Annotated in this window: 33 protein-coding genes and 1 riboswitch (1 of these 34 running past the window's edge); of the genes, 23 read left to right on the forward strand and 10 right to left on the reverse strand. The window is 38.7% G+C overall.

What is annotated here, in order from left to right:
- The 10 genes from ftsE to ACFSBH_RS06820 form a co-directional block, all read left to right on the forward strand.
- Positions 1–250: the final stretch of a cell division ATP-binding protein FtsE gene (ftsE, locus tag ACFSBH_RS06775; RefSeq protein ID WP_379596672.1), read on the forward strand. The gene continues 437 nt to the left of window position 1, outside the view; only the last 250 of its 687 coding nucleotides appear in the window; its start codon lies beyond the left edge, outside the window; it ends in the stop codon at positions 248–250.
- Positions 240–1,133 (forward strand): permease-like cell division protein FtsX, encoded by an 894-nt coding sequence (ftsX, locus tag ACFSBH_RS06780; RefSeq protein WP_251513053.1) that lies wholly within the window; start codon positions 240–242, stop codon positions 1,131–1,133. The genes ftsE and ftsX overlap by 11 nt, the downstream gene beginning before the upstream one ends.
- Before the next feature lie 153 nt (positions 1,134–1,286).
- On the forward strand, positions 1,287–2,693 hold the full coding sequence (locus ACFSBH_RS06785; protein ID WP_379596675.1) for a murein hydrolase activator EnvC family protein: 1,407 nt from the start codon (positions 1,287–1,289) through the stop codon (positions 2,691–2,693).
- A gap of 225 nt (positions 2,694–2,918) precedes the next feature.
- A complete protein-coding gene (locus ACFSBH_RS06790) occupies positions 2,919–4,373 on the forward strand; it encodes a S41 family peptidase (protein WP_379596677.1) in 1,455 nt (484 codons plus the stop codon).
- 328 nt (positions 4,374–4,701) lie between these two features.
- A complete protein-coding gene (locus ACFSBH_RS06795; protein ID WP_251513046.1) occupies positions 4,702–5,895 on the forward strand; it encodes a PDZ domain-containing protein in 1,194 nt (397 codons plus the stop codon).
- Positions 5,896–5,981: 86 nt separating this feature from the next.
- Positions 5,982–7,133, forward strand: a complete 1,152-nt coding sequence (locus ACFSBH_RS06800) for an exonuclease SbcCD subunit D (RefSeq protein WP_251513044.1) — start codon at positions 5,982–5,984, stop codon at positions 7,131–7,133.
- Between the two features lie 20 nt (positions 7,134–7,153).
- Positions 7,154–10,243, forward strand: a complete 3,090-nt coding sequence (locus tag ACFSBH_RS06805) for an AAA family ATPase (RefSeq protein ID WP_379596679.1) — start codon at positions 7,154–7,156, stop codon at positions 10,241–10,243.
- Between the two features lie 78 nt (positions 10,244–10,321).
- Positions 10,322–11,389, forward strand: a complete 1,068-nt coding sequence (locus tag ACFSBH_RS06810) for an FUSC family protein (protein WP_251513039.1) — start codon at positions 10,322–10,324, stop codon at positions 11,387–11,389.
- Positions 11,390–11,792: 403 nt separating this feature from the next.
- Positions 11,793–14,534: a UPF0182 family membrane protein gene (locus tag ACFSBH_RS06815; protein WP_349774328.1), complete on the forward strand. Its 2,742-nt coding sequence runs from the start codon at positions 11,793–11,795 to the stop codon at positions 14,532–14,534.
- Positions 14,535–14,800: 266 nt separating this feature from the next.
- The gene (locus tag ACFSBH_RS06820) at positions 14,801–15,475 is read left to right on the forward strand and encodes a 3D domain-containing protein (protein ID WP_251513037.1); all 675 of its coding nucleotides are present in this window, start codon (positions 14,801–14,803) and stop codon (positions 15,473–15,475) included.
- Between the two features lie 47 nt (positions 15,476–15,522).
- Here the strand turns inward: ACFSBH_RS06820 and ACFSBH_RS06825 are convergent, their stop codons facing one another.
- The 3 genes from ACFSBH_RS06825 to deoD form a co-directional block, all read right to left on the reverse strand.
- Positions 15,523–15,999 (reverse strand): divergent PAP2 family protein, encoded by a 477-nt coding sequence (locus tag ACFSBH_RS06825; RefSeq protein ID WP_251513035.1) that lies wholly within the window; start codon positions 15,997–15,999, stop codon positions 15,523–15,525.
- A 92-nt stretch (positions 16,000–16,091) separates the two neighbouring features.
- Positions 16,092–16,688 carry a biotin transporter BioY gene (locus ACFSBH_RS06830; RefSeq protein ID WP_251513033.1) on the reverse strand — a complete coding sequence of 199 codons (597 nt, stop codon included), beginning with the start codon at positions 16,686–16,688 and terminating at the stop codon, positions 16,092–16,094.
- A 120-nt stretch (positions 16,689–16,808) separates the two neighbouring features.
- Entirely contained in the window at positions 16,809–17,510 is a 702-nt protein-coding gene (gene deoD / locus ACFSBH_RS06835; RefSeq protein WP_251513031.1) for a purine-nucleoside phosphorylase, read from the reverse strand.
- A gap of 200 nt (positions 17,511–17,710) precedes the next feature.
- On the opposite strand from deoD, the gene ACFSBH_RS06840 reads away from it, so the two are divergent.
- Positions 17,711–17,974 (forward strand): phosphocarrier protein HPr, encoded by a 264-nt coding sequence (locus ACFSBH_RS06840; protein WP_251513030.1) that lies wholly within the window; start codon positions 17,711–17,713, stop codon positions 17,972–17,974.
- Between the two features lie 25 nt (positions 17,975–17,999).
- Here ACFSBH_RS06840 and kapB read toward each other — a convergent pair whose 3' ends face one another.
- The gene (gene kapB, locus ACFSBH_RS06845; protein ID WP_251513029.1) at positions 18,000–18,398 is read right to left on the reverse strand and encodes a kinase-associated lipoprotein KapB; all 399 of its coding nucleotides are present in this window, start codon (positions 18,396–18,398) and stop codon (positions 18,000–18,002) included.
- Between the two features lie 125 nt (positions 18,399–18,523).
- Between kapB and ACFSBH_RS06850 the strand changes: the two genes are divergently transcribed.
- Both ACFSBH_RS06850 and ACFSBH_RS06855 read left to right on the forward strand, forming a co-directional pair.
- Positions 18,524–18,730: a hypothetical protein gene (locus tag ACFSBH_RS06850; protein ID WP_251513028.1), complete on the forward strand. Its 207-nt coding sequence runs from the start codon at positions 18,524–18,526 to the stop codon at positions 18,728–18,730.
- Positions 18,731–18,798: 68 nt separating this feature from the next.
- Positions 18,799–19,320, forward strand: coding sequence for a superoxide dismutase family protein (locus ACFSBH_RS06855; protein WP_251513027.1), 522 nt, complete (start codon positions 18,799–18,801; stop codon positions 19,318–19,320).
- A gap of 109 nt (positions 19,321–19,429) precedes the next feature.
- Here ACFSBH_RS06855 and ACFSBH_RS06860 read toward each other — a convergent pair whose 3' ends face one another.
- Complete coding sequence (locus ACFSBH_RS06860; protein WP_379596685.1) at positions 19,430–20,608, reverse strand: MalY/PatB family protein; 1,179 nt, start codon at positions 20,606–20,608, stop codon at positions 19,430–19,432.
- Between the two features lie 289 nt (positions 20,609–20,897).
- On the opposite strand from ACFSBH_RS06860, the gene ACFSBH_RS06865 reads away from it, so the two are divergent.
- Together ACFSBH_RS06865 and ACFSBH_RS06870 are read left to right on the forward strand one after the other, a co-directional pair.
- Positions 20,898–21,464: an RNA polymerase sigma factor gene (locus ACFSBH_RS06865; RefSeq protein ID WP_251513024.1), complete on the forward strand. Its 567-nt coding sequence runs from the start codon at positions 20,898–20,900 to the stop codon at positions 21,462–21,464.
- Positions 21,442–23,001, forward strand: a complete 1,560-nt coding sequence (locus ACFSBH_RS06870) for a hypothetical protein (protein ID WP_251513023.1) — start codon at positions 21,442–21,444, stop codon at positions 22,999–23,001. Before ACFSBH_RS06865 ends, ACFSBH_RS06870 begins: the two co-directional genes overlap by 23 nt.
- A 32-nt stretch (positions 23,002–23,033) precedes the next feature.
- On the opposite strand, the gene ACFSBH_RS06875 is transcribed toward ACFSBH_RS06870, so the two are convergent.
- The 3 genes from ACFSBH_RS06875 to ACFSBH_RS06885 form a co-directional block, all read right to left on the reverse strand.
- Positions 23,034–24,380, reverse strand: a complete 1,347-nt coding sequence (locus tag ACFSBH_RS06875; protein WP_251513022.1) for a glucose-6-phosphate isomerase — start codon at positions 24,378–24,380, stop codon at positions 23,034–23,036.
- A gap of 106 nt (positions 24,381–24,486) precedes the next feature.
- Positions 24,487–24,855: a S1 domain-containing post-transcriptional regulator GSP13 gene (yugI, locus tag ACFSBH_RS06880; RefSeq protein WP_251513021.1), complete on the reverse strand. Its 369-nt coding sequence runs from the start codon at positions 24,853–24,855 to the stop codon at positions 24,487–24,489.
- Between the two features lie 300 nt (positions 24,856–25,155).
- A complete protein-coding gene (locus ACFSBH_RS06885) occupies positions 25,156–25,710 on the reverse strand; it encodes a thioredoxin family protein (protein ID WP_251513020.1) in 555 nt (184 codons plus the stop codon).
- Between the two features lie 120 nt (positions 25,711–25,830).
- On the opposite strand from ACFSBH_RS06885, the gene ACFSBH_RS06890 reads away from it, so the two are divergent.
- The 3 genes from ACFSBH_RS06890 (at position 25,831) to ACFSBH_RS06900 (ending at position 33,099) form a co-directional block, all read left to right on the forward strand.
- Positions 25,831–26,886 (forward strand): M20/M25/M40 family metallo-hydrolase, encoded by a 1,056-nt coding sequence (locus ACFSBH_RS06890; RefSeq protein ID WP_251513018.1) that lies wholly within the window; start codon positions 25,831–25,833, stop codon positions 26,884–26,886.
- Between the two features lie 511 nt (positions 26,887–27,397).
- Entirely contained in the window at positions 27,398–31,675 is a 4,278-nt protein-coding gene (locus tag ACFSBH_RS06895) for a S8 family serine peptidase (RefSeq protein WP_379596689.1), read from the forward strand.
- Positions 31,676–32,189: 514 nt separating this feature from the next.
- Positions 32,190–32,331, forward strand: a riboswitch (FMN riboswitch).
- A 177-nt stretch (positions 32,332–32,508) separates the two neighbouring features.
- The gene (locus ACFSBH_RS06900) at positions 32,509–33,099 is read left to right on the forward strand and encodes an ECF transporter S component (RefSeq protein WP_251513016.1); all 591 of its coding nucleotides are present in this window, start codon (positions 32,509–32,511) and stop codon (positions 33,097–33,099) included.
- A gap of 53 nt (positions 33,100–33,152) precedes the next feature.
- On the opposite strand, the gene ACFSBH_RS06905 is transcribed toward ACFSBH_RS06900, so the two are convergent.
- Together ACFSBH_RS06905 and ACFSBH_RS06910 are read right to left on the reverse strand one after the other, a co-directional pair.
- A complete protein-coding gene (locus ACFSBH_RS06905) occupies positions 33,153–33,509 on the reverse strand; it encodes a TraR/DksA C4-type zinc finger protein (RefSeq protein WP_251513014.1) in 357 nt (118 codons plus the stop codon).
- Positions 33,510–33,590: 81 nt separating this feature from the next.
- Positions 33,591–34,526, reverse strand: coding sequence for a 1,4-dihydroxy-2-naphthoate polyprenyltransferase (locus ACFSBH_RS06910; RefSeq protein ID WP_251513013.1), 936 nt, complete (start codon positions 34,524–34,526; stop codon positions 33,591–33,593).
- Positions 34,527–34,929: 403 nt separating this feature from the next.
- Between ACFSBH_RS06910 and ACFSBH_RS06915 the strand changes: the two genes are divergently transcribed.
- The 5 genes from ACFSBH_RS06915 (at position 34,930) to ACFSBH_RS06935 (ending at position 41,342) form a co-directional block, all read left to right on the forward strand.
- Entirely contained in the window at positions 34,930–36,318 is a 1,389-nt protein-coding gene (locus ACFSBH_RS06915; RefSeq protein WP_251513011.1) for an isochorismate synthase, read from the forward strand.
- Positions 36,319–36,323: 5 nt separating this feature from the next.
- A complete protein-coding gene (gene menD, locus ACFSBH_RS06920) occupies positions 36,324–38,069 on the forward strand; it encodes a 2-succinyl-5-enolpyruvyl-6-hydroxy-3-cyclohexene-1-carboxylic-acid synthase (protein WP_251513008.1) in 1,746 nt (581 codons plus the stop codon).
- A gap of 25 nt (positions 38,070–38,094) precedes the next feature.
- Entirely contained in the window at positions 38,095–38,880 is a 786-nt protein-coding gene (menH, locus tag ACFSBH_RS06925; RefSeq protein ID WP_379596693.1) for a 2-succinyl-6-hydroxy-2,4-cyclohexadiene-1-carboxylate synthase, read from the forward strand.
- A 47-nt stretch (positions 38,881–38,927) separates the two neighbouring features.
- Entirely contained in the window at positions 38,928–39,746 is an 819-nt protein-coding gene (menB, locus tag ACFSBH_RS06930) for a 1,4-dihydroxy-2-naphthoyl-CoA synthase (RefSeq protein WP_251513004.1), read from the forward strand.
- A 162-nt stretch (positions 39,747–39,908) separates the two neighbouring features.
- A complete protein-coding gene (locus tag ACFSBH_RS06935) occupies positions 39,909–41,342 on the forward strand; it encodes an o-succinylbenzoate--CoA ligase (RefSeq protein ID WP_379596695.1) in 1,434 nt (477 codons plus the stop codon).
- Positions 41,343–41,644: the final 302 nt, after the last annotated feature.

A 41,644-nucleotide genomic window follows, 5' to 3' on the forward strand; every position in this document is an offset into this window, starting at 1 on the left:
TTCCATTGCTCGAGCTATCGTAAACCGTCCACGAATTGTAATCGCGGATGAACCTACAGGAAACTTGGACCCAGATACATCATGGGAAATTATGAAGACTTTTGAAGAAATAAATGAAAGAGGAACGACAATCATCATGGCAACGCATAGTAAAGATATTGTTAATACGCTTAAAAATCGAGTAATTGCTATTGAAAATGGTGTAATTGTTAGAGATGAACAACGAGGTGAATACGGTTATGAAGTTTAGAACATTTACACGGCATTTTAGGGAAGGTACAAAAAATATCTTCCGTAATGGTTGGATGACAGTCGCTTCCATTGGTGCCGTAACCACAACGTTAATTCTAGTTGGAGTGTTCCTCGCTATCGTATTCAACTTGAATGAATTTGCGAAGAATATCGAATCCGATGTGGAAATTAAAGTATTGGTCGATTTGACCACAGAAAAAGATGATGTACTAGCCTTAGGCGACAAAGTTAAACAGATTGAAGGCGTAGAAAGGGTTTATTTCTCCTCGAATGACGAAGAACTGGAAAGTTTGATTAATAGTATGGGAGAAGAAGGAAGAGCTTGGGAACTGTTTGAACAAGATAATCCTTTAAACCACGCTTATGTTGTTCAAGCTGCAGATCCTCAGGATACAGAAAGAATCGCTGAGGAGATCATGGGATATGACCATGTTTATGATGTGAACTTTGGGCAAGACATCGTTGATAAGCTTTTCGAGTTTAATAATTATGCCCGAATTGTTGGTCTTGTTTTAATTGCAGCTCTAGTGTTGACAGCTGTATTCCTTATCTCAAACACGATAAAAATAACAATTATTGCAAGAAGTACAGAAATCTCCATTCAAAAGCTGGTCGGTGCCACCAATGGATTCATTCGTTGGCCATTTTTTGTGGAGGGGTTGATTCTTGGAGTGTTGGGATCAATCATCCCAATTACAGTAGTACTGGTTGGATACCAGTACGTATATGATAATGTTGCAAGTCAAATTAATATAAGTTTTGTCGAGTTATTACCATTCTCTCCATTTGCTTGGTATTTGGCATTAATCATTTTACTAATTGGTGCCACAATTGGTGTTTGGGGAAGTGTTATGAGTGTCCGTAAATTCTTGAAAGTGTAATAGATTTTTAGAATACAAGAAGTCATTTAATCAGAGCGTGCCGTCCATATATTTTCTGAAAATGTGAAAATTATATGGACGCCGTCTTGATTAACTCATTCATAAGTGGGACGCCACTGAAAAAAGTTTTATTTATTGAAGGGAGAATACGAGTTGAAGAAATCCATCTTAATCCTCACTATGACTACACTCTTACTCACAACTCTAGCAACTGCAGGAGGAACCTCAGTCTCCGCAGAATCAATTCAGGAATTGAAAGAAAAGATTAATCAACATGAAGCAGAGAAATCTAAGATATCAGAAGAAAAGAATAACCTTGATAACAACAAAAAAGACACTGAATCTAAAATTGATGAAAACCTAAAGGAACAAAAATCAGTAGAGCAAGAAATCGTTGATCTTGATGAAAGATTAGCAAAAACACAAAGTGATATTTCGACTAAAGAGAATGAAATATCTGAAACGAATAAAGAAATTGATGAGTTATCAGAGCGGATTGAAACATTAAAAGAAGAAATTAAAATTTTAGAGGAAAAGATAGAAAAACGTGATGTTTTACTGAAAGATCGTCTCCGTTCTATCCAACAAAGCGGCGGAGAAGTAAATCTGATTCAAGTAATCTTCAATTCTAAAAGCTTCATAGATTTTATTAGTCGGACAACAGCTGTAAATACTATCATGGATCAAGATAAAAAAATTATGGAAGAACAAGCAGCTGATAAACAACTACTAGCGGAAAACCAAAAAGAAGTGGAAGAAAAGAAAAAGACTGTAGTTGCGAAAAAAGAAGAATTGGAAGGGCAGAAGAAAGAACTTGTTGCTTTAAAGAATCAGCTCGATGAGCAGAAATCTGAAAGAAAAACATTAATGGCCCAACTTGAAGAAGAGCATCAGGAACTTGAAGAAATTAAATTGACAATCGAAGAAGAACAGGAAATTCTTGCAGCTGAAGAACAAGCAAAAGCTCAAGCAATTGCTTTAGCGCAAAATAAAATTGGTGAGCTGGAACAGCTTGCTAAAGAAGAAGCAGAAAGAAAGCGGAAAGAAGCAGAACGTAGAAAAGCTGAGCAAGCGAAATCCAATCAGAATCAAGATGGCAAGAAAGTTGCATCAGCACCAGACACGAGCACAGGATCTAGTGGAACAAGTGGTGGAGGCAATGGAATATTCATTTACCCAGCAGGAAACAGTATAAGCTCTCCGTTTGGTATGAGATTCCATCCTATTGATAATGTTCATAAGCTTCACGCTGGAATCGACTTCCCTGTAGGTACGGGAACACCATTGAAGGCACCTGCAGATGGAGTAGTTAGTACTGCACGCTGGATGGGTGGCTTTGGTAATGTTATAATGATTTCCCACTACATAGATGGCCAAAGTTATACAACCGTATCCGCTCACTTGAGCCGAATTGATGTCTCACCAGGACAAGCGGTAAGTCAAGGCGAAGTAATTGGTGCAACTGGAAATACTGGAAAATCAACGGGTCCTCATCTTCACTTTGAGGTTCATCTAGGCGGATATGGTAATCCAGTAAACCCAGCTCCTTATATGAATTAAATCTTTTAAAATATAGGTATCGTTCAAATGGACGATACCTTTTTCTTTAATGAAGTTTCATAGTTACACTGGGGGAAAGTAATATACGTCATTTATGATAAGGTTCACGCTAATACGTATATTCACAATTAAATAATTTCATTTATGAGAAGTCTTAGGCATAGTCATGATAAAGATATAATGGTATCCTTTTTTATAATGGATGGAAGATATTGAGGTGGAAAGATGAAGCTTAACAAATTACAGATTGTACTTTTATTGATAGCTGCTTTAGCGCTCGGTTTTCTAGGTGCTTATGCAGGTATTTCTTTAGCAGGTAATGATGATGGCGAAAGTAACCCTAATCGTCAAGAACAAAGGTTGAGTAAGGGTTCAGACAACTTACCGGGTGAATTACAGAAGGTAGCTCAGGCATTTAATTTAGTTAAAGAAAATTATATTGAGAATATTGATGATACTCAACTTGTTGAAGGAGCAATAGAGGGGATGCTTGCTACATTGGATGATCCTCATACTTCTTATTTGAATCTTGAATCGATGGAAGAATTTAATCAACAAATTGAATCTTCATTTGAGGGAATCGGTGCCGAAGTAAGTATGGTCAATGGTGTTGTGACGATTGTTTCACCTATTAAAGATTCACCTGCTGAAAAAGCTGGACTGCGACCAAATGATCAAGTGCTATCAGTAGATGGGGAAAGCCTTGAGGGGCTAAATCTGAACGAAGCCGTTGCTAAAATCCGCGGTGAGAAAGGAACAGAAGTAACGCTGGAAATAGTGCGTGCTTCGGCTAATGAATCTTTTGATGTTGTGATCGTACGTGATACCATCCCAGTAGAAACAGTTTATAGCAGTACAGAAACTGTTGACGGAAAAACAACGGGTATTATTGAAATCACAAATTTCTCGGAAAAAACGGCAAGTGAATTTGAGGAACATTTAACGGAATTAGAAAGTGATGGAATAGACGGATTAGTGATTGATGTAAGAGGCAATCCAGGAGGATTACTCAATATTGTGGAAGAAATCCTTGCTTTATTCGTTCCTAGTGATCTTCCTTACATTCAGATTGAAGATGCCAATGGTAATGTTGATAAGTTTCATTCTAGACTGGACGAAAAGAAAGAGTATCCAATCAGTGTCTTGATTAATGAGGGTAGTGCCTCCGCATCAGAAATTCTTGCCATTGCATTGAAGGAGATTGGATATGATGTCATCGGACACACAAGTTACGGTAAAGGAACAGTCCAAACCGCTTTACCTTTAGGTGATGGCAGCTCCATTAAAATGACGACGTATAAATGGCTTTCTCCAAAAGGAGAATGGATCAATGAGACTGGTGTCGAGCCGACGGTAGAAGTTGACCAGCCAGAATATTACTATGCTAATCCGATTGTAGTGGAAGAGGAACCATTTGGTTTAGATGATAGTGATCCGAACATCGAAAATATACAAATTATGCTGGATGGATTGGGATATGAACCTGGTCGTGTCGATGGTTACTTTAACGAGCAAACAGAAACAGCAGTTAAGGAATTTCAAGCGGATAATGACTTAAAAGTAACTGGTGAAGTGGATGAGCAGACCGCTGGAATGATTGATGCAAAAGTAATTGAAAAAATCCGATCTGGTGAGGATGACGTCCAATTGGACAGCGCACTGGAAGAGTTATATAAATAATTCATGTATAAAACATAGGATAAGGCAGCTTATCCTATGTTTTTTTATTGATTTTTTCGACAAGAAAAGGATGAAAACAATTCGTTTAAAATTGTGGGTTTACAACTCGGATGAGGTAGAAGACATATTGTTTTTTCTCTTGCCCAAAAACCTATATAAAAGGATGAAATTCTCGCTCCAAAACATGAATTGCATCACCCCTGTATATTGATTTTCATGGTATACTGTTAACATGAAGTCATTGTCCTGTAAGAAGGAAAAGAAACGAATCGTGGCGAATTATAGTAGTAATGGATGCTTTACAATAGATACATAGAGGGTGGTTTGTTTGGTTGAACTATGGTTACAGGAATTAGCGAGAGGAGCGCTGAAGGTATTTGTCAATCCGTTGTTTTACTGGATATTTATCCTAGTTGTCTTAGCGGGATATCAACGGATAAAAAATGAACGACAACAATTCGGGGTTAAAGTATTTGATTTATTTAGTGAATGGAAATATACATGGTTTCCGGCAATTTTGACAGGACTTATCTTATCTATTATTTTCGCAGGTGTCGGATTAGTATACTCCTATGGTACTATCATCGTATTAAGCGTTATGATGATCATATTATCCATTCATCTACGATTCACTTTATTGTCTCCAAGCTATACGATTGGCCTAACCTATATCGTTTTGTTGTTTGCACCAGTAATTATAAAAAATCAAAATTATATACCAGAATCTTATTTTACGGATATAAATTATCTTGGGCTGGCGTTACTGTTAGGTGTGATGCTTATTGTGGAAGCATTTTTCATCCGACGGGTCAAACGGGATGAGACGTTTCCCAGGTTATTAAAAAGTGAACGTGGTATCTGGATTGGAGAACATCAAATTAAAAAGCTGACTATGATTCCGCTTATATTTCTTGTGCCTGGTGGTGTGATTGAAAGTTTCGCACCTTACTGGCCATTGATCTCAATTAATGATACTACTTATGGCCTTGTGCTTTTTCCATTTCTTCTTGGATTTTCCCATAGGGTGAGGGCAAGCATTGCTCCTCTAGCGGCAAAACACTTGAGTAAAAAAATCCTATTATTAGGTATTCTTGTTCTTGCTATATCAGTAACAGGTTATTACTTAAAAGGCTTGTCTCTCCTTGCGTTGTTGATTGCTCTGTTTGGAAGGGAATTTATAACGTATCGATTCCGTACACAAGAAAAGCAAAAGAATGCCTTTTTTAAACCCGAAGAAGTTGGTCTTCGCGTAATTGGAATTATTCCTGGAACACCGGCAGAAAGGTTGGACATCCAAGTAGGTGAAGTGGTCTATAAAGTAAATGATAAGCGAATCTATAGTTCGGATGGATTTTATGAAGCCTTACAAACTTCCGGTGCTTATTTTAAGCTTGATATTCTTGACGACAATGGGGAAGTCCGATTTGTGCAGAGTGCTTTTTATGAAAGTGATCATTATCGTCTAGGACTTCTATTTGTTGAAAAACCACATCGAACAAAACAAGCGGTTAATGAAGGTTAATGATAAAGAAAGACAAAAGAGGCATTCGTGGATAATCAGCGAGTGCCTTTCTAATTAGAAAAAATATAAGAGAAGGGGTATATGCGATGAAGTTTTTTCATACAGCTGACTGGCATCTAGGTAAGCTCGTACAGGGTGTCTATATGACAGAAGATCAAGCATTTATTTTAGAACAATTTATTCACATGGTTGAAGAAGAGAAGCCGGATGCTGTCATTATTGCAGGCGATTTGTATGACCGTGCAGTACCACCAACGGATGCCATCCAATTATTGGACGATGTATTGCAACGGATTGTACTTGACTTAAAAGTGCCTGTAATTGCCATTGCCGGGAATCATGATAGCCCGAGCAGATTGGACTTTGGAAGCAATCTAATGAAGAAAAATGGTTTTCACATTATTGGAAGGCTGACGGAAAATATAGAACCGATTATATTAAAGGATGAATTTGGTGAAGTATATTTTCATGCAATTCCCTATGCAGATCCGAGCCAAGTCCGGAACCTTTATAAAGATGACTCCATACGTAATCATAATGATGCCCAGCGTAGGATCATCGAAAAAATCCAAGCTAATCTGATTCCTAACACAAGAAATATAGGGGTAGGACATGCTTTTGTAACCCCTTATGGGGAAGAAGCTGAGAATACAAGTGAATCGGAACGCCCTTTATCTATCGGTGGTTCAGAGTATGTTGATGCCCGCCTTTATGAAATTTTTAATTATACGGCGCTTGGTCATTTACACCAAGCTCACTACGTTTCCAATGAAACGATCCGTTATGCAGGCTCTCCGCTTAAATATTCCATTTCTGAAGAGCATCATAAAAAAGGCTTCTATATCGTCACTATGGATGAAAAAGGTAATACGGAAGTCGAAAAACGATTACTCACCCCGCGAAGGGAAATGAGAACGGTTGAAGGTTATATGGATGAAATTTTGGAGTCTCCTGCGAGTGATGACTACGTATTTGTCCGATTATTGGACCGTACACCAGTATTGTCCCCGATGGAAAAAATTCGTTCTGTATTTCCCAATGCCATGCATGTGGAAAGGAAGCATTATTCCGCTTTTCATCTAAGTGGAGACAACGAATCTATAAAAGAACGGAGAAAGATGACGGATTTGGAACTGTTTCGTGCATTTTACGAAGAAGTAAGAGGGGAAGGTCCTGGGGAACAGGCAGAAACCATATTTAAGGAAGCATTAAGCATGATTACAAGTGAAGATAAATAAACTTAAAGGGGGAGAAACAGTTGCGTCCTTTGAAATTAACGATGACAGCGTTTGGTCCATACAAAGATACGGAAGTTGTGAATTTCGCCGAGCTGGAGGAACATGATCTATTTGTTATTTCTGGAAAAACTGGTGCAGGAAAAACAACGATTTTTGATGGCATTTGCTTTGCACTGTATGGAAGTGCCAGTGGACAAGACCGGGGCGAGACCAAAATGCTCCGAAGTGATTTTGCATCAGACGATGTGCATACAGCAGTTGAACTGGAATTTGAATTAAAAGGAAAACAATACCGTATTAGAAGACAGTTAGGACATGTAAAGAAAGGTAATCGCTCCAAAACAGGAGACGATATTTTCATTTATGAACGTCAAGGTGAAGAAGAAATTTCGATTGTTGATCGGCAAATTGTATCGGAGGTCAATCAAAAAGTTGAAGATTTGATTGGACTTACCAATGATCAGTTCAAACAAATTGTTATGCTTCCCCAAGGAGAATTTCGTAAGTTATTGACATCAGATACAGAGAATAAAGAGGCTATATTACGCAGGCTATTTAAAACAGAAAACTATAAGTCAATTAATGAAGTTCTGCGTAATAAACGAAACGAGGAGCAGCTCGAATATGAAAAGCAGTTACAAATCAGAAATGAGTATATTCATAGCATCCCTTCCTTTATCAAACTCCGAGAAGAATCTCTTCTAATCGATTTACTAGAGACTGATTTTCCAAACGCTCATCAAGTTGCAGCTGCTCTAGAAGATGAAGCTGAGTATTATGAGGAAAGAATTAAAAATGATGAAGAAACATACAAGAAATCCTATGAATTAACGAACAAGATGCAGAAAGAATATCATGAAGCCCAGCATCTCAATGAACGATTCCAAGAACTCGAGAAAAAGCAACAGACCTTAAATAAGCTCTACCAGCGAAATAATGAATTCGAAGAGAAGGAAGTAAAGCTACTTGCTGCTGAGCGGGCTAATTCTTTGCTGTTTTATGAACGCCAGCTTGAACAGGCAAAACAAGAAGAGAAACAGGTTGAAAATGAGTTGCAGCTTGTTACTAATCAATTGTCTAAAGCGACTAATGTATTGGAACATGCGAAAAGTTCATATTTGAATGAGGAGAAACGTAAACCAGAGCGAGAGAAAGCTGGAAAAGAGCTTGATGAGCTGGAGAAGTATCTTCCTATTGTAAGAAGTATTGAAGAAACAAAACTAGATATTGAACGAATTAAAGAAAAAGGTATAAAAACGAAACAGAAGCTCGCAACAATAGAGAAACAACTGCTCGGTTCTGAAGAAAAGCAACAGTTTTTACGAACGGAAATTTCTAAGCTGGATGAAGAAATTGATAAATTAAGTGATGCACCAACCAGGTTGATGAAGCTTGAGGAACAGGCGAGAATATATAAACGGTATGAGAATCTCGCTAAGGAAAGTGAACAGGCTCAACAGGTTGTTGCCACAATCACTAAATCTTATAATGAGTTAAAAGAGGATTATCGGGAAAAAGAAGCTTCGTGGCTCAGTAACCAGGCGGTTGTACTCGCTGGACACCTTCACAATGGAGAGCCTTGTCCGGTTTGTGGAAGTGTCGAACATCCTAAAATTGCAACCAGTAAGGAACAAGCTGTATCCAGGGAGGAACTGCAACATACTAAATTATTGTTAGACAAAAAAGAAAAAGAATTCCAAGAAGCAAATATCATCCTTCAAGCTAAAAAATCTCAACTTGCCGAAGTGAAAGAAGAAATCAAAGCATTTACAGATGGCGAGAATTTGGAGCAGTTTTACACTAGACTCATTGACGAAGGCAAAAGCATGCGTAATAAAGTTCAGTGTTATGAAAGACTTCGGGAAGAACGGAAAGCGAAGAAGCAAGAAGAGGAAAAAATACTTGAAGAAAAGCGGAATCTAGATCCGATTTTTAATAAGTTGAAAGATGAACACGTAATGCTTCAACAAGATTACAAAACGAAGCGGGCCGTTTTGGAAGAACGTTTGCGTAACATACCGGAATCACTAACTGTATTGGAAGAACTGGAAAAACAGATTAGATTAGTTACCGAGAAAAAACAAAGTCTAGAAAAAGCATGGGAAGATGCACAACTTCAACTGGAAAAAGCGAGGGAATCTTTCACCAAAACCGACGCAAATAAAACGCATCTGGAAAAGCAGTTGTCCAGTATAAAAACAAAAGTAACGGAAGCAAAAGATAAATTTAAAACGAAATTATCAGAAGAAAATTTCGTGGATGAAGCCGCATATTATGCCGCTAAACTCCCTGAAGAGAAACAACAGTTATTGAAGAGTGAGATTGATGCCTTTAAACAACAGCTTGCTATATTAACTAAACAGACGGACGAGCTAAAAGAGAGCTTAAAAGGCAAGCAACCAAAGGATTTAAACGCATTAAAGCAGGAACTCGACCAATTACAAAAGCAATATGAGGAAGCTTTTAAGCAACTTAATGAGGCAAGGGACTATCAAGAGCGTGCACAATCAAGGAAAATCCAAATTCTGAAAGCAGATGAGGAATTGAAGAAAAAAGAACAACTCGTCTCTGCAGTCAGTGATGTATATGATATGCTTCGTGGTCAAAACAGCAAAAAGATTTCCTTCGAACGCTTTTTACAAATGGAATATTTGGAGCAAATCATCCATGCCGCAAATTCCAGACTACAAAAATTATCGAATAACCAATATTATCTAACGAGAAGTGATAGACAAGAATCCCACGGAAAACAAAGTGGTCTCGCACTTGATGTATATGACAACCATACTGGACAGACAAGGGATGTTAAAACATTGTCTGGTGGAGAAAAGTTCAACGCAGCATTGTCGCTTGCATTAGGTATGTCTGATGTCATTCAAAGCTTCCAGGGAAACATTTCGATTGAAACAATGTTCATTGATGAAGGTTTTGGCTCATTGGATGAGGAAGCGTTGACCAAAGCAGTTGATGCCCTCGTTGACCTCATGGAGTCTGGTCGGATGATCGGTGTCATTTCCCATGTGAAGGAATTGAAAGAAATTTTCCCTGCGATACTAGAGGTGAGAAAAACAAAAGAAGGATATAGTGAAACGGCATTCGTATTAAAATAATGTTAGTTGCAGAACCAATAAGAAAAACCTATAATAAGACTGGTATGCAAGTATTGCAATTCATGTTGAGGTGTAGAAATGGAATTTAATATAGGTCCCCGGATGCTCAAGACGGGTATCGCGGTCACATTGACGCTAGTCATTACAAGTTTGCTGCAAATGAATCTGGAACTTGTTGCGGCTATTGCTGCAGTACTAGCGATGCAGCCATCGATTATGCGTTCGTTCCAATACTTTAAAGAAGTCGTCATTGGAAACTCAATTGCCGTCATCTTTTCATTATTAGGTTTATTCTTGCTGGGCAGCCATCCGTTGTCAGTAGGAACGGTCGTTATTCTTTCAATTGCAGTAAACGTTCGATTGGGCTTGAATAAAACGGTTAGTTTGACTGTATTAACCATTATTACGATTATGCTGCAAAGTACTGGGGGCATTGATATAGCATTTATTGTTCATCGGTTGTCACTCGTAGTGATTGGTGTAACATCTGCATTTATTGTCAATGCATTCGTCTTCCCACCCGATCATCAAAAACTGCTCTTTAATCGTATAGATGATGCTGTTACGCAGACATTATTTTTACTTCGAGTCATACCGAATAAAACAATGAGTGTTCCGACATTAAAAGATGAAGATCGGGAAATAGAAAAGAAAATTACAAAAATCAAAGATTATTATGATATTTTAGTTGGAGAGCGGAGCCGCCTGTTCATCCGCCATAAAATCAACTTTCTCCGTAGTATTGTCATCTACAAGCATATGATTCGTGTGTTGGAAAAGCAGTATACCCTTATTACCCAATTGGAAAAGAATATGGAAGAAATCGAAACAATGGGTAGCGGAAAAAGTCATGTGATCAAAAAGTTGATTAATGAAATAACCAATTATAGCGAGAATGTTTTCCTACTTTATCAGGATAAGATTCTTCTCGATCGTGATTTACAAAGGGAAACGAAAAATGCAATGCGCTTGACGATCAATAATCTTATTGAAGAATTACAAGGATCGGATTACGAAAAATGGACATATGTCTTTCCAGTAGCGAACAGTCTTATCGAATTGTTCGCTGAGTTGGATAAACTTGAGAAGTTTGTACGTAAAAAAGAAAATCATCCGAAAAAATCACCTAACTTTGGGACATCTTAATGAACCCAATGTTAGGTTTTTTTTATGAAAATGGCTTATATTTCTACTGAATATGAAACCTTTCAGTTTGGACACCCGTACTACTAGGTGGAAGTATTACATCATAGATAGAAGGGGGCAAAATGTATGTTTCCATTTAACATTAAGCAGACATGTTATCAATGCAAAAAACAAATTCATAGCGATGAAGAGATTTATGCAAGAATGCGCTATCCAAGCAGTCGAGGATCTACCGAAATTAAAGCATATCTTTATCAAAATACACAGGTATTCTGTGTAAGCTGTATGAAAGAACAGTATCATGATAATTAAATTGAAATTGCTGTTTACATAATAATATGAGGCATTGCAGAATGATATCTGTTATGATAAATGTTAGAAAAACAATAAAGGGAGGTCTACTGTGAGTACAAAAGAACCTAATGTAACTCCAGAACAACTAGCAAAAATGAAAAAAACGGGGAAGATATTTGGAATAATCTTTGGTATTCTTTTAGCAATTGGATTAGTATTCTTACTTACTTTTAATTGGATCACCGATTATATATGGATGGATAACCTAGGATTTGGCAATGTTTTTACGACTATACTAGGTAGTAAATTGACGTTGATGGGAATTGGCTTTGTTTTATTTTTCATCGCTACTTTCATCACATTACAATGGATTCGTAGTTCATATGTAAATCATTTCCATGAAAGCCAATTGCCGCCTTTTCTTGCCGAAAAGAAATTCAGCCGTTTGATCATCGTCGGTACATCTTTTCTTGTAGGGGTCTTAGGAAGTTCAGTAGTCCAAGGACTTGGTTGGGAACCGCTACTAAAATTTTTGCAACATGAAAAGTTTGGAGTTACTGATCCGCATTTTAATATGGACATTTCCTTCTACATGTTTGTATTGCCATTCTTGGAGTTTGTCATTTATCTGATTCTTACATTGGCGATACTCGCACTTCTCGTCGTAGCCGGCGCTTATTCTGTTTTCCATATGTATCGGTTAAGCAGAAGAGCTCAACTCCATATCGGAGTAACAATCGGCCTTGTTGGTTTGATGGTCGCAGCGATTCATCTGCTCCAACCTTATCATACACTCTTGTCCAATCAGGTCAACTTATTCCAAACAAGCGTTGTCTATGGATTAAGCTATACAGATGAACTCATTAATATACCTAAAGCTTATGTTCTTGCTGCTGTAGCAATTATCGCAGCTGTTTGGACAATTATTGGTTTATACCGAGGAAGGATGAAATCGGTAATCATTCCAATTGCAGCTTATTTCGTCTTACTGATTGCTGGTCAGGGTGCATCGATAATAGTACAGAACTTTGTCGTATCACCAAATGAATTCCATAGAGAATCACCATACTTGGAGCGGAACTTGGAATTTACAAAGGCTGCATATAATCTTGATGAAATTAAAGAAGAGCAGCATCCCGGAAATTATTCCCTTGACCGTGACATGGTGGAGAGAAACGCATTGACGATCGATAATATCCGTATCAATGATTCTCGTCCGTTACTAGATATCTATAATCAGATACAAACATTCCGGACGTATTATCAATTTAATGATATTGATATTGATCGATATGAAATTGATGGTGACTATCAACAGGTCTTTATCGGAGCCCGCGAATTAAGTACAGAAGATTTACCAGAACAAGCACAAACATGGGTAAACCGAAATCTTCGATATACTCACGGTTATGGTGTGGCGATGAGTCATGTAAATGAAGTTACAGGCCAAGGACAGCCACAATATTTACTGAGAAATATTCCTGTTGAAGGGGCAATTGATGTAACGCGTCCTCAAATTTATTTTGGGGAAGAAGATTATAATGATGTCATTGTAGATACGAATGTAGATGAGTTTGACTACCCATCTGGGGATGAGAACGTGTCAAGCCGTTATGAAGAGGAAGCTGGTATTCAGCTGAATGGCTTCAACCGCTTGTTGTTTGCAATCGATCAAGCATCTTTCCGATTCCTTGTATCTGATCAACTCGACTCGGATAGTAGATTATTAAAGACACGTAATATTATGGATCGTGTAACTAAGATAGCGCCTTTCTTTGAATATGATTCAGATCCATACATCTTTATCCGTGATGATGGAAGCCTAGCTTGGATGATTGATGCTTATCTTGTAGCCGAAAACTATCCATATTCTGAACAATTCAGTGGAGATGATAATTATATTCGCAACTCGGTAAAAGTTGTAGTCGACGCTTATACCGGAGAAGTTGACTTCTATAATGTGGACCCTGAAGAACCGTTGGTAAGGACTTACCAGGCTATCTTCCCTGACTTATTCACGGAAGAGATCCCGGAAGATGTACAACGTCATTTCCGTTATCCTGAACAGCTCTTTAAGGTTCAAGCTAAAATGTATGGAACGTATCACATGTCCAACTTAGAAGTCTTCTATAACAGAGAAGACTACTGGCAATTTGCTACTGAAAACTATTTCGATTCTGATGTGGAAATCGAACCATATTATATCACGATGAAATTGCCGGAGTATGAAGAAGAGGAATTCATCTTAATGGTTCCATATACCCCGAAGAATAGGCAAAATATGATTGCTTGGATGGGGGTACGAAATGATGGGGACAATTACGGAGAATTATTTGTTTACACCTTCCCGAAACAGCGGAACATCTATGGACCACAGCAAATTGAGAACAGGATCAATCAGGATAGTACGATTTCGCAACAATTAAATCTATGGTCCCAAGGTGGTTCAGAGGTTATCCGAGGGAACTTGATAGCTATTCCAATAGAAGATACAATCATGTATGTTGAACCGATTTATATTGAATCTGCCAATGAAACGTCATTACCAGAAGTAAAACAAATTATAATTGCTTATGAAGATTACATTGTCATGGAATCAAACTTTGATCGTGCATTGGATGCTCTCTTTGATTTAATCGACCGAGGAGCTCCACCAACACCAATTGGTGATGGAGAGGTCGAGGAAGGTGAGGAAACGACACCATCCATTCCTTTAGAGGGAGCAGATGTTATACTTCAGCAATTCTCCACTTTATTTGATGATTACCAAGAAGCCTTATCAAATGGTGATTGGGAAGAGGCTGGAAGGATTATGGCCGAGATTGAGGAAATCCTGGCAAATATCGAATAGAATCAACATGTTAGCTTATGCTAAGACGGACAGGAAAAAATCCTGCCCGTCTTTTTTGTAATGGTCAAGTATCTAAAGCAGTTAGGAAAGTTGCAGTTTGGCATATCACATATCGTATACAAACTTATGATAATGCCGATAAATTTAAAATTTCTAAATTATGATGTATATTCATATTCTAATTGGACATCCTAATCTGGTGTAAAGAAAAATCAGGTGGTATAAATATAAAACCATCAAATTGGAAGTACCAGAGAGGTGTAAAAATGAAGACTTTTTACGAAAAACTAGGAATAATAACATTATTTATTGCTATATTCCTAGTGGCCGTAACCACATTAGAAGAGGATAGCGGCCGAGTCTATGCGCAAATGGTTCAAGTTGACAATGGTGGAATCACCGCCGAACAATTTGGACTACGAGAAACATCGTTGAACAACAAAGAATTACACCATGAGAAATCCCCGGTTACGTATATATCGAGTGACAGTATTGATGCGCCGCAAACGTTAGAAGAAGCTATTGATTTCGAACAATATGATAAAGTGAATGTAATTGCAACAGGATATACGGCCGGCTTTGAGTCGACAGGAAAGACGGAAGCCCATCCAGAGTATGGAATTACGTATTCCGGTGTCCAAGTTAAACGTGATTTGTATTCGACCATTGCCGCAGATATCAATGTTTTTCCGATTGGTACCGTGCTTTATATTCCATCTTATGGATATGGTGTAGTAGCAGATATTGGAAGTGCGATTCAAGGAAATAGAATCGATTTATATTATGAGACAGTAGAAGATGTATATAATGAATGGGGAAAACAAGAGCTTGATGTGTATGTGATTGAAATGGGTGAAGGGAGTCTGTCAGAGGAAGTTTTGGCAGAATTGAACGATAATGAAGCGCTTCAAGTTTTTCGTTCTGAATTTATCAGTGAATAGTACAGATGAAAGACCCCAGAATGGATGTCATTCTGGGGTCTTTAGTGTTATAAAAATAAGGGATGAACGAGAAAGGCGACGATTATACCGGTCAAAGCACCAAAGAATACTTCAATCGGTTCATGCCCTAATAATTCCTTCAAATCCTCACGTTTTTTTTCATCATCTTTTTTATTCCATTCTTTCGCTTCTTCGAAAATTGTTTGCAAGTCTTTCATCAACTGATTCAATACGGCAGCATGGACACCTGCATGACGTCGGATACCGGATGCATCATACATCGTAATGACACCGAATACACAAGCGATTGCAAACAGACTGGAAGTTACTCCTTCAACAATACCGATTGCAGTAATTAGTGCAGTAACCGCGGCAGAATGACTGCTCGGCATTCCTCCAGTACTGAAAGCAATTCGAACGGAAAGTTCCCGTGCAACGATTAGTTTTATTGGTACTTTAATAAATTGTGCAATGACAATTGCAATTAAAGCCGCCCATAAAGGAAAGTTTGTAAATATCTCCATCTGTCGATTCTTCCTTCCTGTTGAAAGCCTAAGTAGTAACAAGTTTACCATAAGGCCTTTGCTTAGTAAACAAGACAGGAAGAGGTCGAATCTTAGGATGCTCTTGCCTTGATCCAAGTCGCTGGTACGCGTTTAATCAGTTGTATCATAAAGATTGCGGCAACGAAAGAGAGTGCTGCATCCTTTATGATAAACGGAATCATTCCTGCCCAAGCAACGATATAGGAAATTTCAAGATTGAGCCATGTATTCATAGCAAGATACATATAACTCACACCAATTACATAGTTCACTACAAGACCTGCCAAGGCAGCAATCGTATAACCAATAAAAGAATCTTTACCAAATTTTTCGCTGACGTAGCCAGCTGCAAAAGCGACAAAAACAAATGAAATTAAAAATCCTCCAGTTGGACTGATTAATGTAAATGGTCCACCTTGCATCCCAGCGAAAACTGGCACACCAGCTGCACCGACAAGAATGTATGTAATGATGGTAAATGCTCCTCGCCGTTTACCGAGCATAGATCCTGCTAAAATTGCAAAGAAAGTTTGTAAAGAAACTGGTACAGTCGTTCCGCCAATGGGTATGGCAAGCATTGGGAACCAAACGGTAATATTTGCCCCAATTACCATTAGACAAACAAACATGGCCCCAAAGGTTAGATCTAATGTTCTAAATTGTTTCAAGTGATATTCCCTCCCTTTTTTAGATATTACATAGAAAGGTCATCAATGTCAACTTAATGTTTATCTAGGTGACAATAAAAATCACCCCAGAATTATCTGGGGTGATCGGAATTAGAAATCTTATGCTGTTTCTAGTGCTATTTCAATCATTTCATTAAATGTTGTCTGACGTTCTTCAGCTGTTGTTTCTTCACCAGTTAAAATATGGTCAGACACAGTTAATACCGATAGTGCTTGACGGTCATATTTTGCTGCTAATGTATAGAGAGCTGTCGTTTCCATTTCAATTGCAAGGACATTATAATTCGCAAGGAGTTCATTGACTTGTCTTGCATTTTCACGATAAAAGTTGTCACTAGTAAATACATTTCCAACTTGAACAGACATCCCTTTATCCGTTGCAGCATCATAAGCTTTTTTCAGCAGGTTGAAATCTGCCAGTGGTGCATAGAAAATGTCTCCGAAAATAAGTTTGTTAGCTTGTGAATCCGTTGTAGCTCCTTGAGCAATGATGACATCTCTAACTTTGACATCTTTTTGAAGTGCTCCACAAGTGCCAACACGAATCAATTTCTTTACATCATATTCGTTTATCAATTCATTGACATAAATCGAGATGGAAGGGACTCCCATACCTGTACCTTGTACTGATACTTCTTTTCCTTTATATTTTCCGGTGTAACCATACATACCGCGAACTTCATTGTAGAGTTTTACATCTTCGAGAAATGTTTCTGCAATATACTTTGCCCGTAATGGATCTCCAGGAAGTAAAATCGTCTCCGCAATTTCTCCTTTTTTTGCACCTATATGTACACTCATGTTCCATTCCTCCTTCGGTCTTATCATAAGTAAAGGTACCATACTCAAAAATCATTGACAAATTTCTGCAATATATTATTTATCTTTAAAGAGATTTCCTGAGTTATTAGTTTGAATATAGGCGGAAATTGTTTATAATGAAAAAGAGGAAAAATACATTATTATACGTAGTGTTAAATAGATGGAAGGGAAGCGATACAATGCAAACTAAAAACTTTACAATAACAGCGGAATCTGGAGTACATGCAAGACCAGCAACTCTATTGGTGAATAAGGCGGGTCAATACAGCTCTGAGATTCAAATTACGTATAAGGATAAAAAAGTAAACTTGAAATCCATTATGGGAGTCATGTCCCTAGGAATTCCAAAAGGTGCAGAAATCGAAATCATTGCTGAAGGTAATGATGAGGATGAAGCAATCGAAGGAATTACTTCAGTAATCAAAGAACATTTAGGCGAGTAAAAAATAAAGGAAGCGTGAGGGGACTCTAGCTTCCTTTTATAATTTTTGAATACACTTCTTCCTCTAGTCGATGTAAAGTCTTCAAGGCAAGTTGATTATATTCACTGTCATTCTCTTCAAGTTTGTTTTTATAGATTTCTAAAGCCTGTTTCAATGAATCTTTATACTCCGGGATTTCCCCATCATATGGATGCACGGCTGGTTTTTTAACATTCATCTTTTCATGAAAGGCGAGAGCTTTTCTCTCGTGGAAAAATACATTCTTTGTAGCGTTCATGTTATGTAAATCTCCCTGAAGAGGATGCTTATAAACCGCAAGCACTTCAATCAGAAACCTGTCGCCACGGTCTTCGATCACTTTCCCAATATATGTTCCTGAGCGGTAGTGCGCTCGTACAATCTCACCGATCTTTACCTTGTCCATCATTAAAACCTCCCAACTCTATTGTGCCAAAATCATGAATAATTTGCGAATAATAGCTACTGATTACTATGGAATGCGTGTCCAAAAACTTTTTGATATACTAAGTAAGAAGGGTGTGAGAGAAAATGATTTATATGCCGTTTTTATATTTCCCTGAGGACAAATCCGAATATTTGCCATCAGTAATTATGTTAATCATTTTTATGTCATTTGCTGTTTTGGCACTATATTTCTTTATTAAAAAATCAAGAAAAGAAGAAAAGAAATTTGAAGAAAAATATAAAGATGTAATTGATGAAATTGAAAAAGAGGACTCAGAGAAAAATAAATAAGATGTTAGACGTTTAAAGATGACTTTTCCTGGGATACTGTTGATAGTAACCTAGAAGGAGTCAAAGACATGCGTTGGATATTCATAATTTTACTAGTCCTGTTAGCAGCTTGTGCGAGTGGGGAGGACGACTCGAAAAGAGAAGTGGACATGCTGAATGCTGACGGTGATAAACTCGGTACAGCAACCCTAACCGAAGAAGCTGAAGGAGTAAAGGTTAAGTTGAAGCTGGAAGGATTAGCTCCCGGTTGGCATAGTATCCATGTCCATGAATATGCAAAATGTGATCCACCTGATTTTACGAGTGCAGGAAATCATTATAATCCTGAAGACAAAGATCATGGTTTAATGAATCCAAAAGGACCGCATCTTGGTGACTTGCCTAATATTGAAGCGGATGGTTCCGGCAAAGTAGATGAGGAGTTAACGTTAGCAGAAGCAACATTAATGGATGGAAAGAATTCCTTGTTGCGTGAAGAAGGCACGTCGTTGATAGTCCATGATCAACCCGATGATGGATATAGTCAACCAGCAGGAAATTCTGGAAATCGAATTGTTTGTGGAACAATTACAGCAGATGATGAGAAATAGGAAAAGTATACGAGTATGGATAGGTATACTAATAATAATCGAAATGGACAAGGCTTAGATATTTGATGATATCTAAGCCTTGTTTTTATTACTCTTTAAATGTGACAGATTAGATTCTATTCCTTTTTACAGCCTCAATAATACGTTCAACTGCTTCTTCCAATGTTTCGCGTGGACAGCCCACATTCATCCTCATAAACTGTTCGCCCTCTTCACCGTAGTCCTTGCCTGCGTTCAGTCCAACTTTGGCTTCTTTGACGAAGAATTCTCTAAGTTCTTTGGCATTTAGTTTTAACCCACTGCAGTCAATCCACAGTAAATAAGTTCCTTCTGATTTCACTACGTTGAGCTCAGGTGCATGCTTTTCAAAGCTTTCTTTCACAAAATGATAATGGCTTTCCAATAGAGTATTCAATTCATCAACCCAGGGAGCGCCATATGTATAGGCAGCTTCCATAGCAACTTGCCCCATTGTGTTCAATTGATCGCTATGAAATCCTTGTTTGTTAAAAGCTTTATCAAGCAATCTCTTATATTCTTCATTTGATGTGATACAATACGATGCAGCCAATCCAGCTACATTAAAAGTTTTAGATGGAGCCATACATGTGATGGTTTGGTTTGCAATCTCTTCAGAAAGGGATGCGATTGGAATGTGCTTCTTACCTGGATAAACTAAATCTCCATGAATTTCATCCGATATGATTAACACATTATGTTTTATACATAAACGCGCCATTTCTTCCAGCTCATCTTTTCTCCATACACGACCTACTGGATTATGAGGTGAGCAGAGGATAAATACTTTTACTTGTTTTAACTTTTCTTCAAAATCAGCAAAGTCGATGGTGTAATAATTGTCCTGAAAAATAAGTGGGTTTTTTATAATGGTTCGGTCTAATGCGTTTATGGAATTATAAAACGGCGGGTATACTGGAGTTTGAATTAAAATACCATCATTAGGCTCAGAAAATGCTTGAATTGCCATATGTAATGATGCTACAACACCACTGCTGAAAGTGAGCCATTTAGGTTGTATGGACCAGTTATGTCTTTCTTTGTTCCAGTTGATAATCGACTCTTTGAACGCATGATCAGCCAGTGTATATCCGTATACACCGTGTTCAGCTCGTTTTATTATTGCTTCATTCACTTCTTGTGGAGCTTTGAAATCCATATCTGCTACCCACATTGGGATAACGTCCTTTGATTGGAATAAGGTTTCTACCAAATCCCATTTCACAGATTTTGTATTCCAACGATTGATTACTTCATCAAAGTTTCCCATGATATAACCTCCCTAACTTAATATAAACAGTATATCAAAATTCTTCTGCCATCATCCTTTTCAGACATCCAAATAGATTACAAGTAGAAAATGCCAAAAAAAAAGCAAAGCGATTTACGCTCTGCTTACAGGGGGAATACGAGAAAGTCTTACGTTTATAGTATTACCCACTATTTTTAATATTAAACATAAAAACGATAATTTTTTAAAAAAGATTATCTCAAATGAAACTTATAGGAAGATTTTTCCGTTACATAGTTGAAGGGGCATGAGGGGAAGGAGGAAGTCAGTGGAAGAACAGGGGATTATTGAGCAAGCAAAACAACATGATGAGCAAGCTTTCGCAGAGATTGTAACGATGTATAAACCATACATAGAAAGATTGGCATTTCAATTTGGAATCCGACCAGACTCCATTCCGGATGTTGTACAGGAGACATTCCTTAACATCCATCGAAGTCTGCATCAATTTGAACGCGGTAAGTTTTCAACTTGGCTATATCAAATTACATTGAATGTCGTAAGGGATCACTATCGTCGAAAGAAACGGCAATGGAAAATATTTAATAAAGTCACTGAAGATAAAAAGCTCTGGCTGCCAGGTTATTTTTACTTTGAAGAAGAGGAACATGATGTTTTACACGAAGCTGTCAAACAACTCGATGAAAAATATCGTATTCCAATCATCCTTTTCTATTTTCATGATCAAAGTTATGAAGAAATTGCAATCATTCTTAAAATCAAATTATCATCAGTGAAAACTCGTATGCATCGAGGAAGAGGGAAGCTGAAGGAAGCTTATCTAAAACTGGAAAGAAGGGGGGCGGCTAGAGATGGACGACAAACAATTGGATAAAATATTGGACGGTTTGAAAAATGAGTATGAACGATTACCGGAGTTGACGAGAAACTTTAGAAACGCCCCTGAAGATGAAAGGAAACGTCGAAAACGTGGGAAGTTATATTCATATACTGCGCTCGCAGCTGGTATCTTTCTGTTTTTAATTCTAGCATTACCGTCGTTTAGTGACTACGAGCAGGCGGATATTTCAAGCAATTATCTGACAAGTTACTATGAAAAGAAAAAGGAAGAATTCCGAATTGAATTGGGAGTAGATTCGGTTGATAATTTTTTCGAGGTGGTTGAGGCAGAAGAATTACTTGCGACGCTTCCAAAGGAAATGACAAAGGAGGTAATGGAACATACGAAATCAAGACTCGATGAAATTTTTACAACCCCAGAAACAATGATAGGTGCTTTCAATTCTGGTAAAAAAGAATTAACAGAGGAGAGCATTATAGATTTGTTCAATAAACTTAGATATCAAAGTTACGGTATGAACGATTATTTTTCCCGACTAAAACTAGAGTACCAATTAAAACAAGCTGATGTAGAGGAGTTGTACGCAAATCAATATAATTATAATGGTCCCAGTGAAATCGTAGAGTTATTGGAAACCGTGCATCAACAAGGATTACAACTTGTAAAAACGAATGTTCTTGAGGAGGACAAATTCCAAGTTGAAGTGAATTATGGTGCAATCGTAGAGCGGGTTGAAAACTGGGAAGGATTGGAAGGAATGGCAGAGTATTTGCTGCTGATAGATGAAAAGTTTGATATTCATTCTCCTGGTGTAGATAATAGCCAGGGTATTCCTTGGTACGAATTTGATGATATATTATTGGAACTGGAGGAGATCTATCATCGATACCCAGAAAACAGAGACTTGATTTTTAAAGGGCCATACATCACAAATGCGTTATACCCTGCACAAGCTTATTTGAATGACTATTTATCGACATCTATGTTAGAAGAAGGAATGTGGGAGGAGCACAGAAATACATTAGAGACTGAGCTGATTACTTTTATAGAGAATCACCCGGAATCGTTATATACACCTCTAGTTGAAGAAGCGTTGGTGGCGTATAGGGAGAATGATTGGAGGGAGCACTCTTTCTATAATGGTAGTGGTCTATATATATTATTCGATTTGATGGAAAAGGGGATTGAATATGAGGGGCTGATTGCTTTTAACCGATGGCCCCTTTCGACAGGTACGATGTCGGTTTATAATCATTATAAAGAATCAAAAGATATAGAGGAATTCTCTAGACTGAACGCTTTCGAATTCCTTAGCTTGTATATGTATGTCTCGAACATTGATAAAGAACTTTATGATTTATTACGTCCAGATGCAAGCAGTTATGAAAAAATAGATTGGATCGAAGTATATAGTGATTCTCAATCATTGGCGGAAAATAGGGTGAATGAAAATACAATTGAGTATATTTTTATCGGTAAGCATGGCGAACCAATCGGGCTGGTAGGTTTGGCTGCAACTGCGGATGGCTGGAAAGTGACCCATCAAAATTTGTATGAGTTTGAATGGTGATAAAAAATGCGCCCTGTTTTGGGCGCATTTTTTTATAATCTATCTTCTAATTTTGCTTTTTCTTCCTCAAATCCTGGTTTTCCGAGAAGAGCGAACATATTTTTCTTATAAGCTTCCACTCCCGGCTGATCAAACGGATTAACACCGAGAAGGTATCCGCTGATTGCACAAGCTTTTTCAAAGAAGTATACAAGATAACCGAATGTATAAGCATCCAATCTTGGAATTTCCACAATCAGGTTAGGAACGTCACCATCCGTATGTGCAAGCATCGTTCCTTGGAATGCTTTCTCATTGATTTCATGAAGTGTTTTCCCAGATAAGTAATTTAATCCATCTGCATCATTTTCTGCAGCTTCCAACGTTAACTCTTTACGGGACTCATGTACATGTAGAATCGTTTCGAAAATATTTCTTCTGCCTTCTTGAATGTACTGGCCAAGAGAATGGAGATCTGTTGAAAAATTCGCAGATGATGGATAAATCCCTTTCTGATCTTTTCCTTCACTTTCACCAAACAGCTGTTTCCACCATTCAGCAAAATATTGCAGACTAGGTTCATAGTTAATAAGCAGCTCAGTCGTTTTTCCTTTATTATATAAAATATTTCTGATGGCAGCATATTGATAGCTCGGGTTTTCCTCTAAAGTTGGAGTAGAGAGGTCGTCCATTGCTTGTTTTGCACCATTCATCATTTCGTCGATATTTACCCCACTAACCGCAATTGGCAACAGTCCAACAGCTGTCAACACGGAATACCTTCCGCCGACATCATCAGGGATGACAAATGTCTCATATCCTGCTTCATCTGCAGAGCCTTTAAGAGCACCCTTAGCTTTGTCGGTTGTTGCAAAAATACGGTTTCTTGCTTCTTCTTCACCATATTTTTCTTCTAAGTATTTTTTGAAAATCCGAAATGCAACTGCTGGCTCTGTCGTCGTTCCACTTTTCGAGATGACATTAATGGAAAAATCTTTATCTTTTAATACGTCAAATAATTCTGCTGTATATGTAGAACTGAGGTGATGACCGACAAAAATGATTTGTGGCGCATTTCTTTCTTCCTTGGAAAGCAAGTTTTGGAAAGAATGATTAAGCATTTCTAAAGCAGCTCTTGCGCCAAGGTAGGAGCCCCCAATCCCGATGACAAGCAGTATATCTGAATTTCCACGGATTTTTTCAGCCGCTTGCTTGATTCTAGCGTATTCTTCTTTGTCATAGTTTTCCGGTAAGTCGAGCCAACCGAGAAAATCATTCCCTGCTCCTGTCTTTTCATGAAGCAGCTCGTGAGCTTTTTCCACAAACGGTTTCATATTTTTCAGTTCATCTTCATTAAAGAATTTTAATGCCTTATCATAGGTTAATGTAACTTTTGTCATAGGAACTCTCCTTTTAACATATCGTTATACTAACTTTAAGATATATAGTATGGGAAATCAACAAAAAAACGTTTCTCTAAGTATGACTTAAAGAAACGTTCTGGAATCATTTGTTTTCAGATTGCTTAATCCACTCTTGTAATTTCTCTTTTAACGTGTTAAATCCTGCAGTAGAATCATTCTCTTGATGGGATGGAGCAGATGGTTTAGGTTGCACATTCTCTTGAGGAGCTTCTTCAGTTGCACGAATAGAAAGAGAAACTTTCTTCGCTTTTTCATTAACCTCTATTACTTTTACTTTAACCTCATCACCGATCTGCAGGTGATCATTTATATCTTTAACAAAACCATGAGTGATTTCAGATATATGAATCAAGCCTTGTGTATTTTCATCTAATTGAACAAATGCACCATATGGCTGAATGCCTGTTACTTTACCTTCAACGATTTGACCATTCTCTAATTTGTTACTCATACTGAACAACTCCTATATTTATATTCATTTTTTTACACAAGTACTCATTTTAGCACAAATATATGAATCTAGCAAAAGTGGATGAATTAAATAAAGAAAAGTTTTCTGAAGTTGAGTTATAGTAGATAAAAATTCTATTTAAAGTCCGCAGTTCAAATACTTCTCGCTGCTCCTTTGGCGGACCCTGAGCCTCCCACGCACAGGGTGTGGCGTTCTTAGTCGGCCTCGTTGTTCTGCGGACCTTGGACCGAAGATTGGAAGAGTTAGTTATAAAACAAAAAAGCGGCAGAGGCCGCTTTGTTAGATGGATTTTAATTTGTTTATTAAACTGTTGTATACTTCATCCCAAAAGTCTTGGTTATCTCGGAATGATTTTCCAATAAATTTGTACATTTCATTTGCTTTTTCTTCATGATCAGGAGCGTCCTTAGGTGGTAGGGCAGCTCTGGATTCATCAATAAACTCTTGAACTTTAGCTGCACGTGGTCCCCATTTTGCGACTTCATTACCTTCCTCATTAATGAAAATGAAAATTGGAATGGAGCGGGATTTACCATTCGTCAAGTATTGGTCCATTAATTCCAAATTATCATCTCTGAGAAGCATGCGCACATCGATGTTTGCTTTTTCGGCGATTCGAAGTAAGATGGGAACGTTTAGCATTGCATCGCCACACCAGTCTTCCGTTAAAACGATTGCTCTAAGATTTTTTTCTCGAATGTTTTCATATAAATCGGTGTGATCTGGTAAATTGAAGGTATCATAAATATGGAGGAGTCCTTCTTTATTCTTTTCCATTTTTTCAATATAATCATCGGCGGACATTGCTTTTTCAAACCATTGATTTAATGCCATTTCTACACACTCCTTCTCTTGTATTCGCTTAAATTTTATCGATAATCTTCTCCTAAGTAAACTTATTTGTCTTTTTCTGATACTATTAAAGTTAAATTTACAACTATTTGGAGGTAACATATGACGAAGTTTAATAAAGAATTTTTACTACAACTATTAAACACAGCATCACCCTCAAGTATGGAGATGGATATACAACGGAAGTGGATGGATTATGTTAAGGGTTTTGCCCATGAAGTGAGAACGGATAACGCAGGTAATGTAATCGGGATACTCAATCCAGATGCTCCTTTTAAAGTGTTGCTTGCTGGTCATAGCGATGAGATTGCGCTCGTAATCAATAGGATTGACGATAGAGGTTTTCTGCATTTCGATAAGATGGGTGGGATCAACCCCAAAGCTGCGGTTGGTATGCGTGTCGAAGTCCTTGGATATAACGGAAAGTTGACAGGTGTGATCGGTGTGAATGCGCAACACCATGGCGGGCTGAAGAACGACTTTACACTACATGATTTATTCATCGATTGTGGTTTTAAAACAAAAGAAGAGGCGGAAAAACAAGTACAAATCGGTGATCTTTGTGTATACAAGACAGAGCCGGAAATTCTCCAGGATCGTTATATAGCAGGTAGAGGTCTTGATAACCGAACTGGTTCTTTTATCGTGGCAGAAGTGTTGAAGCGTCTGTCTGAGAAAAATCCTCAGGTGGGCGTGTATGCGGTGAGTACGGTAAATGAGGAAACGAATATGGGAGGAGCCTATTTCGCTGCTGCGGGGATTGAGCCGACAATGGCGATTGCCTGTGATGTGACGTTTGCAACGGATTACCCGGGGGTCAATAAAGATAAACATGGGGATGTAAAATTAGAAGGTGGGCCTGTTCTTGCAAAAGGTGCGCCAATTAATATTAAAATCAATGCTATGCTGGAAAAAGCCGCAAAAGAACTAGATATGAAAGTACAATATGAATTGACTCCTAAGAACACAGGTACCGATGCTGACCGGATGCGATTAACAGGTAAAGGGGTTCCGGTTGGACTCGTTTCCTTGCCACTTCGTTATATGCATTCGCCGGTTGAAACCGCCAGTTTCCAAGATATTGAAGAGGAAATTGTATTGCTTGTAAAAATGATAGAAAGCTTAACAGGACAGGAAAGCCTAAATCCACTTGACTAATGCTGAGAAAATCAAGAGGTGATAAAGACCTGTTTGGAAAAGCTCAGTAGGTATATAGGCTTGACGTGTTGAAATTGGAATAAGATATTTAAAGGATAAAAGACCTTGTTTTCTTGATGTTAGAAAATGAAGGTCTTTTTTTCTTTGTTTTTTAGGGATATATCATCAATTTTAAAATGGTTTTTCTAAGGTAGTCATTTATTTATAGGTCTATATACACGAATTTCCTTATTAAGGAATCTATGTTGACTGCTATGTTACTAATACCTTAACAAAAGTCCTGTGAACGAAAAGAGGAAAAGATAATTCAAATCACTCAATTTCGAAAATTCAGTACAACTGCGACAAAATTCGACAATCTTTCGACTAAGATTTTACTATACTATGTTTAACAACATGAATCTACCTGTCGTCACTTTCAGAGAAATCGACAAGGATTGGAGAGGGGGGGAAGTATGACTACTGGTTGTTGAGTTCTCTGGGAGATAATCAAAAAGGGGGAGGAAAACCTTTGAAATTAAAGCACAAGACAAGAAGAAAAGCATTCAGCATTGCTGCTTCCGTAGTTATGGTTGCATCACTGTGTTTACCTGGTGCAGGGTTTGCACAAAGTAACGGGAAGATCAATCACTCGTTAAATGATTCTACTAAAGTAGTAGAACAAAAGGTGAGTGACCGATTGTTATCCAGTTTCAAAGACGATGAAGAAGTTACTTTTCTAGTAAAGTTCTATGAGCGGGCAGATGTACAGCAGGTTGCGAAAGAGGCAAAAGCAAATGCAGAAAATGCAAAACTATCACTCAATCAAGCAGAACATGTGCAACGGTCAGCTGTTATCGCTGAATTAAAGGAAATCTCCTTTAGCTCTCAACAAAATGTAAAATCATATATTGAACAGGAAATTGAAAATGGTAATGTGAAAGATTACCAATCTTATCATATAGTAAACGGGATGGCAGTTACTGCTACGAAAGAAGTGGCTGAGAAAATCGCTACCTTCGCGGAAGTTGAAAAGATACTTCCTAACGAAACTCGTGAGCTGTTTACTACAGTAACTGAAGAAGCTGATACTCCACAAGCAGAGATTGCTAATGTCGAGTGGAATATTGAACGGGTTGGAGCTCCAGGTGCTTGGGAAATGGGGATTGACGGTTCAGGTACAGTAGTAGCCAGTATCGATACTGGGGTACAATGGGACCACCCTGCATTAATGGACAAGTATCGTGGATATGATGCAGCAACTGGAGAGGTGGACCATACGTACAGCTGGTTTGATGCAACAGTTGGTAATGAAACACCATATGATGATCAAGGTCATGGAACTCACGTGACTGGAACTATGGTTGGAGCAGAGCCGGATGGTTCTAACCAAATTGGAGTTGCTCCAGGTGCAAAATGGATTGGAGTTAAGGCGTTCACTGAAGCAGGTGGTACCGATAGAGATTTACTAGCTGCGGCAGAGTGGATTCTTGCTCCAGGTGGAGATGCAACGAAAGCACCCGATGTTGTCAACAACTCATGGGGTGGCGGTCCGGGTCTTGATGAATGGTATCGGGACGTAGTAATTGCATGGCGTGCAGCAGAAATCTTCCCAGAGTTCTCTGCTGGTAACACGACATTATTCAATCCAGGTGGACCTGGGTCGATTGCAACACCAGCGAATTATCCAGAGTCGTTTGCGACAGGTGCAACGGATATTAACGATAATTTAGCAAGCTTCTCATTACAAGGACCATCTCCTTATGATGAAATCAAACCGGATATTTCAGCACCTGGGGTAAATATTCGCTCCAGTGTTCCTGGAAGCGGGTATGAAGGTGGATGGAATGGCACGTCTATGGCTGGGCCTGCAGTATCAGGAGTGGCCGCATTGCTTAAACAAGCGAATGCGAATCTTACTGTAGATGAGATGGAAGAAATTTTGATGAATACAGCGACTCCATTAACGAATGGAACTTACCCTGAATCACCGAACAATGGATTTGGGTATGGATTAGTAAATGCTTATGATGCAGTCTCTTCAGTTGTATCAGGTTTAGGAGTCCTTGAAGGAGCAGTTACAAAAGAAGGTGAAGATACGGAAGCACCGACTTATAGTCATGAAGCTCCAGAGGGTACCTATGCAGGAATGGATTTGGAACTTGTCCTCTCGGTAGAGGATAACATCAGCATCACATCTGTAGAAGTGGTTTATGGTGAAAATCGGGTAGAAGCAAACCGGTTATCCGGAGATCATCGAAGTGGTGAGTATGTTGTAACAGTTCCGGGTGAGGATATACAAGAAGGTACGTTTGATTATCACTTTGATATTAACGACTTCGGAAATAACACCGTAACAACCGATAGTTATTCGGTAACGGCAGAACCGGGAATTACAGTAGGATATTCCGAGGATTTTGAGGGGTCCCCTGTTGGTTGGACAGTATTTGGTGAAAACAGCAGTTGGGAACACGGAGAACCAACTTCTGGTCCTGGTTCAGCAGTTTCGGGTGAGAATGTATATGCTACGAATCTGAGCGGTACGTATAATAGTAATGAGAACGCTACACTTGTCATGCCGCCAATTGACTTACCAGAAGGAGAAGCATATTTACAATACAGTCAGTGGTATAACTTGGAAAACAACTGGGATTTCGGTCACGTATTTATTTCAACAGATGGTGAAAATTGGGAGCAACTGAATCGGTTTACAAATGTCTCCAATGGTTGGGTAGATGCCGAAATCGACCTGTCCGACTATAGCGGGGAGCGTGTATATATCGGCTTTAACTTAACTACGGACGGTAGTGTTGTCCGTGATGGTTGGTATATTGATGATGTAAGTTTATCAGAAACCTCAAGAAGCAGTTCAAGTAAAGCGCCAAGTTTAGGGCTGAATTCTCAAAAAGGATTAACTCCAGATTTTGATAGCATTGGAATGAAGAGTGGCTCTGTTGATCCAGACAAAATCGTACCAGCTCCTTCAGTAGAAAAGGATGCAGCGAAGGAAGAATCAGTTGCACCTGCAGGTTTACCTGTCGGAGCTACGGTTAGCGTTGTGGAAAGTGGAAGATCAGTGAAGACGAATCCAGCTGACGGAACGTACTCACTTCTCCATGCAGCAGGTGAATTTACGATTGTTGCTGATTCCTATGGTTTTCATTCTGCGGAACAGTCAGTTACGATTGAAGCCGACGAATCAGTAACGGCTAGTTTTACACTACAAGAACAAGATCAATATACTGTAACAGGTAATGTAACGGATGAAGTAACCGGAGAAGCTATTACGGATGCAACATTACTCCTTGTTGAGGATGCAAACGTCCAACCTGCTTCTACGAATGAAGAAGGTAGTTTCAGCATCACTGCTTATGAAGGAGTTTACACCGTAAAAGTTCTTGCACGTGGTTACCATGCGAAAGAAGTGGAAGTGGACTTCACAAGTGATGGAACAATCGATATCGAACTTGAGCCGTTCTACACTGTTCCGGGTGGAGAAATTGGCTATGATGATGGAACGCCAGAAAATGCACGAGCATTCTATGATGCGGGTAACGGTTGGGCTGTACGAATGTCCTTGGAAGAAGGTCGTGACACAGCAATTGTGACGGATGGAGTCTTCCAATTCCATGGAACTGACTGGCCAAACCCAGGCGGCGTTGATTTCGCTGTAGAAGTTTGGGATGCTACTGGTCCGAATGGGGCGCCTGGAGAGCGTATTGCCGGTCCGTTTGAAGCAGAAGCAACACGTAGCTTGGATGAATGGACGGTTGTTGATTTGAGTGAACATGCAATTCAAGTAGACGGTGACTTCTACATGGTGTACATTCAAACAGATCCTAATCCAAATACACCAGGATTAGCTACAGATGAGAATGGACCATATGCAGAAAGAAGCTTCCAATATGTAGGAGGTGCTTGGTCAGCATCGCCTGCCAGCGAAGGTAATTACATGATTCGTGCCCGTGTAAGTTATGAAGTGGAGGGGCCGGTCATCACTTCTCCTGAAGAGGGATTCATTACGAATGAGACTCAATTAAACGTTGAGGGTACAGCGTCGCCGACTACTTCCGTCAAACTGTTGAATAACGGGGAAGAAGTGGATACTGTAGAAGTCGGCAATGAAGGTACTTTTAACATTCCGGTTGATCTTTCTGAAGGTGATAATGAATTAGTTGCAGTCACATTACTTGATGGAAGAGAAATTATGGAATCTGAATCGGTAACAATCGTATCAGATACGGAAGCACCAGAACTTACGATTGATAGTCCAGAAGATGGAATGAAATCAAAAAATGAAACGGTGACGGTAGAAGGTACGGTAGCAGATGCTAATCTGGATTATGTAGAAGTAAATGGAGAGCGTGCACGTGTAGATGATGGCAACTATTCACTGCGCATTCTTCTAGACGAAGGAACAAATGAGATCGAAGTAGTTGCCGCTGACCTGGCTGGTAATACAACAGCTGACTCAGTTAGCATCGATGTTGATTTTACAGCACCTGAGATTGAGAATTTAACGCCTGAAGAAGATGTTACCTTAAATGCTGGACAAACTGTAAAGTTTGAATTCGACAGTGAACCAGGACTTGATGCAACATTCGTTATCCACATGCCATTGACGAATGTACAGTCCAATCCGACAGAATTACCGATGATGGAAACATCTGAAGGTCATTATGTTGGTTACTGGACAGCAACAAGCAGTGTTGTTGCTGAAGGAGCGGTCATCGAAGTGAAAGTGGTTGATGATTACGGTAACGAAGCTAGAGAACAGGCGGAGGGCAAACTGTTCATTAATGTGGAATAAAACAAAAAAATAAAGATGCGGCAAACTGAGCCGCATCTTTTTCTTTTTATCAATATAGAAAAATGACATCACTATTTGTGTATTATGAAGGCTTTTGAATAATATTATATGAGCTATGTTTATTTGAGGGTCTCGCTTGTATTATAATCCTCCATTGATCCTGTCTTTTCTTTAACTGCTGTGATGCGAAATGTTTACCGATTGGCACTTTCGTGTAAAAGAATCCAGCGGTAATGAGAATGCCGAAAAACCAACCTGCAATTTTGTCTATAAATAAGCATTCGGTTATATCCGTCCACTCCATAAGTTTTTAATAAACATGTATTCCAGTTATGAATAGACCTCTCGAAATGAAAAGCAATTGAATGACTTGGAACCACATCATAATACCATCTTTATTATAACCTTTTAAAAAATACAATAAATACTGAAAATATCATAAAAAATTTATAGTAGCTCCCTTGCAAAATATAGAAAATGTAGTATACTTATCTTTAGTAATTAAATAATCGATTCTAATCTTCGGGGCAGGGTGCAATTCCCGACCGGCGGTAAAGGGTGAATACTCTCAAGTCCGCGAACCATAATGGAATGTTATGGTTGACCTGGTGTGATTCCAGGACCGACAGTTAAAGTCTGGATGGGAGAAGATGTCAAGCCAATTTAGGTGCGATTTTTGTGTACCTTTATTTACCTTTGCATACTCAAATCCTATAGCCCCACTAGGCTATAGGATTTTTTACTTTTTCTCTAAAGTCAAAGGATGCACGAGGCAAGGCAATCCTTCATCACGAGTTAGAATCGATTAGCAAAAGATGAAGGAGGAGAAGAAGATGCAAAAAACGAATAAGCAATCTTCAAACTTACTAAGATTAATTATATTAGCACTACTAGGAACGATTTCACTCATTCTATTTTTCTTGAACTTTCCATTGCCGTTCCTGCCACCGTATTTAAAAATTGATTTCAGTGATGTTCCTGCGTTAATGGCATCACTTATATTCTCGCCACTTGCTGGAGCTGCTGTCGTCCTGATTAAGAATTTGCTCTATTTAGCAGTTTCTGGAGCGGGAGATCCTATTGGTGTAGCAGCGAATTTCTTGGCAGGGGTCATGTTTGTTGTTCCAGTATCCGTCATTTACCACAAATACCATAAAGGTGTGAAATCGATTGTTTCCGGTTTGGTAACAGGAACGATTGTGATGGCAATTGGAATGTCCGTTTTAAATTATTTTGTCATCCTACCGGCTTATGCTTGGTTTATGGGATGGGAAGATATGACCCAATCCGTGAAATGGGGCGCAGTCCTAGCTGGGATACTTCCATTTAATATTTTGAAAGGGATTATTGTTGGACTGTTATTCGTACCAGTATTTATAAAAATGCGTGCATGGATAGAGCAAAAGCAATCGACTCTTGCATAAAAATAACAGGGAGCATCCTAAGTATGAGATGCTCCCTGTTTTGTGTTTTTTAATTATTGTTCTTCATCGACAAGAAATCGAGCAGTTGGCATTGCTTCCAGTCTTTCTTCTGGTATTGGTTTTTGTGATTTTTCACTGATGCCATAGGTCTTCTTTTCAATTCGTTCCAATGCATCTTCTATTTCCATTAGTTTTTCACGATGAACCATATCCAAACCGGCATCACGTTCTTGTTCAAATTGCTCCGTCCCGATATCTGCCGGATGGTTACCGTAATCTGCAAGTTCTTGAGTTGCTTCATTTGGCGATTCATTTTTACTTGTATTTAAAAGTTGTTCTGTTTCGGTTTTTAATTGCAGTAGTTTTTCTTTAAAATATTCCAGTTTTTCATCAGATAAATATGTCTGCATCCAAATCGCTCCTTTTAGGTCATCTTACAATCCATGAGAGAGGAAAGAGAAATGTAGCGCAGCACATGTTTATAAAAAGGTTTAGAAGAATACAGCAAGTACTAAAGAAATTCCAAGTAATAGTCCATAAATTGTATTCGTCTTTCCGGTTGCTGCCATCGCTGGCATCATCTCTAACGGTTCTGTTTTCCCACGGAAGTTCTTTATGACGAAAATAGCTTTCGGTGCACTAAGAAATGTGAGCAATGACCAAATCGGCAAGAGGTTAAAAATTATTAGGCCAAGTGTCCATCCATAAGCAACAAAGAATAAAACAGCAAGTAATGTTATTGCTTTTTCTCTTCCGATTAATACTGCTATTGTTTTTCTTCCGCCGATTTTATCGCCATCACGATCACGGATATTATTGGATAAGTTCAGGCTTCCGATTAAAATAGTGATAGGAATTGATATCCAAATAACTTCAGCCGTGAGTGTAAGAGTCTGAATATAGTACGTAATGCCGATAATGACACTACCCATTAGAACACCGGAAAACAATTCGCCGAATGGAGTGTAAGAAATTGGTATTGGCCCTCCAGTATATAAGTAACCGATTAGCATACATACTAAACCAATAACAGCAATCCACCAGCTTGATGCAAGACAAATATAAACACCGAGAATAACGGCTATTCCATAAAAAGCAAAGGCTAAATTCCGGATTGTTTTTGGGTTCACCCCATCTCGGACAATCGTTCCTCCGATACCTACAGATTCCTCGGTGTCGAGACCAAGTACGTAATCATAATACTCATTGAACATATTAGTTGCAGCTTGAATTAAAACAGAAGCAACCAGCATTGCGGTAAATAGCAGCCAATTGATAATTCCATCATGATAGGCAAGCATCGTTCCGACAAAAACGGGTATAAAAGATGCAGTGAGTGTATGCGGTCGCATTAAACGCCACCAAACATCAAAGCCTGATTTTTCATTCAGTGCTTCTCTGATTTCATTTTTTTTAGCAGTTTGCATTAGACTTCCCCCTAAGACTCTATCCAATTAATTTTAGGAAAATATGCACATTATGTCAATTTGTTTTGATTCAGTGGATTCTTGCAATGTCTGCAAACGGTTCTTTGGGCATACAATTCCATCACAAATAATGTTTCATTATATTTTTCCCACATTAATTGTTAAACATGTTCGTTATAATTTGTCAAAAAACGGGCCTTTCCTTGAGAAAGTGAAGAAAAGAGCATAAAATGGAAATGGATGTTTTTTACTAGTGAAGGAAAGAGATTTTAGTGTTGTGACTAACTGTCACATACTAAAATAGCCACGCCGGCTAAAGTACACTGTGGCTCGAGCCCAACTGCTTACTTAAATAAGAAGAGCATTTTAGCCTATGAACGTGGTAATTATCGGAGGTCTAATTATGATTGATATAAAAATGAAAAAGCTTGAAGGACAAATTGATGCGGCAATCAAATCCATCCGTTCCGATGAGTCAGTAAAGCTTTTCAGTATAACGAAGAGAATTAATAAGAAAACCCCTCTTCAGGTTTTTGAGGGGGCTAAGCGCTTTGGCAAAGATCGCTTCTATTGGATGAATGCCGAACGCACACTCACTATAACTGGTGTTGGTGCAACGATAACGATAGAGGCTGAAAAAGACCGATACCACCAGACGGAAACAGTATGGAAACAAATTTTAAATGAAGCGTGGATTGAAAATGAATATTCATCCATTCCTGCAACTGGAGTTGTTGCTTTTGGTGGAATGGAATTCGATCCATTGAAACCAAAAACAGAGCTATGGAAAAAGTTTAAGACAAGCCAATTCTATATACCTGAAATGATGGTGACAGAATTTATGTCTGATTACTTTTTCACGATAAATATATTTATTCATAAAGAGGACTGCCCAGCTGATATTGCTGATAAAATTTATGAACAGGAAAAGGCGTTCTTTTTTTCTGAAAGCTTCACTCCTGAACATATTGAAATTATCCAAAAGGAAGAAATCGAACCTATAAAGTGGAAGCAAACTGTAGATGATGCTACAGAAGTAATGAAAAAGAAAAAAGTGGAGAAAATTGTACTTGCTCGAGAGTTGCGCCTTCGCTTTAATCAAGAGGTGAATATTCCACAAGTACTGAAAAAACTAAATGATACCCAATCGAACAGTTATATATTTGCATTTGAAAGTGGAGGGGATTGCTTTATTGGTGCAACGCCGGAAAGGCTAGTTAAGCTGGAGAAAAACAATTTATTGTCCACTTGTCTTGCCGGAACAGCCCCTAGAGGAAAGACGGAAGAAGAGGATAAGCAAATCGGGTATGAGTTACTTCATGATAAGAAGAATCGAGAAGAACATGAATTTGTAGTAAAAATGATTAAAGATGCGTTACTGAAGACATGTACAGATGTTGAAATGCCAAAAGAACCAGTTCTGCATCCTTTAAAGAATTTACAGCATTTATACACACCAGTTACCGGAGTCTTAAGTAAAGGATTCTCTATTTTTGACGTGGTGAAAAATCTACACCCGACTCCAGCATTAGGAGGTACTCCGACAGAAGAGTCGCTTGCATTTATTAGAGAACATGAACTGTTAGACCGCGGCTGGTATGGTGCACCGATCGGCTGGGTGGATAGTAATGATAATGGGGAGTTTGCAGTTGCTATACGGTCAGGCTTGATCCAAGGTGATTCAGCCTCATTATTTGCTGGTTGCGGTGTCCTGGCGGATTCTGACCCTGAAATGGAATTTGAAGAAACTAGGATTAAGATGCTGCCAATGTTAAACGTATTAGGAGGATAACGTGAATGGATCATACAGAAATTTTAACTAGATACACCGCTAACTTTGTCGATGAATTAATTAATAATGGAGTTGAACACGTTATTATTTCTCCTGGATCACGCTCGACACCGCTTGCTTTGGCTTTTTCCGAACATGAGGGAATTAGAGAGTGGGTCATCATTGATGAGCGCTCGGCTGCTTTTTTTGCACTTGGTTTAGCGAAACAAACGAAGTCAGCAGTTGCTTTAGTCTGCACCTCGGGAACTGCGGTGGCTAATTATTTTCCTGCAGTTGTTGAGGCTCATTATAGCAGGGTGCCATTAATCTTGTTAACAGCTGATCGTCCCCATGAATTAAGGGATGTTGGCGCACCACAAGCGATTGATCAGTTGCATTTATTCGGTAATTATGTGAAATGGTTTCAGGAAATGGCCATACCTGAGGCGTCTGTGGAAATGCTTAGTTATGTCCGCCAAAAGGCAAGTCGCTCTGTTTATATAGCCCAAGAAGGAAATCCAGGTCCAGTTCATCTTAACTTCCCATTTCGTGAACCCTTGACTCTAGATTTTTCTCTAGAAGGGATATGGGAACACAAGGCATATAGCGAGAACTCATATAGATATCCGCTTGATGGAAAAAAACAGTTGACCCTTGACCAGCTGGAGGCTTTCATCAATCGTTTGAAAGGGAAACAAAAAGGATTAATCGTTTGTGGGCCACAAGGTGATGATGAAATCTTCCCTGAAAAAGTTGCTGAGCTTGCAGAACAGTGGCGATTGCCAATTTTGGCTGATCCATTATCCCAATTGCGGACAGGAAGGCATTCTAAGGGGAATGTAATCGAGACTTATGATGCACTCCTAAAAAATGAAGCTATTCGTGAACGGTTTAAGCCTGATTTTATTATTCGGTTTGGTGCGATGCCTGTTTCGAAATCATATCTTTTCTTCATTAAAGAAAATAAAAACGTACCACAGTTTATAGTGGAAAATCATTCTGGCTACCGCGAACCAACAGGTAATGTGACAGACTTTATATTTGCTGATCCTGTACATTTTTGTGAGGGATTATTGGAGTTGGATAAACCCAATTTCTCATATGAATGGTTGCAGGAATGGCAAGCAATGAATGAAACAGCGAAAAACCATCTGTTGACCGGAGTTGAGGAACGGATTACCGAAGGAGAAGCTATTCGAGGATTGCAAAAAGTTATTCCAGAAAATAGTACATTATATGTTGGAAACAGTATGGCGGTAAGAGATGTGGATACTTTTTTCCTAAATGACGAGAAGAATATTTCTATACTTGCCAACCGGGGAGCGAATGGAATTGATGGCATGGTCTCTAGTGGGGCCGGTGCGGGAGCTGCAGCTGAGAGGGTGACGCTTGTACTTGGTGACTTATCTTTTTTCCATGATATGAATGGTTTGCATGCAGTGAAACATTATGGAATTAATCTTACCATCTTACTGATTAATAATAATGGAGGCGGAATATTTTCATTCCTTTCCCAAGCAGAAAATCCAAAACACTTTGAAGCATTATTTGGTACGCCATTGAATTTAGAATTCTCTAAAGCCGCAGAAATGTATGGTGCTAATTACTTTAATCCCGAAACAGAAGAAGATTTAAAGAGGGATCTAGAAGAAAGTTATCAAATGAGAGGGTTATCGATCGTTGAAGTGATGACGGACCGTGAAGAAAATGTGAAATGGCATCGGTCCAAGTGGCAGGCGATTGCTGATGAAATTTTAACGAATGAGGGTTGATGATTTGTATTTTTCCGTTGGTGATATGGAGTACTGGTATGAGGTTCATGGTGAAGGGATACCTATAGTGCTACTTCATGGCTTTACTGGAAGCAGTTCCACTTGGCAACGATTCGTCCGTGCCTGTCCAAGTGGGTTTAAGCTTGTAACCGTAGATTTACCAGGCCATGGACGGACATCAGGTGAACAGATTAAGTCGATGGATGCGTGTATATCTGATTTACAACAATTATTTAAGAGTCTACAACTTGAACAATTTATCCTGGTAGGGTATTCGATGGGTGGAAGAACCGCTTTAAGTTATACGATTAAGTATCCGGAGAATGTGGCAGGCCTCGTTTTAGAAAGTGCCTCTCCAGGTCTCTCTGATGCAGCTGCAAGGGATGAGAGAAAAAATAAAGACGAACAGCTCGCTTTACGTATTGAGGAAGAAGGCGTAACGGCTTTTATTGATTATTGGGAGAATATCCCGTTATTCCAAACGCAGAAACAGTTATCGAAAGAAAATCAGTTAGCAATTCGGAAAGAACGGATCGAGCAAACAGCCATTGGTCTTGCGAATTCCTTACGTGGGATGGGTACCGGCAGCCAAGCTTCCAATTGGGATGCTTTAATAGAGGTGAAGATACCTGTCCTGCTATTGGTTGGAGAGCTGGACAGCAAATTTATAGAAATTAATCAAAGGATGAAGCAAAACTTGCCGATGGCTGAGTTGGAGATTTTTTCTTCTGCAGGGCATGCACTACATATTGAAAAACCAGCTAGTTTTTTGGAATCTGTACTAGCATTTGCAAATTCTTATAGGCCATGAGAAAATAAAAATTAATGAGGTTAGAGTAGAAAAGGGAGGAACTCGGTTTGACAGTAGAATGGGTTGAAGTAAAAAAATATGAAGAAATCATTTATGAAAAATATAATGGTATCGCTAAAGTAACCATCAACCGACCAGAAAAACGCAATGCATTTACACCGCTTACAGTAAATGAAATGATTGACGCTTTTTCTGATGCACGTGATGATTCAGAAATAGGTGTTATCGTATTAACGGGTAAAGGTGAAAAGGCATTTTGCTCTGGTGGTGATCAGTCTGTACGAGGTCATGGTGGTTACGTTGGTGGAGACAGCATTCCTCGTTTGAATGTACTTGATCTTCAACGTCTAATCCGTACCATTCCAAAACCAGTTATTGCAATGGTAGCGGGATATGCTATCGGTGGTGGTCATGTGCTTCATGTTGTATGTGATTTGACCATTGCTGCAGACAATGCGATTTTTGGACAAACAGGTCCAAAAGTAGGGAGCTTTGATGCGGGTTATGGTGCAGGATACTTAGCACGCCATATCGGACATAAACGTGCCCGTGAAATCTGGTTCCTCTGCCGTCAATACAATGCAGAAGAAGCTTTCCAAATGGGGCTTGTCAATACAGTAGTTCCATATGAAAAATTAGAAGAAGAGACGATTCAATGGTGTGAAGAAATTTTGGAAAAATCCCCTACAGCACTTCGTTTCTTAAAAGCGTCATTTAATGCTGATACCGACGGATTAGCAGGACTTCAGCAATTAGGGGGAGACGCTACACTTCTTTACTATACAACAGACGAAGCTAAAGAAGGACGCGACGCCTTTAAAGAAAAAAGAAAACCGAACTTCAAAAAGTTCCCGCGTTTTCCTTAAGAAATTCAAAAGCGGAAGAGTCCCTTACACAGGGCACGGCTTTATGATTCGTGATGAATCGATAAATGAATCTCAAACTTTCGCAAACAGAAAACCTTTGCTGCAAAGCAGAGGTTTTTCTATATGAATGATTAAAATAAGATTATTGAAAGGATCAGGTACATGTCAGAAAGCATCCCACACTGGCTAACGAAACAAGCAAATATATTGCCTAATTATCCCGCAATCGAGCTTACGGATGGTACTCATGTCAGCTTTCATGATTTGGAGATAAATAGTTTATCTTATGCTAGAAAATTAGCTGCCATTGGAGTGGAAAAAGGGACACATATAGGCATCTTATCAACTAATTGCCTGGAGATGGTGTATACCATTCATGCCATCAGTTATCTGGGCGCTGTCGGGGTTTTATTAAACACCAAACTCACGGATGAAGAACTTAATTTTCAATTAGATGATGCTGATGTAAATATACTTATTACAAATGATAGAAGAAACCGAAACCTTAGGGTGAAAGAAAGCTATACGTTTCAACAATTAGAAACAATGGAGGAAAGTTCTGTTTCACTTCAGTTCCATATCAACTTCGATGATACATTCACTATAATGTATACTTCTGGAACGACAGGGTTTCCAAAAGGTGTCGTCCACACTTATGGAAACCATTGGTGGAGTGCGATTTCTTCTGCGTTGAACCTTGGATTGAATAAGGACGATAAATGGCTTATTTCTTTGCCGCTCTTTCATGTTAGTGGGTTATCTACACTGATGAAGAGTGTGATTTACGGAATGCCGATCTTTCTCATGAAGAAATTTGATGAAAGTATGGTCCACCATGCAATCATGGAAAAGCAAATTACCATCGTATCCGTTGTGACTGTTATGGTTCAACGTTTGCTTGAAAGACTTGGTACGGAAAATTATCCAAACAGTTTAAGATGTTTCCTGTTAGGTGGTGGCCCTGCTCCAAAAGTACTCTTAGAAAGAGCTAAGGAGAAAGGAATACCAGTCTTTCAAAGTTATGGGATGACAGAAACAACATCCCAAATTGTCACTTTATCAGCTGGAGATTGCTTGGACAAATTAGGCTCAGCAGGGAAGCCGCTTTTGCCTGCACAATTGAAAATCAATAACCCCGGTTCGGATGGCGTGGGGGAGATAGTGGTAAAAGGGCCGATGGTGACTCCAGGCTATTATAAAAATCAAGAAGCGAACGAGAAGAGTTTCAAAGACGGATGGCTTTATACAGGTGATTTAGGGAGTGTTGATGAACAGGGCTTCTTATATGTGGTAGATCGCAGAACGGACCTCATTATTTCTGGTGGGGAAAATATATATCCTTCTGAAATAGAAAACGCTCTTATGAAAATGACTGAAATTAAAGAAGCAGGGGTAACACGAATGGAAGACGACAAATGGGGGTATGTCCCTGTTGCTTATGTTGTTTTACATTCCGAGATTACAAAGGAAGAAATATTCGCCTTTCTAGCCACACAATTGGCTAAATATAAGTTGCCTAAGAAAGTGTTTTTTGTTGAAGAGCTACCGAGGAATGCTTCAAATAAATTATTAAGAAATAAACTAAAGGAACTATAATCAAACCGAGCCGTGGCATGAATGCCCGGCTTTCTTTTCGGTTCCGAAGCCGTGGGATGTTTCAAATTTCCTTATTAAGGAAAAGGATATGATAACAGTGTTTATAATAGTTTTCGATCGATATAAAGTAATTTTGAATAAAATCTTTATGAATACCATGTTATTTACATGGTTTTATATAATCCAGGCAAACTAATAATAAAGACCTGCGGTGATATGTCAAGAGGTAAATAAATAATTGTTCAGTTATCAAGGTGCATTATCCTTAAAAAAGGCAACACTAAACTAACCCAGTAAAGTTA

The sequence above is a fragment of the Oceanobacillus luteolus genome (assembly GCF_042678205.1).
In the GTDB taxonomy this organism is placed as follows: Bacteria; Bacillota; Bacilli; order Bacillales; family Amphibacillaceae; genus Oceanobacillus; species Oceanobacillus luteolus.

Excerpts from the sequence above, each read along its gene's own strand:
- ftsX (WP_251513053.1), top strand. The coding sequence starts at position 240 with ATGAAGTTTAGAACATTTACACGGCATTTTAGGGAAGGTACAAAAAAT.
- ACFSBH_RS06790 (WP_379596677.1), top strand. The coding sequence starts at position 2,919 with ATGAAGCTTAACAAATTACAGATTGTACTTTTATTGATAGCTGCTTTA.
- ACFSBH_RS06800 (WP_251513044.1), top strand. The coding sequence starts at position 5,982 with ATGAAGTTTTTTCATACAGCTGACTGGCATCTAGGTAAGCTCGTACAG.
- ACFSBH_RS06810 (WP_251513039.1), top strand. The coding sequence starts at position 10,322 with ATGGAATTTAATATAGGTCCCCGGATGCTCAAGACGGGTATCGCGGTC.
- ACFSBH_RS06820 (WP_251513037.1), top strand. The coding sequence starts at position 14,801 with ATGAAGACTTTTTACGAAAAACTAGGAATAATAACATTATTTATTGCT.
- ACFSBH_RS06825 (WP_251513035.1), bottom strand. The coding sequence starts at position 15,999 with ATGGAGATATTTACAAACTTTCCTTTATGGGCGGCTTTAATTGCAATT.
- deoD (WP_251513031.1), bottom strand. The coding sequence starts at position 17,510 with ATGAGTGTACATATAGGTGCAAAAAAAGGAGAAATTGCGGAGACGATT.
- ACFSBH_RS06840 (WP_251513030.1), top strand. The coding sequence starts at position 17,711 with ATGCAAACTAAAAACTTTACAATAACAGCGGAATCTGGAGTACATGCA.
- kapB (WP_251513029.1), bottom strand. The coding sequence starts at position 18,398 with ATGGACAAGGTAAAGATCGGTGAGATTGTACGAGCGCACTACCGCTCA.
- ACFSBH_RS06850 (WP_251513028.1), top strand. The coding sequence starts at position 18,524 with ATGATTTATATGCCGTTTTTATATTTCCCTGAGGACAAATCCGAATAT.
- ACFSBH_RS06855 (WP_251513027.1), top strand. The coding sequence starts at position 18,799 with ATGCGTTGGATATTCATAATTTTACTAGTCCTGTTAGCAGCTTGTGCG.
- ACFSBH_RS06860 (WP_379596685.1), bottom strand. The coding sequence starts at position 20,608 with ATGGGAAACTTTGATGAAGTAATCAATCGTTGGAATACAAAATCTGTG.
- ACFSBH_RS06870 (WP_251513023.1), top strand. The coding sequence starts at position 21,442 with ATGGACGACAAACAATTGGATAAAATATTGGACGGTTTGAAAAATGAG.
- ACFSBH_RS06875 (WP_251513022.1), bottom strand. The coding sequence starts at position 24,380 with ATGACAAAAGTTACATTAACCTATGATAAGGCATTAAAATTCTTTAAT.
- yugI (WP_251513021.1), bottom strand. The coding sequence starts at position 24,855 with ATGAGTAACAAATTAGAGAATGGTCAAATCGTTGAAGGTAAAGTAACA.
- ACFSBH_RS06885 (WP_251513020.1), bottom strand. The coding sequence starts at position 25,710 with ATGGCATTAAATCAATGGTTTGAAAAAGCAATGTCCGCCGATGATTAT.
- ACFSBH_RS06890 (WP_251513018.1), top strand. The coding sequence starts at position 25,831 with ATGACGAAGTTTAATAAAGAATTTTTACTACAACTATTAAACACAGCA.
- ACFSBH_RS06900 (WP_251513016.1), top strand. The coding sequence starts at position 32,509 with ATGCAAAAAACGAATAAGCAATCTTCAAACTTACTAAGATTAATTATA.
- ACFSBH_RS06905 (WP_251513014.1), bottom strand. The coding sequence starts at position 33,509 with ATGCAGACATATTTATCTGATGAAAAACTGGAATATTTTAAAGAAAAA.
- ACFSBH_RS06910 (WP_251513013.1), bottom strand. The coding sequence starts at position 34,526 with ATGCAAACTGCTAAAAAAAATGAAATCAGAGAAGCACTGAATGAAAAA.
- ACFSBH_RS06915 (WP_251513011.1), top strand. The coding sequence starts at position 34,930 with ATGATTGATATAAAAATGAAAAAGCTTGAAGGACAAATTGATGCGGCA.
- menD (WP_251513008.1), top strand. The coding sequence starts at position 36,324 with ATGGATCATACAGAAATTTTAACTAGATACACCGCTAACTTTGTCGAT.
- menH (WP_379596693.1), top strand. The coding sequence starts at position 38,095 with ATGGAGTACTGGTATGAGGTTCATGGTGAAGGGATACCTATAGTGCTA.
- ACFSBH_RS06935 (WP_379596695.1), top strand. The coding sequence starts at position 39,909 with ATGTCAGAAAGCATCCCACACTGGCTAACGAAACAAGCAAATATATTG.